The organism is Nocardioides sp. P4_G4 (assembly GCF_056401085.1).
The window spans coordinates 1-41,016 of sequence record NZ_JBFUKA010000033.1; the positions used below are offsets into that span (position 1 = coordinate 1).

The 41,016-nt window shown below is 71.7% G+C and carries 42 protein-coding genes; 37 read left to right on the forward strand and 5 right to left on the reverse strand.

The features are described from left to right. The 24 genes from AC1DQF_RS09520 to AC1DQF_RS09635 form a co-directional block, all read left to right on the forward strand. On the forward strand, positions 1 to 746 hold a 746-nt coding region (locus tag AC1DQF_RS09520; protein WP_477524984.1), incomplete at its 5' end, for a glutamate ligase domain-containing protein. Beyond that, complete coding sequence (mraY, locus tag AC1DQF_RS09525) at positions 743 to 1,855, forward strand: phospho-N-acetylmuramoyl-pentapeptide-transferase (protein WP_477524985.1); 1,113 nt, start codon at positions 743 to 745, stop codon at positions 1,853 to 1,855. The genes AC1DQF_RS09520 and mraY, both read left to right, overlap by 4 nt. Then, the gene (gene murD / locus AC1DQF_RS09530; RefSeq protein ID WP_477524986.1) at positions 1,834 to 3,327 is read left to right on the forward strand and encodes a UDP-N-acetylmuramoyl-L-alanine--D-glutamate ligase; all 1,494 of its coding nucleotides are present in this window, start codon (positions 1,834 to 1,836) and stop codon (positions 3,325 to 3,327) included. The genes mraY and murD overlap by 22 nt, the downstream gene beginning before the upstream one ends. Before the next feature lie 23 nt (positions 3,328 to 3,350). Next, entirely contained in the window at positions 3,351 to 4,625 is a 1,275-nt protein-coding gene (ftsW, locus tag AC1DQF_RS09535) for a putative lipid II flippase FtsW (RefSeq protein WP_477524987.1), read from the forward strand. 28 nt (positions 4,626 to 4,653) lie between these two features. Then, entirely contained in the window at positions 4,654 to 5,724 is a 1,071-nt protein-coding gene (gene murG / locus AC1DQF_RS09540) for an undecaprenyldiphospho-muramoylpentapeptide beta-N-acetylglucosaminyltransferase (protein ID WP_477524988.1), read from the forward strand. Next, entirely contained in the window at positions 5,721 to 7,139 is a 1,419-nt protein-coding gene (gene murC / locus AC1DQF_RS09545; protein WP_477524989.1) for a UDP-N-acetylmuramate--L-alanine ligase, read from the forward strand. The genes murG and murC overlap by 4 nt, the downstream gene beginning before the upstream one ends. Next, a complete protein-coding gene (locus AC1DQF_RS09550; RefSeq protein WP_477524990.1) occupies positions 7,132 to 7,896 on the forward strand; it encodes a cell division protein FtsQ/DivIB in 765 nt (254 codons plus the stop codon). Before murC ends, AC1DQF_RS09550 begins: the two co-directional genes overlap by 8 nt. Positions 7,897 to 8,373: 477 nt before the next feature. Beyond that, entirely contained in the window at positions 8,374 to 9,606 is a 1,233-nt protein-coding gene (gene ftsZ, locus AC1DQF_RS09555) for a cell division protein FtsZ (RefSeq protein ID WP_477524991.1), read from the forward strand. Between the two features lie 3 nt (positions 9,607 to 9,609). Next, on the forward strand, positions 9,610 to 10,299 hold the full coding sequence (locus tag AC1DQF_RS09560; RefSeq protein WP_477524992.1) for a purine nucleoside phosphorylase YfiH/LACC1 family protein: 690 nt from the start codon (positions 9,610 to 9,612) through the stop codon (positions 10,297 to 10,299). After that, entirely contained in the window at positions 10,296 to 10,988 is a 693-nt protein-coding gene (locus AC1DQF_RS09565; protein WP_477524993.1) for a YggS family pyridoxal phosphate-dependent enzyme, read from the forward strand. The genes AC1DQF_RS09560 and AC1DQF_RS09565 overlap by 4 nt, the downstream gene beginning before the upstream one ends. A 61-nt stretch (positions 10,989 to 11,049) precedes the next feature. Next, positions 11,050 to 11,535, forward strand: coding sequence for a cell division protein SepF (locus tag AC1DQF_RS09570; protein WP_477524994.1), 486 nt, complete (start codon positions 11,050 to 11,052; stop codon positions 11,533 to 11,535). A gap of 9 nt (positions 11,536 to 11,544) precedes the next feature. Continuing rightward, the gene (locus AC1DQF_RS09575; protein ID WP_477524995.1) at positions 11,545 to 11,835 is read left to right on the forward strand and encodes a YggT family protein; all 291 of its coding nucleotides are present in this window, start codon (positions 11,545 to 11,547) and stop codon (positions 11,833 to 11,835) included. A gap of 123 nt (positions 11,836 to 11,958) precedes the next feature. After that, entirely contained in the window at positions 11,959 to 12,705 is a 747-nt protein-coding gene (locus AC1DQF_RS09580; protein ID WP_477524996.1) for a DivIVA domain-containing protein, read from the forward strand. Positions 12,706 to 12,878: 173 nt separating this feature from the next. Beyond that, positions 12,879 to 13,745 (forward strand): TraR/DksA family transcriptional regulator, encoded by an 867-nt coding sequence (locus AC1DQF_RS09585; protein WP_477524997.1) that lies wholly within the window; start codon positions 12,879 to 12,881, stop codon positions 13,743 to 13,745. Next, complete coding sequence (gene lspA, locus AC1DQF_RS09590) at positions 13,718 to 14,308, forward strand: signal peptidase II (RefSeq protein ID WP_477524998.1); 591 nt, start codon at positions 13,718 to 13,720, stop codon at positions 14,306 to 14,308. The genes AC1DQF_RS09585 and lspA overlap by 28 nt, the downstream gene beginning before the upstream one ends. Further along, the gene (locus tag AC1DQF_RS09595) at positions 14,305 to 15,243 is read left to right on the forward strand and encodes an RluA family pseudouridine synthase (RefSeq protein ID WP_477524999.1); all 939 of its coding nucleotides are present in this window, start codon (positions 14,305 to 14,307) and stop codon (positions 15,241 to 15,243) included. The genes lspA and AC1DQF_RS09595 overlap by 4 nt, the downstream gene beginning before the upstream one ends. Further along, complete coding sequence (locus AC1DQF_RS09600) at positions 15,233 to 15,958, forward strand: GNAT family N-acetyltransferase (protein WP_477525000.1); 726 nt, start codon at positions 15,233 to 15,235, stop codon at positions 15,956 to 15,958. The genes AC1DQF_RS09595 and AC1DQF_RS09600 overlap by 11 nt, the downstream gene beginning before the upstream one ends. Then, positions 15,955 to 16,356 carry a hypothetical protein gene (locus tag AC1DQF_RS09605; protein WP_477525001.1) on the forward strand — a complete coding sequence of 134 codons (402 nt, stop codon included), beginning with the start codon at positions 15,955 to 15,957 and terminating at the stop codon, positions 16,354 to 16,356. The genes AC1DQF_RS09600 and AC1DQF_RS09605 overlap by 4 nt, the downstream gene beginning before the upstream one ends. 279 nt (positions 16,357 to 16,635) lie before the next feature. Next, a complete protein-coding gene (locus AC1DQF_RS09610) occupies positions 16,636 to 17,853 on the forward strand; it encodes an Ig-like domain-containing protein (protein WP_477525002.1) in 1,218 nt (405 codons plus the stop codon). Between the two features lie 79 nt (positions 17,854 to 17,932). Then, the gene (locus tag AC1DQF_RS09615) at positions 17,933 to 18,403 is read left to right on the forward strand and encodes a YpsA SLOG family protein (RefSeq protein ID WP_477525003.1); all 471 of its coding nucleotides are present in this window, start codon (positions 17,933 to 17,935) and stop codon (positions 18,401 to 18,403) included. Positions 18,404 to 18,473: 70 nt separating this feature from the next. Next, entirely contained in the window at positions 18,474 to 19,505 is a 1,032-nt protein-coding gene (locus AC1DQF_RS09620; RefSeq protein WP_477525004.1) for a DUF2332 domain-containing protein, read from the forward strand. 120 nt (positions 19,506 to 19,625) lie between these two features. Then, complete coding sequence (gene dnaE, locus AC1DQF_RS09625) at positions 19,626 to 23,183, forward strand: DNA polymerase III subunit alpha (protein WP_477525024.1); 3,558 nt, start codon at positions 19,626 to 19,628, stop codon at positions 23,181 to 23,183. After that, positions 23,180 to 23,746, forward strand: coding sequence for a hypothetical protein (locus tag AC1DQF_RS09630; RefSeq protein ID WP_477525005.1), 567 nt, complete (start codon positions 23,180 to 23,182; stop codon positions 23,744 to 23,746). The genes dnaE and AC1DQF_RS09630 overlap by 4 nt, the downstream gene beginning before the upstream one ends. A 39-nt stretch (positions 23,747 to 23,785) precedes the next feature. Beyond that, positions 23,786 to 25,441, forward strand: a complete 1,656-nt coding sequence (locus tag AC1DQF_RS09635; RefSeq protein WP_477525006.1) for a DUF3352 domain-containing protein — start codon at positions 23,786 to 23,788, stop codon at positions 25,439 to 25,441. 6 nt (positions 25,442 to 25,447) lie between these two features. On the opposite strand, the gene ybaK is transcribed toward AC1DQF_RS09635, so the two are convergent. After that, a complete protein-coding gene (ybaK, locus tag AC1DQF_RS09640; RefSeq protein WP_477525007.1) occupies positions 25,448 to 25,936 on the reverse strand; it encodes a Cys-tRNA(Pro) deacylase in 489 nt (162 codons plus the stop codon). 19 nt (positions 25,937 to 25,955) lie between these two features. Further along, positions 25,956 to 26,621 (reverse strand): LON peptidase substrate-binding domain-containing protein, encoded by a 666-nt coding sequence (locus AC1DQF_RS09645; RefSeq protein WP_477525008.1) that lies wholly within the window; start codon positions 26,619 to 26,621, stop codon positions 25,956 to 25,958. A 73-nt stretch (positions 26,622 to 26,694) separates the two neighbouring features. Here AC1DQF_RS09645 and hisD point away from each other — a divergent pair, with 73 nt between their 5' ends. Genes hisD through AC1DQF_RS09670 form a run of 5 tightly spaced genes read left to right on the forward strand, consistent with a single transcriptional unit; the run spans position 26,695 to position 31,066 of the window. Then, positions 26,695 to 27,996: a histidinol dehydrogenase gene (gene hisD, locus AC1DQF_RS09650; RefSeq protein WP_477525009.1), complete on the forward strand. Its 1,302-nt coding sequence runs from the start codon at positions 26,695 to 26,697 to the stop codon at positions 27,994 to 27,996. Further along, the gene (locus AC1DQF_RS09655) at positions 27,993 to 29,108 is read left to right on the forward strand and encodes a histidinol-phosphate transaminase (RefSeq protein ID WP_477525010.1); all 1,116 of its coding nucleotides are present in this window, start codon (positions 27,993 to 27,995) and stop codon (positions 29,106 to 29,108) included. Before hisD ends, AC1DQF_RS09655 begins: the two co-directional genes overlap by 4 nt. Then, positions 29,105 to 29,734: an imidazoleglycerol-phosphate dehydratase HisB gene (gene hisB / locus AC1DQF_RS09660; protein WP_477525011.1), complete on the forward strand. Its 630-nt coding sequence runs from the start codon at positions 29,105 to 29,107 to the stop codon at positions 29,732 to 29,734. The genes AC1DQF_RS09655 and hisB overlap by 4 nt, the downstream gene beginning before the upstream one ends. After that, complete coding sequence (hisH, locus tag AC1DQF_RS09665) at positions 29,731 to 30,372, forward strand: imidazole glycerol phosphate synthase subunit HisH (protein WP_477525012.1); 642 nt, start codon at positions 29,731 to 29,733, stop codon at positions 30,370 to 30,372. The genes hisB and hisH overlap by 4 nt, the downstream gene beginning before the upstream one ends. Before the next feature lie 55 nt (positions 30,373 to 30,427). After that, the gene (locus AC1DQF_RS09670; protein ID WP_477525013.1) at positions 30,428 to 31,066 is read left to right on the forward strand and encodes a hemerythrin domain-containing protein; all 639 of its coding nucleotides are present in this window, start codon (positions 30,428 to 30,430) and stop codon (positions 31,064 to 31,066) included. A 12-nt stretch (positions 31,067 to 31,078) separates the two neighbouring features. Here AC1DQF_RS09670 and AC1DQF_RS09675 read toward each other — a convergent pair whose 3' ends face one another. After that, positions 31,079 to 31,567 carry an FBP domain-containing protein gene (locus tag AC1DQF_RS09675; RefSeq protein ID WP_477525014.1) on the reverse strand — a complete coding sequence of 163 codons (489 nt, stop codon included), beginning with the start codon at positions 31,565 to 31,567 and terminating at the stop codon, positions 31,079 to 31,081. A 54-nt stretch (positions 31,568 to 31,621) separates the two neighbouring features. Between AC1DQF_RS09675 and AC1DQF_RS09680 the strand changes: the two genes are divergently transcribed. The 3 genes from AC1DQF_RS09680 to hisF are packed head-to-tail and all read left to right on the forward strand — an operon-like array spanning position 31,622 to position 33,697. Next, complete coding sequence (locus AC1DQF_RS09680) at positions 31,622 to 32,194, forward strand: TetR/AcrR family transcriptional regulator (RefSeq protein ID WP_477525015.1); 573 nt, start codon at positions 31,622 to 31,624, stop codon at positions 32,192 to 32,194. A 10-nt stretch (positions 32,195 to 32,204) separates the two neighbouring features. Further along, complete coding sequence (gene priA, locus AC1DQF_RS09685) at positions 32,205 to 32,939, forward strand: bifunctional 1-(5-phosphoribosyl)-5-((5-phosphoribosylamino)methylideneamino)imidazole-4-carboxamide isomerase/phosphoribosylanthranilate isomerase PriA (protein WP_477525016.1); 735 nt, start codon at positions 32,205 to 32,207, stop codon at positions 32,937 to 32,939. Beyond that, positions 32,936 to 33,697: an imidazole glycerol phosphate synthase subunit HisF gene (gene hisF, locus AC1DQF_RS09690; RefSeq protein ID WP_477525017.1), complete on the forward strand. Its 762-nt coding sequence runs from the start codon at positions 32,936 to 32,938 to the stop codon at positions 33,695 to 33,697. The genes priA and hisF overlap by 4 nt, the downstream gene beginning before the upstream one ends. Here the strand turns inward: hisF and AC1DQF_RS09695 are convergent. Beyond that, a complete protein-coding gene (locus AC1DQF_RS09695) occupies positions 33,657 to 34,739 on the reverse strand; it encodes a matrixin family metalloprotease (protein ID WP_477525018.1) in 1,083 nt (360 codons plus the stop codon). The two genes, hisF and AC1DQF_RS09695, sit on opposite strands and share 41 nt — an antisense overlap. Positions 34,740 to 34,845: 106 nt before the next feature. Between AC1DQF_RS09695 and AC1DQF_RS09700 the strand changes: the two genes are divergently transcribed. The 3 genes from AC1DQF_RS09700 to AC1DQF_RS09710 are packed head-to-tail and all read left to right on the forward strand — an operon-like array spanning position 34,846 to position 37,351. Further along, a complete protein-coding gene (locus AC1DQF_RS09700; protein ID WP_477525019.1) occupies positions 34,846 to 35,730 on the forward strand; it encodes an ABC transporter substrate-binding protein in 885 nt (294 codons plus the stop codon). Beyond that, positions 35,730 to 36,605 (forward strand): amino acid ABC transporter permease, encoded by an 876-nt coding sequence (locus tag AC1DQF_RS09705; RefSeq protein WP_477525020.1) that lies wholly within the window; start codon positions 35,730 to 35,732, stop codon positions 36,603 to 36,605. The genes AC1DQF_RS09700 and AC1DQF_RS09705 overlap by 1 nt, the downstream gene beginning before the upstream one ends. Positions 36,606 to 36,631: 26 nt before the next feature. Next, positions 36,632 to 37,351 carry an amino acid ABC transporter ATP-binding protein gene (locus AC1DQF_RS09710; RefSeq protein WP_477525025.1) on the forward strand — a complete coding sequence of 240 codons (720 nt, stop codon included), beginning with the start codon at positions 36,632 to 36,634 and terminating at the stop codon, positions 37,349 to 37,351. Between the two features lie 9 nt (positions 37,352 to 37,360). On the opposite strand, the gene AC1DQF_RS09715 is transcribed toward AC1DQF_RS09710, so the two are convergent. After that, positions 37,361 to 37,987: a TIGR03085 family metal-binding protein gene (locus tag AC1DQF_RS09715; protein WP_477525021.1), complete on the reverse strand. Its 627-nt coding sequence runs from the start codon at positions 37,985 to 37,987 to the stop codon at positions 37,361 to 37,363. A gap of 143 nt (positions 37,988 to 38,130) precedes the next feature. Here AC1DQF_RS09715 and AC1DQF_RS09720 point away from each other — a divergent pair, with 143 nt between their 5' ends. Together AC1DQF_RS09720 and AC1DQF_RS09725 are read left to right on the forward strand one after the other, a co-directional pair. Then, complete coding sequence (locus tag AC1DQF_RS09720) at positions 38,131 to 39,969, forward strand: ABC transporter ATP-binding protein (protein ID WP_477525022.1); 1,839 nt, start codon at positions 38,131 to 38,133, stop codon at positions 39,967 to 39,969. Beyond that, positions 39,966 to 41,016, forward strand: a 1,051-nt coding sequence (locus AC1DQF_RS09725) for an ABC transporter transmembrane domain-containing protein (RefSeq protein WP_477525023.1), incomplete at its 3' end; no start/stop codon positions are given. The genes AC1DQF_RS09720 and AC1DQF_RS09725, both read left to right, overlap by 4 nt.

The window sequence follows — 41,016 nt, forward strand, 5'->3', positions numbered from 1 at the left end:
CCGCCGTGCTCAACGCCGACGACCCCCTGGTCGCGGCGATGGCCGGGCGGACCGTGGCCCGGGTGTCCACCTTCGGCGCGGCGCCGGCCGACGTGGCGGTGAGYGACCTCACCAGCGACGCGTTCGGTCGCCAGTCCTTCGACCTCGCGCACCTCGGGTCCGGTGCGACCGTGCACCTCGCCCAGGTCGGCGCCTTCCAGTGGCGCAACGCCGCCGCCGCCGCGGCCATGGCCCTTGCCGCCGGGGTCGACCTCGACACGGTGGCCGACGCCCTCGGCGACGCCGAGTCCGCCAGCCGGTGGCGGATGGAGGTCCGCGAGCGGGCCGACGGCGCGGTCGTCGTCAACGACGCCTACAACGCCAACCCCGAGTCCATGGAGGCGGCGCTGGAGTCGCTGCAGGTCATCGGCGAGCAGTCGGGGCGGCGTACCGTCGCGGTCCTCGGCGAGATGCTCGAGCTCGGCGCGGACGCCGCGCAGGCGCACCGCCGGGTCGGGGCCTACGCCCGTGCGGCGGGCATCGACGTCCTCGTGACGGTCGGTCCAGCCGCCATCGGACTGGCCGAGGGATTCGGGGGTGAGGCGATCGTCACGGCGGGGCGTGACGAGGCACTGCTCTGGTTGCGCGAGAATGTCTCGGCTGGCGATGTCGTCCTGGTGAAGGCATCGCGGGGGGCGGCCCTGGAAGTCGTCGTCGAAGGACTGTTGGCCCCCGACCCGGGTGGCACCGAAGGGAGCAACGCATGAGAGCGATCCTGCTCGGTGGCGGGCTCTCGCTGCTGATCTCGCTGATCGGCACCCGCTACGCGATCAAGCTGCTCGCGCGCCGTGGATACGGCCAGGAGATCCGCGACGACGGTCCCACGACCCACCACACCAAGCGCGGGACGCCCACCATGGGCGGCATCGTCATCATCCTGGCCACGGTGGTCGGCTACTTCGCGGCCAAGCTCATCACCCTGCAGATGCCCTCGGCCTCCGCGATGTTGCTGCTCTTCCTCTTCGTCGGGCTGGGCACCGTGGGGTTCCTCGACGACTTCATCAAGATCAGCAGGCAGCGCAGCCTCGGCCTGCGCAGCCGCGCGAAGATGATCGGCCAGACCGTCATCGCCATCGCGTTCGGCATCCTCGCCCTCTCGCCGGCACTGGAGGACGAGCGTGGCCTGCGGCCGGCGTCCGACCACATCTCGTTCATCCGCGACTACCAGGCGTTCGCGCTGCCGACCGTCGTGGTGATCGTGCTCATCTGGTTCTTCGTCACCGGCTTCAGCAACGCCGTCAACCTGACCGACGGCCTCGACGGGCTGGCCACGGGTTGCAGCATCCTCGTGTTCGCCGCCTACGCGCTGGTCAACATCTGGCAGAACTCCCAGTCCTGCGCCCTCGAGGCCGGCGCCAAGTGCTACGAGGTCCGCGATCCGCTCGACCTCGCTGTGGTAGCGGCCGCCATCACCGGGGCCTGCTTCGGCTTCCTGTGGTGGAACGCGTCCCCGGCCCAGATCTTCATGGGCGACACCGGCTCCCTCGCGCTCGGTGGGGCGATGGCCGGTCTCGCGATCATGACCCGCACCGAGCTGCTGCTGCTCATCATCGGCGGACTGTTCGTGGCCGTGACCCTCTCGGTGATGATCCAGGTGTCGGTGTTCAAGGTGAGTCGCGCCAGTGGGCTGTTCCGCTCGGTCTTCCGGGTGCAGCCGGGTCACCGGGTGTTCCGGATGACGCCCCTGCACCACCACTTCGAGATGCTCGGCTGGGAGCAGGTCACCATCGTGATCCGCTTCTGGATCATCACCGGGCTCTGCGTCGCCACCGGCCTCGGGATCTTCTACGCCGAATGGGTGGCCGGCATCGGATGACCGCCTCACCGGATCCGTCCCGCCTGGGGCGCCGCGACTCGTGGGACGGCGTGCGCGCCGTCGTGGCGGGCTTCGGCGTGTCCGGGTTCGCGGCCGCCGACAACCTGCTCTTCCTCGGCGCCGGTGTCACGGCCCTCGACGAGGCCACCAGCGACGAGAAGGCCGAGAAGGCCACGCTGCTGGAGAGCCTCGGCGCGCACGTCCGCCTCGAGCCCGGGGCCACGGCCACGCTGCCCGACGACGTGGACGTGCTCGTCACCTCGCCCGGCTGGCGCCCCGACGCGCCGCTGCTCGCCCAGGCCGCCGCCCGCGGCGTACCCGTGTGGGGCGAGGTCGAGCTGGCGTGGCGCCTGCGCGACACCGACGACTCCGGGCAGGCCGCGCCCTGGCTGGCCGTGACCGGCACCAACGGCAAGACCACCACAGTGCAGATGCTCGACTCGATCCTGCGCGCCGCCGGGCTGCGCAGCGCCTGCGTGGGCAACGTCGGTCGCCCGATAGTCGAGGCGGTCATGGACCCCGAGCCGTACGACGTCTTCGCCGTCGAGCTGTCCAGCTTCCAGCTCCACTACACGCACTCGATGGCCGCGGAGTCGGCCGCCGTGCTCAACGTCGCTCCGGACCACCTCGACTGGTACCCCGGCGGCATGGGCGACTACGCCGCCGACAAGGGCCGGATCTTCGAGCGGGCCAGCCGCGCCTGCGTCTACAACGTCGCGGACCCCGAGACCGAGCGGCTGGTGGCGGCGGCCGAGGTGGTCGAGGGGGCGCGGGCCGTCGGCTTCACCCTCGGCATGCCATCGGTCGGGATGGTCGGCGTCGTCGAGGACATCCTCGCCGACCGGGCCTTCATCGAGGAGCGCGCGACCAGCGCCGCGGAGCTGTGCACCATCGCCGACCTGGCGTCCCCGGCCCCGCACTTCGTGGCCAACGCCCTTGCGGCTGCCGCCCTGGCCCGGTCGCACGGCGTCCCCCAGGAGGCCGTGCGCGACGGGCTGCGGGCCTTCCGCCCCGACGGCCACCGCATCGCCCACGTCGCCGAGCACCTGGGAGTGACCTGGGTCGACGACTCCAAGGCCACCAACCCCCACGCCGCCCAGTCGTCGCTGCAGGCCTACGACTCGGTGGTGTGGATCGCCGGTGGCCTGGCCAAGGGCGCCCACTTCGACGACCTCGTGCAGGCCGTCCGGGGCCGGCTGCGCGGCGTCGTCCTGCTCGGCGCCGACCGCCACGTGATCGCGGCCGCCCTTTCGCGACACGCCCCCGATGTGCCCGTCATCGAGATCGGCGACGGGGAGACTGGGGAACCGATGGAGCGCGTCGTCGACGCGGCTGCCCGGCTCGCCCGACAGGGCGACACCGTGCTGCTGGCGCCGGGATGTGCCTCCATGGACATGTTCGCCAACTACGGCGCCCGTGGTGACGCCTTCGCCGCCGCGGTCCACCGCCGGATCGAGGGACCCGGCAGCTGAGCCGGGGGGAGGGGACCGCCGCGATGACCACCCTGTCTCCGGACGCGGCCCCCGCGACGGGCACGACCACGGATGCGACCACGACCTCGTCCACCCGGACGCTGCCCGGCCTCCGTGGCCTGCGCAGCCTGCGGGACGCCCTCGACCGGCCGCTGTCGTCGTACTACCTGCTGCTCGGCGCCTCCACCCTCCTGCTGACCATCGGCCTGATGATGGTGCTGAGCTCCTCCAGCGTCGACGCCTACAAGACCACCGGCGACTCCTACGCCATCGTGAAGCGGCAGCTGATGTGGGTGCTGCTCGGCCTGCCGTGTGCCTTCATCGCCTCGCGGATGTCGCACACCTGGATCCGCAGGATGGCCTGGCCTGCCTACATCGCCTCGCTCTCGCTGCTGCTGCTCACCGCCTTCCTCGGGGTCGAGCGCAACGGCAACCAGAACTGGCTGGCCGTCGGTCCGCTGGCCATCCAGCCCTCCGAGGTCGCCAAGCTCGGCCTGGTCCTGTGGGCGGCCAACATCTACGCCCGCAAGGAGCGCCGGCTCGGCCGGGTGCACGAGATCATGATCCCGGTGGTGCCCGGCATGTTGATGGCCACCGGGCTGGTCATCGTCGGCCACGACCTGGGCACCGCGCTGGTGCTGTTCGCGATCCTGCTGGGCATGCTCTGGGTGGTGGGTGCCCCGCCGCGCTTCTTCGTGATGTGCATCTCGGTCATCGGCGTCGCGGTGATCTTCATGGCCGCCATGGACACCGAGCGCCTGCAGCGGATCACCAACTTCTCCGACCCGTTCAAGGACTACCTCGACACCGGGTGGCAACCCGCCCACGGCCTCTACGCGCTGTCCACGGGCGGCTGGTTCGGCCAGGGCATCGGGGCGTCCACGCAGAAGTGGGGCGGCCTGCCCGAGGCGCACAACGACTTCATCTTCGCCGTGCTCGGCGAGGAGCTGGGCCTGGTCGGCACGCTGCTGGTGATCGGCCTCTTCTTCACCATCGCCTTCGCGGCGATCCGGATCGCCTCGCGCACCGCCGAGCCGTTCGTGCGCTACATGTCCTTCGGCATCGTGGTGTGGCTGCTCGGCCAGATGATCATCAACGTCGGCATGGTGCTGGCCGTGATGCCGGTCATCGGCATCCCGCTCCCGCTGGTCTCGTACGGCGGCTCCGCGCTGCTGCCGTCGCTGGTCGCCCTGGGCCTGCTCGTGGGCTTCGCGCGACGGGAGCCGGAGGCTGCCGCGGCGCTGGCGGCGCGTCGGCGCAACCGCTCGGCGGGCCTGTCGGCTCCGGCCACGCGCTGACCCGGCACCGAGGATAGGTTTGGTCCTGATGCGCGTACTCCTCGCCGGCGGTGGCACCGCCGGCCACACCTCGCCCCTGATCGCCACCGCCGACGCCCTGCGGCGRCTCGACCCGACGGTGGAGGTGCACTGCCTGGGCACACCCCGGGGCCTGGAGAACACCGTGGTCCCGAAGGCCGGCTACCCGCTGCACCTGGTGCCGCCGGTGCCGCTGCCGCGCAAGCCGTCCGGTGAGCTGCTCCGGGTGCCGCTGCGCCTGCGCGCCGCCGTACGCCGCACGCTCGAGGTCTTCGACACGGTCCGGCCCGACGTCGTCGTGGGCTACGGCGGCTACGTCTCGGTGCCGGCCTACCTGGCGGCGCRTCGACGACACCTGCCCGTGGTCGTCCACGAGCAGAACGCGCTGCCGGGCCTGGCCAACAAGGTCGGGGCGCGGGTCGCGGAACGGGTCGCGGTCAGCTTCCACGGGACGCCGCTGCCCAAGGCCGAGTACGTCGGCCTGCCCATCCGCCGGATGATCTCCACCCTCGACCGCGCCGCGGCGCGCGACGGGGCCCGACGCTTCTTCGGTCTCGACCCCGATCGCCCCACCCTCCTGGTGACCGGCGGCTCGCAGGGGGCCCGGCAGCTCAACCAGTCCGTCTCCGCCGCCGCCGAGGCCCTCGCCGAGGCCGGGGTGCAGGTCCTGCACGTCGTCGGACCGAAGGGCGAGGCCGACCCCGTGCCGACCGGCGTGCCCTACAAGGTGCTCACCTTCGTCGACCGGATGGACCTGGCGTACGCCGCCGCCGACCTGGTGGTCTGCCGCTCCGGCGCCTCCAGCCTCACTGAGGCCGCGGCGGTCGGGCTGCCGGCCGTGTTCGTCCCGCTCCCCATCGGCAACGGCGAGCAGGCCCTCAACGCCCGCACGGTGGTCGACGCCGGGGGAGCGCTCATGGTGGGCAACGACGCGCTCACCCCCGAGTGGGTCCGCGCCACGATCCCGACGCTGCTCGGCGACGCCGACCGTCTGGCGCGCATGGGTGCCGCCGCGTCCGCACTCGTGCCGCGCGACGCCGACGAGGCCCTGGCCAGGATCATCCTCGAGGTCGCCCGGTGAGGGTGCCCGTCCCCGAGGTGCTGCTCCCCGCCGACCGGTTGGGGAGGGTGCACTTCACCGGCATCGGCGGCGCCGGCCTCTCGGCGATCGCCCGGATCATGGCCCTCCAGGGCGTGCCGGTCAGCGGCAGCGACGACCAGGACACCCCGTTCCTCCCGTCGTTGCGCGAGGTCGGCGTCACCTGCCACCTGGGCTACGCGGCCGAGCACGTCGCCGACGCCGACACCGTCGTGGTGACCACGGCCGCCCGAGAGGACAACCCGGAGGTGCTCGAGGCCCGACGTCGCGGCCTGCGCGTGCTGCCGCGCTCGGCCGGCCTCGCCGCGGTGWTGGCCGGCCACCGGGTGCTGGCCGTGGCCGGCACCCACGGCAAGACGACGACCACCGGCCTGCTCACCAGCGCCCTGGTCGCGGCAGGCGCCGATCCGACGTACGCCGTCGGCGGTGTGCTGAGCGCGACCGGCCGCAACGCCGACGCCGGCCGCGACGACCTCTTCGTGGCCGAGGCCGACGAGAGCGACGGTGCGTTCCTGGTCTACCGGCCCCACGCGGCCATCGTGACCAACGTGGAGGCGGACCACCTCGACAACTGGGGCACCGAAGAGGCCTACCACGCGGCGTTCGAGGAGTTCGCGAGCACGATCGACCGCGACGGCTTCCTCGTCGTGGTCGGCGACGACCCCGGCGCCGCCGCCCTGGCGACCCACGCGCGCGCCCAGGGGCTCGAGGTGGTCACCGTGGGCGAGGACGAGTCCAGCGACCTGCGCCTGGTCGACGTCACCTTCGAGGGCACCACGTCACGGGGCCGGGTGCTGCGCGACGGTGAGGTCGTGGGCGACCTGGTGCTCCGGATCCCCGGCCGGCACTACCTGCTCGACGCGCTGGCCGCGCTCGCCGTCGGCCTGCGCCTCGGCCACGACGTGTCGGGCCTGCTCGAGGGCCTCGCCGGCTTCACGGGTACCGGCCGTCGGATGGAGCTCAAGGGTGAGGAGGCCGGCGTGCGCGTCTACGACTCCTACGCCCACCACCACGTCGAGATCGCCGGTGATCTCCAGGCCGCCCGGGCGGTCGTGGGCGACGGCCGGCTGGTGGTGGCCTTCCAGCCGCACCTGGTCTCCCGCACCCGGATCTTCGGCGAGCAGATGGGGGTCGCCCTCGGCGCCGCCGACGAGGTCGTCGTCCTCGACGTCTACCTGGCCCGCGAGGACGCCGACCCGGCGGTCACCGGGGCGCTGGTCGCGGACGCCGTACCCCTCGATGCCCAGCACGTGCTCTTCGAGCCCGACTTCGACGCCGTCCCCGCGGCGCTGGCCGCCCGGGCTCGTCCCGGCGACCTGGTGCTCACCCTGGGCGCGGGCAGCATCACCGCGCTCGGCCCCCGGGTCCTCGAGCTGCTGCGGCGTACGCATGGCTAGCGCGACCGGGACCCGTCCCACCGACGAGGAGCGTCGCGAGCAGCGCGACCGCCAGCGCTTCGCGCGGCGGCAGCGGGCCCGCCGCTGGATGCACTGGCGGGTCCTCGCCGCGGCGTTCGTGCTCGTCGCCCTCGTCGTCACGACCATCTGGCTGGTCTTCTTCTCCGCCGTCCTGTCGGTCGACAAGGTCGAGGTCGAGGGCAACCGGCTGCTGGGGCCGGACCGGGTCCGTGCGGTGGCCGAGGTGCCGATGGGCGAGCAGCTGGCCCTCGTCGACCTCGAGGCGATCTCGCGGCGGGTCGCGGCCCTGGCCGAGGTCGCGGACGTCGACGTCACCCGGTCGTGGCCCGACGGGGTCCGCATCGACGTCACCGAGCGGACCGCGATCGCCGTGGTCGAGCTCGGCGGGCGGCTGCGGGGGCTGGACGCCGAGGGCATCGTCTTCCGCGAGTTCAAGACCGCCCCCAAGGGCCTCCCGCGGGTGCGTCCGACCACCTCCACCGGCTCGGACGCCCTGGCCGAGGCCGCCGGCGTCGTCGCGGTGCTCCCCGGTGACCTGGCGGCACGCGTCGACCACGTCGAGGTGCAGACGATCGACCAGATCACCCTGGTGCTGCGCGACGGCCGTCAGGTGCTGTGGGGGAGTGCCGAGCAGTCCGAGCTCAAGGCGCGGGTGCTGCCCGAGCTGCTCGCCGCCCAGCAGGCACAGGTCTACGACGTGAGCGTGCCGGAGAGCCCGATCACCCGACCGAGCTGACCCGGCCCGGTCTCGGCAGCGCGGCCGCTCGGTCGTCGGCTGTCGACTTTTGCCGGGCGAGCGGTGAGTGAGCCACCTGTGCGCGCCGACGACGGTGGCTGTGCAACCYCTCGCCGGCGTGTCCGTCGCGACACCCCGGCCGGCGGTGACGGGGCCACACTCCGAAGGGGGTGGAAGGTGGCTGGCTCACCGCTCCCGGGGAGCTGGCTCACCGCTCCCGGGGAGGAAAGCGCACGAAAAAAGATGCGACACGGGGCGTGTCGGCCACATCCACCGTCGTGTCGTGCCTAATGTCCTCTGCAACGCGAGGTTGACATAACTATAACCCTCAGGTTCACGGTTAGAGTTCCGGCTCCTGAGGGATGGGATGCCAGCCACGCGCCCCCCGCACGACACATCTGCACGACACATCCAACGCGACATCCCAGACCGCGATCCGGCACCCGGCCGGACCAGACCCGAGAGAGGCCTGCAGCCGTGGCAGCAGCACAGAACTACCTGGCGATCATCAAGGTCGTGGGTATCGGTGGAGGCGGCGTCAACGCCGTCAACCGCATGATCGAGGTCGGCCTCAAGGGTGTCGAGTTCATCGCGATCAACACCGACGCCCAGGCCCTCCTGATGAGTGACGCCGACGTCAAGCTCGACATCGGCCGCGAGCTCACCCGCGGCCTCGGTGCCGGCGCCAACCCCGACGTGGGTGCCAAGGCGGCCGAGGACCACGCCGACGACATCGAAGAGGTCATCAAGGGCGCCGACATGGTGTTCGTGACGGCCGGCGAGGGCGGCGGCACCGGCACCGGTGGCGCTCCCGTCGTGGCGCGCATCGCGCGCTCGCTCGGCGCGCTGACCATCGGCGTCGTCACCCGTCCCTTCGCCTTCGAGGGCCGTCGTCGCGCCAACTCCGCGGAGGAGGGCATCAGCCAGCTCCGCGAGGAGGTCGACACCCTCATCGTGATCCCCAACGACCGGTTGCTGTCGATCACCGACCGCAGCGTGTCGATCCTCGACGCCTTCAAGCAGGCCGACCAGGTGCTGCTGCAGGGTGTCTCGGGCATCACCGACCTGATCACCACCCCCGGCCTGATCAACCTCGACTTCGCCGACGTCAAGTCCGTCATGGCCAACGCCGGATCGGCCCTGATGGGCATCGGCTCGGCCCGCGGCGACGACCGTGCGGTCCAGGCCGCGGAGATGGCCGTCTCGTCGCCCCTGCTCGAGGCGAGCATCGAGGGCGCGCACGGCGTGCTGCTCTCGATCGCCGGCGGATCCGACCTGGGCCTCTTCGAGATCAACGAGGCCGCGGCGCTGGTGTCGCAGTCGGCGCACGCCGAGGCCAACATCATCTTCGGCGCGACCATCGACGACGCGCTGGGCGACGAGGTGCGGGTGACCGTGATTGCGGCCGGCTTCGACGGCGGCATGCCCAAGCGTCGCGCCGAGGGCAACGTGCTGCGCCCGCAGGCCCCGGTGCAGTCCCAGGCCGAGACCCGCGCGGCGGCCCAGCAGGTCGCCTCGCAGCGGCCCGCGGCGCCGGCCTCGACGACCTTCGAGCCCTCGCGCCCGGAGGCGCAGCCGGCCCAGCAGTCCGCCCGGCCCGCGCAGCAGTCGACCCCGCCGTCGGCTCCCGCGCGTCAGGAGCCCAGCCGCCCGAGCCGTCCCGTGCAGTTCGACGACGACGACCTCGACGTCCCGGACTTCCTGAAGTAGTACATGTTCGCTTTTCGCGACGTCCGTGAGGGCGACGTCTCCCGGCTCCGGGTGGACGTCGCCTTCACTGATTCCTCCCTCGACCTCCAGGGGCTCCGGGAGGACTTCCCCGACCTGCTGGCCCGCGTCGAGGGCACCATCGGTGTCCCCCTCGCACGCCTCTCGCAGGTGCACGGTGACGAGGTGCTGGTGGTCGACTCCCCGATGCCGCTCGGCCGGGCACCCGACGGCGACGCCCTGGTCACCACGACGCGTGGCCTCGGCCTCATGGTCCGGGTCGCCGACTGCGTCCCCCTGGTGCTCGCCGACGCGGAGGCCGGGGTCGTCGGCGCCGTCCACTCCGGCCGGCCCGGGCTCGTGCTCGACATCGCCACCCGCACCGTCGAGGTGATGCGCGCCCAGGGGGCCACCGAGATCGTCGCGTGGGTCGGCCCGCACGTGTGTGGCCGGTGCTACGAGGTGCCCGAGCAGATGCGCGCCGAGGTCAGTGCCGTCGTGCCGGACGCGTACTCCGAGACGTCGTGGGGCACGCCCGCGCTCGACATCGGTGCGGGGGTGCGGGCCCAGCTGGCCCGTGAGGGCGTCGAGGTCGTGGACGTGGCCGGGTGCACGCTCGAGGAGCGCGGGCTCCACTCCTACCGCCGGGACGGTGCGGCCGCCGGCCGCTTCGCGGGCCTGGTGTGGCTCTCGTGACCCGCGCCGACGACCTCGCGGCCAACCTCGCCGTCGTACGCCGCCGCATCGCCGACGCGTGCCGGGCGGCCGACCGGGCGCCCGACGACGTGTCGCTGGTGGTGGTGACCAAGTTCTTCCCGGCCTCCGACGTACGGGTCCTCGCCGACCTCGGGATCACCGACGTCGGGGAGAACCGCCACCAGGAGGCGTCCGACAAGGCCGCCGAGTGCGCCGACCTGGGTCTGCGCTGGCACTTCATCGGTGCCCTGCAGAGCAACAAGGCGTCCGCGGTCGCGTCCTACGCCGACGTGGTCGAGTCCGTCGACCGGCGCAAGCTGGTGGCGCCGCTCGACCGGGGAGCGGGGGAGCGCACGGTCGACGTGCTGCTCCAGGTGAGCCTGGACCCCGCGGGGTCCGACCACCGGGCCGGCGCGGACCCGGCCACCCTCGCCGAGCTGGCCGATGCGGTGACCGGTGCCGAGCACCTGCGGCTGGGCGGCCTGATGGCCGTCGCACCGCTGGGCGAGGACCCGGCGACGGCCTTCGCCCGGCTCGCCGGCATCCACCGCGACCTGCTCTCCAGCCACCCCGGGGCGACGATCCTGTCGGCCGGGATGAGCGGCGATCTCGAGCACGCGATCGCCCACGGCGCGACACACGTGCGTGTCGGGTCCGCGGTCCTCGGTCCGAGGCCCGAGGTCAAGTAATGTCCACATCAGTCACATGGCGCCCGTTCCCGGGCGCCCGGTCTACCGGAGGATCTGTCTCATGAGCGGCGCCATGCGCAAGATCGGCGAGTACCTCGGCCTGCTCGAGGACACTGGCCAGTACGACGAGTTCGACGACGAGACCACCAAGCACGACGTGGTCGCCGAGCAGCCTGCTCGAGAGCCCCGGGACCGCCGTCCCGCACCTGTGTCCGACATCGCCGAGCGCCGCCGTCCGGCCTCGGTCTCTCCTGGAGTGGTCGCCGAGTTGAGCCGCATCACCACCTTGCACCCGCGCAACTACAACGAGGCCCGCCTCGTCGGCGAGAACTACCGCGACGGCACGCCCGTGATCATGAATCTCTCCGAGATGGACGACAACGACGCCAAGCGCCTCGTCGACTTCGCGGCCGGTCTGATCTTTGCCACGCGTGGCAGCATCGAGCGCGTGACCAACAAGGTCTTCCTGCTCTCCCCGCCCAACGTCTCGGTCTCGACCGAGGACAAGGAGCGGATCGCGGAGAACGGCTTCTTCAACCAGAGCTGAGCATCAGACGTGAATATTCTCGGCGAGATCCTCTACGGACTCGTCTGGGGCTTCATCGCCCTCCTGTGGGTCCGCTTCGTCGTGGACTGGGTCCAGGTGTTCGCACGCCGCTGGTCGCCCTCGGGCGTCCTCCTGGTGCTGCTCGAGGTCGTCTACACGATCACCGATCCGCCCATCAAGGCCCTGCGGAAGGTCATTCCTCCGCTGCGCCTGGGCTCGGTCATGCTCGACCTGAGCTTCCTGCTGGTCATGCTCGGCGCCTACCTGCTCCTCGTCGTCATCGGCAAGGCCTTCTCGTAGGGATACGCTCGAGAGTGACCGGACCCAGCAGCCCCATGGGTCACTGACACTGCGCCACGCCGTGGCGCTAGTGTGTCCGGGAACAGCCCGGTTTGCCATCAACGTGAAAGTTTGGGTGACGTCATGCCGCTGACGCCTGAGGACGTGAGCAACAAGCGCTTTACGCCCGTGCGCCTCCGCGAGGGGTACGACATGGGCGAGGTCGACCAGTTCCTCGACGAGGTGGAGGCGGAGCTCGCCAGGCTCACCAAGGAGAACGACGACCTGCGGTCGAAGCTCTCCGCGGCCCAGACCGGCAGCGCGCCGGCCCCGGCCCGCACGCCCGAGCCCGAGCCGGTCAAGGCGGAGGAGAAGCCGGCCCCCGCGCCCGTGGCTGCGCCTGCCGCCACGCCGGCTCCCAGCGCGGAGACGATCCGCGTCGAGACGGTCCCGCAGGCCTCCAACGCCGCGGCTCGCCTGCTCGAGCTGGCCACGCGCAACGCCGACGAGCTCGTCGACGAGGCCAAGAACGAGGCCGACAAGATCGTCGGTGCCGCCCGCACCAAGGCCGAGCGCCTGGAGGGGGAGTCCAAGACCAAGGCCGACCGCCTCGAGGCGGACGCCCGTCAGCGCTCGCAGATGCTCGACTCCGAGACCGCCGAGCGTCGCCAGCAGATGTTCGGTGACCTCGAGAAGGAGCGCGACAAGCTCAGCAGCGAGGTGGACACCCTCCGCTCGTTCGAGCGCGAGTACCGCTCTCGCCTCAAGAGCTACTTCACCCAGCAGCTCGAGGCCCTGCAGGGCTCCGGCTCCGTGGCCGACATGCCGGCCGACGGTGCTCCCGCGCCCAAGCGCCTGCGCTCGATCCTGGGCGAGGACGAGAACAACTGACCCACCGGGCCGCACGGCCCGTCGTACGGCATCGAGAACGGCCGGTCCCCCCGGGGGCCGGCCGTTCTCCACCCCTGTGGGCGAGCCGCTTGGACGGGCCCTCGGGCAGGGGTACCCTCCCTGCCACCGTGTGGCGGAGACCACCACACCTCGGCCCCCCAGGAGATCCGCTCATGGCCAGCACTCGCAAGTCCCTCGCCGGCAGTGCTGCGGCCGCGGCCAAGAAGGTGGTCGGTCGGCGTCCCCGACGCTCGGCATCGACCGCGGACGGCTCGGCCCCCGGGACCGAGGCGCCCGCCACGAATGCGGCCGTGAAGAAGGCTCCGGCCAAGAAAACGGCTGCCACGAAGACGGCTGCCAAGAAGGCCCCGGCCAAGAAGGCCCCGGCCATCAAGACGGTTGCCAAGAAGACGGTTGCCAAGAAGACGGCTGCCAAGAAGGCCCCGGCCAGCAAGACGGCTGCCAAGAAGGCCCCGGCCAAGAAGACGGTTGCCACCAAGGTGCCCGCGAAGAAGACCCCCGCGGCCACGGCGGCTCCGGCCGCCGCGACGCCGACCAAGAAGACCTCTGCCACCAAGAAGACCGTGACGAAGAAGGCTGCCGTGAAGAAGACCGACGCCACCGTGACCACCAAGAAGGCGCCCATGTCCTCGCTCGTGGTGAAGGAGGGGGAGGGCGGCTGGACCAAGGCGGAGCTCGACGAGGTCGTCGCGGACCTGCACACCCAGCGCGACAAGCTCGTGCACGTCCTCGACGAGGCCGAGCACGACCTGGCCGGCCTGATGCGCGACGCCGGTGACGGCGCCGGCCACGACCAGGCCGACATGGGAGCGACCAGCTTCGAGCGCGACCACGAGCTGACCGTGCTCAACATCGAGCGCGACATGCTGGCCCAGATCGACCGGGCGCTCGGGCGCATCCACGACGGCAGCTACGGCATCTGCGAGTCCTGCGGGGAGCCGATCGGCAAGATGCGTCTCATGGCTTTCCCCCGTGCCACACTGTGCATGACATGCAAGCAGCGCGAGGAGCGTCGCTGAGCTCCAGCGACCCGGGTACCGACGACGCACCCACGCGACCCCGCAGGACCTGGGGGCTGTTCGCCCTCGTGGCCGCTGCGGCGTACGCCCTGGACCTGGGCACCAAGCAGTGGGCCCTGGCGCACCTCGAGGACGGCGACATCCCCGTCGTCGGTGACTGGCTGGTCCTGCACCTCACGCACAACCCGGGAGCCGCGTTCAGCACCGGCACCGAGTTCACCGTCGTGTTCAGCTGCCTGGCGCTGGTCGCCGTGCTGGTGGTCCTGTGGCTCAGCCGCCGGCTCGGAAGCCCGCTGTGGGCCATCGGCCTCGGGATGCTGCTCGGCGGTGTCGCCGGCAACCTGACCGACCGCATCGTGCGCGAGCCCGGGTTCATGCGCGGCCACGTCGTCGACTTCCTGATGCTGCCCAGCTGGCCCGTCTTCAACGTCGCCGACATGTGCATCAACATCGCGGCCGGGGTGATCATCGTCCAGTCGTTCCGGGGCGTGATGCTCTCGGGCCAGCGGGCCCAGAAGACCCAGAAGACCGAGAAGGCCGAGACGTCCGAGGACGAGTCGTGAGCGCGTACGTCGACCAGCGCACCGTCTACGTGCCCGAGGGCCTCGCCGGCGAGCGCGTCGACGCAGCCATGGCCCGGATGTTCGGCTTCTCGCGGACCCGCGCCGCCGACCTGATCGCCGAGGGCCACGTCCGTGTCGACGGTGGCGACGTGGGCAAGAGCGACCGCCTGCACGCCGGCTCGATGCTCGAGGTGTCGATCCCCGCCGAGGCGGACCCGCTCGAGGTGGTTCCCGAGCTCGTCGAGGGCATCAAGATCATCCACGACGACGAGTCCATCGTGGTGATCGACAAGCCGGTCGGCGTCGCGGTCCATCCCTCGCCGGGATGGTCGGGCCAGACCGTCGTCGGGCACCTGGCCGGAGCGGGGTTCCGCATCTCCACGAGCGGCGCCAGCGAGCGCCAAGGCATCGTCCAGCGTCTCGACGTCGGCACGTCCGGCGTCATGGTGATCACCAAGTCCGAGCACGCCTACTCGGTGCTCAAGAACGCCTTCCGCCACCGCACCGTCGACAAGACCTACCACGCACTGGTGCAGGGGCACCCCGACCCGTGGCAGGGCACCGTCGACGCGCCCATCGGCCGACACCCCAGGCACGACTACAAGTTCGCGGTGATGGCCGACGGCCGTGCCTCGGTGACGCACTACGAGACGCTGGAGGCGCACCGCTTCGCCTCGCTGCTCGAGGTGCACCTCGAGACCGGGCGCACCCACCAGATCCGCGTGCACATGTCCGCACTCAAGCACCCGTGCGTCGGCGACCTCACCTACGGTGCCGACCCCTCGCTGGCCAAGCGGGTCGGGCTGGAGCGGCAGTGGCTGCACGCGGTCAAGCTGGGTTTCGAGCACCCGGACACGGGCGCGTACGTCGAGTACGAGTCGACGTACCCCGATGACCTGGCCCACGCGCTCGAGGTCATCCGTGATGCCCACTGAGGTGAGGCTCCGCCTGGCCGGGCCGGACGACCTGCCCGCCGTCGCCGAGCTCCACCTCGTGGCCCGTCGTGCCGCCGCGCCCCACATGCCTCCGGGCGTGCACCCCGACGACGACGTACGCCGCTGGGTCGGCTCGTGGGACCTGTCCTCGCTCGAGGTGTGGCTGGCCGAGGCCGACGGTGCCCTCCTCGGGTACGCGACGCTGACGCCCACCTGGCTCGAGTCGTTGTACGTCGCTCCCGACGCCCAGCGCTCGGGCGTCGGCTCCGCGCTGCTCGACGTCGCGAAGGCGCAGCGGTCCGGCGGCTTCGGGCTGTGGGTCTTCGAGTCCAACGTCCCGGCGCGGGCCTTCTACGCCCGGCACGGGCTCGTCGAGCTGGAACGCACGGACGGCTCGGCCAACGAGGAGCACCTGCCGGACGTGCGGATGGTGTGGCCCGGATCGGACCCGCTCGGCTTCTACCGCGCGATGATCGACGAGGTCGACCTGCTCCTCGGCGACGCCCTGGCCCGTCGGGTCGCGCTCACCCGGGTGGTGCAGGAGCACAAGCGGGACATCTCGGCGGTGGCCGACCCCGCCCGCGACGATGCCCGTGAGCGCGACATCGTCGAGCGGGTCGCCGAGCTCGCCCCGGAGCTGGGTGAGGCCCGGGTCGCGCGGATCATGCACGCCGTCATCTCCGAGTCCCTCGACGCGGCCCGTCACGGGTCGTGACCGCCCGGCTGATCCACCTCAACGGTGCACCGGGGGTCGGCAAGTCCACCCTGGCGCAGGCACTGGTGGCGTCCCGTCCCGGTTGGTTGAACCTCGACATCGACGTCCTGCGGAGCCTCATCGGTGGCTGGGAGGGTGACTTCTTGGGGACCGGCAGCGTCGTGCGGCCGCTGGCCCTGGCCATGGTCTCGGTGCACCTCGACGCGCGTCGCACCGTCGTGCTCGGCTGGGCGCAGCGGTTGCGCGACGGGTACGCCACCCGGCCGGACGTCACGACGCTCGACATGGAGGGGTTGTCGGTGAACGAGGCGGCGGCAGTGCTCGCCGCGCGGATCGACGGGCGGTCGGTTCCGACACCGTGGAGGTCGTCCACCGACGGCCGGGGCACGACGGGTTGATCGGGTTGCGACGCGACGCGACGTGAGCGGGGCGGTAGCGGCGAGGACGTGCCTGTGACCCCGCCGGTGTCGCGCGTGCCGATGAGCGTGTGTGGAGCTCGTCCGATATCGGGTATCTGGTGGCTTGCGTCTTGACTTCACTCGGGCCGAGAGCGAAGTGTCAGGTGGTCCAGCCCCTGCGTCGTCCGGGAGGTCGCAATGTCCGACTCTGGTTCCGCACGTCAACGCGCTGCCGGGCGGGCACACCGACGGCGGATGCGTGGGTGGCTCCTGCTGGCAGTGGGGGCGCTCGTGCCGGCCTTGACGTACCTCCCAGCCGTTGCAGACGCAAGCGTGCAGAACTGCGGCGAATCGGCCGGCGCGACGATCTGCCTGACGGTTCCGGGAGCCAGCCTGTCGGGGACGGTCGTCGTATCGGCCACCAGGTCCGGGACAGGAAGCGGCACTCTCGAGTTCTATCTCGACGGCGCATACCTCAACTTCGAGTACCAGCGTCCGTACGAGTTCCTGTGGCCCACTGCGAAGGAGCTCGACGGCACGCACACGCTGTCCGCCCGCCTGCACCTGGGGAGCACCTTCGGCGCGTACGTCTCGATGCCGGTGACGCTGCGGAACGGCAACGCCACGTCGGTGCCGCGAAGCCCCGGCGACTGGCAGCAGCTCTACCACCCTCAGCCGGGCGGGGTCCTGGCAGCTGTCGGCAACCTCGGCGCTCAGAAGCCGGCTGAGCTGCAGCTGGAGCAGTACATCGAGTCCACCGAGCCGGCGGTGTTCGCCTCCCTGGGCGAGGTGCACGAGTTCGGTACCTGGGCGACCACGCTGGATCACTACGGGCTTGCGTCGTTCGACGACCCGCTCGGCGTCGGGGCGGAGTGGGGCCGGATGGCGTCGTACACACTCCCCACCGCCGGCAACCACCAGCGCGACTACCTCGTTGAGTTCCAGGACTACTGGCACCAGCGACCCCTGTGGTCGACGACCACGCTCGACGGCATCCGCATCTACGACCTCACCAGCGAGTGCAAGGCCAACGGAGGGTGCCTGGCCACGGGAGCGCAGGCGCGCTGGCTCCAGCAGCAGCTGGCGGTGAACACCGAGCCGTGCGTGGTCGCCCTGTGGCACCGCCCGGTGGTGAGCAAGGATCCAGACCGATCTGGGGACACCATGGCCGCTGCTTGGCAGCTGCTCGCATCCACCGGCGGCGATCTCGTTCTCAATGCCGACACGCGAGACATGGAGGAGATCAAGCCGATGAACGCAGCGCTCCAGACCGGTCGCCCCGACTCGCACATGGTCGAGCTGATCTCCGGAGCAGGCGCGGCTCGATGGGTCGAATCGACGACGAACGAGAAGCGCGTCGCATGGCGGCTGTACAAGACGCCGGGTGCGGTCTGGGTCTCCACCGCAGGTCCCACGGCCCAGCCAGGGCTGACCTGGCAGTTCCGGAGCTCGACGGGAGCTGTGCTGCGGAACGGTTCTGTCGCGTGCGGCAGGTGAGCCCACACGACGTTCGACGAGACGCACGGAGCAGCACACCCAGGATGGGTCCTGCCGAGCGTGGTTGCGGGGAGGCGATGTGGTCGGCACCCTCTCGGTCGTCTCGGGTGGCCAGTCCGGGGTGGATCGTGCCGCCCTGGACGTCGCGATCGCGGTCGGTCTGCCGTACTCGGGCTGGTGCCCGGCGGGTGGTGGGGCCGAGGACGTGGACGCCCCGCCCGGGTTGCTGACGTCGTACCCCCACCTGCGGGCGGCCTCGTCCCGTGACCCCGCCCAGCGGACGAGGCTCAACGTCCGTGACAGCACCGCGACGCTCGTCGTCTCGCCGCCCGAGCTGGTCGCCGGCGGCACCCTGCTCACGGTGGACGAGGCGGCCCGTCTCGGACGGCCCTGCCTGGTGACGACCGGTCCCGTGGGGGCCGTCGCGGCCTGGCTGGAGACCCTGGTCGAGCCGTGCGTGCTCAACGTGGCCGGACCTCGTGCCTCGGAGTGGCCCGAGGGGTACGACGTCGCGCGGCGGCTGCTCGAGGAGCTGTTGCGGGACCGGTGAGCCGGGCCGGGAGCCGGGCCGGCCGGGCCGCGATCGTCGAGGAGCCCGGCCCGGTCGCTAGCGTGGCGCCATGCTGATGAGTGGGGAGATCGCCGACCGCTACCGCGACTTCGCGACGTTCGCGCGCGGCGACAGCGCGACCTTCGAGGCCTGGGCGCTCGGCGTCGCCGAGGACGCCGAGGCCCACGCCTGGCTCGCCGACCTCCCGCGCATCAAGCAGCAGCCCAACCTGGTCTTCGCCGCCGCCCGCTGGCACGGGGCGCCGGCACCGGGGGAGTACGCCGCGTTCCGGGCCGTGCTGCTCGAGCGCGAGGAGGCGGTCAAGGCCACGATCAGGGTCCGGGCCACCCAGACCAACGAGGTGGGCCGACTGGCGACCCTCACCCCGGTCCTCGGCACCATCGACGGCCCGCTGGCGCTCGTCGAGGTGGGAGCCAGTGCCGGCCTGTGCCTCTTCCCCGACCGCTACGACTACGACTGGCTCGGCGCCGGGCGGCTCACCGGCAGCGGGGGACCGACGCTCACCGCGACGGCCACCGGCCCGGTGCCCGTGCCCGACCGGCACCCCGAGGTCGCCTGGCGCGGCGGGGTCGACCTCAACCCGCTGGACGTCACCGACGAGGACGCGATGGCGTGGCTGACCACCCTGGTCTGGCCCGAGCAGGACGAGCGTCGCGCCCGCCTGCGCCAGGCGGTGGCCGTGGCCCGCCGCGAGCCGCCGTACGTCGTCCGGGGCGACCTGCTGGACCGGCTGCCCGCGCTGCTCGACGAGGCCGCACGCCACGGGACCCCCGTGGTCCTCCACAGCGCCGTCATCGCCTACCTCGAGGAGGGTGACCGGGACCGCTTCCACGACCTCATGACCGCCCTCGTGGCCGACGGCGCCTGCCACTGGATCAGCAACGAGGCACCACACGTGCTGCCCCGGGTGACGGCGGACCTCGAGGTCGGGCCGGGCCGGTTCGTGCTGGCCCTCGACGGGGTCCCCGTGGCCGCGGCGCACGGTCACGGGCACGCCCTGGAGTGGCGTACGACTCGGTGGCCCGGGGGCGCGGACGGCACGCCGGAAGCGATGTCGGAACCCCCTGTCACACTGACGTAGGCTGACTGCTCTTCCCCTCCGCGATGATCCCGCGTCACCCCGGTGATGCTTGCCGGGCCGTCAGTCGCGACCGTTCCTGCGACCCCTCGAAGCGACCCGAAGAAGGTGTGGAAGACCCCGATGTCGGCCGGCTCCAACGACAACTTCGTGCACCTGCACGTCCACACCGAGTACTCGATGCTCGACGGCGCGGCGCGCCTCGGCGACCTGGCCAACCACACGGCCGAGCTGGGCATGCCGGCCGTCGCGATGACCGACCACGGCAACGTGTTCGGCGCCTACGAGTTCTACAAGAAGGCCACCGCCGCCGGGGTCAAGCCGATCATCGGCATGGAGGCCTACTTCACGCCCAACATCAGCCGCTTCGAGCGCAAGCGCGTCAACTTCTACAAGGGCGGGCCCGACGACGTCTCCAGTCGCGGCGCCTACACCCACATGACGCTCCTCTCGGAGTCGACCGAGGGCATGCACAACCTCTTCCGCCTCTCCACCGGGGCGTGGCGCGACGGCTTCTTCCAGCACCCGCGCGCCGATCGCGAGCTGCTGTCCCAGCACAGCGCCGGCATCATCGGCACCACCGGCTGCCCCTCGGGCGAGGTGCAGGTCCACCTGCGGCACAACAACTACGACGCGGCCCGTCAGACCGCCGCGGACTACCAGGAGATCCTGGGCCGCGACAACTACTTCCTCGAGCTGATGGACCACGGGCTCGACATCGAGCGCCGGGTCCGCGACGGCCTGCTGCGCCTCGCGAAGGACCTGCGGATCCCGCTGCTGGCGACCAACGACTCGCACTACGTCCACCAGCACGACGCCAAGAGCCAGGAGCACCTGCTCTGCATCAACTCCGGCTCGACGATGGACATCCCGGCCGGGGACGGCCCGGGCCAGCGGTTCGCCTTCAACGGCGACGGCTACTACCTCAAGTCGCCCGCCGAGATGCGCTCGCTGTGGGTCGACAAGTACGACCTCCGCGAGGCCTGCGACAACACGCTGTGGATCGCCGAGCGGTGCGACGTCACGTTCACCGAGGGCAACGGCACCTACATGCCGCGCTTCCCCTGCCCGCCCGGCGAGAACGAGGACTCCTGGCTGGTCAAGGAGGTCGAGCGCGGGCTCGCCGTGCGCTACCCGGCCGGGGTGCCCGACGACGTGCGCAAGCAGGCCGAGTTCGAGCTCGGCGTCATCACCCAGATGGGCTTCCCGGGCTACTTCCTCGTGGTGGCCGACTTCATCAACTGGGCCAAGGACAACGGCATCCGGGTCGGCCCGGGCCGCGGCTCCGGTGCCGGCTCGATGGTCGCCTACGCGATGCGGATCACCGACCTCGACCCGCTCGAGCACGGCCTGATCTTCGAGCGCTTCCTCAACCCCGACCGCGTCTCGATGCCCGACTTCGACATCGACTTCGACGAGCGCCGTCGCGGTGAGGTCATCCGCTACGTCACCGACAAGTACGGCGACGACCGGGTCTCCTACATCGTCACCTACGGCACCATCAAGGCCAAGCAGGCCGTCAAGGACTCCAGCCGCATCCTGGGCTACCCCTTCGCCATGGGCGACCGGATCACCAAGGCGATGCCGGCCGCGGTGATGGGCAAGGACGTCCCCCTCAAGGACATCTTCGACTCCAACCACAAGCGCTACGGCGAGGGCGGCGAGTTCCGCGGCCTCTACGAGAACGACAACGACGTCAAGCGCGTCGTCGACACCGCCATCGGCATCGAGGGGCTCAAGCGCCAGTGGGGCGTGCACGCGGCCGGCGTCATCATGTCCAGCGAGCCGCTCATCGACGTGATCCCGCTGCTCAAGCGGCCCGCCGACGGCGCGATGATCACCCAGCTCGACTACCCGACGTGCGAGGCCCTCGGCCTCATCAAGATGGACTTCCTGGGGCTCCGCAACCTCACCGTCCTCGACGACGCGGTCAAGAACATCAAGGTCAACCGCGACGAGACGATCGTGCTCGAGGACCTCACCCTCGACGACCCGGCGACGTACAACCTCCTCCAGCGCGGCGACACCCTCGGCGTCTTCCAGCTCGACGGCGGCCCGATGCGGGCCCTGCTGCGCTCGATGCGGCCCGACAAGTTCGAGGACATCTCGGCGGTGGGTGCGCTCTACCGCCCCGGCCCGATGGGCGCCGACTCCCACAACAAGTACGCACGACGCAAGACCGGGCGCGAGCCGGTGGAGGCGATCCACCCGGAGCTGGCCGAGGCGCTCGAGGAGATCCTGGGCGAGACCTACGGCCTGATCGTCTACCAGGAGCAGGTCATGGCGATCGCGCAGAAGCTCGCCGGCTACACGCTCGGCCAGGCCGACCTGCTCCGTCGCGCGATGGGCAAGAAGAAGAAGGAGGAGCTCGACAAGCAGTTCGAGATCTTCTCCGGAGGCATGGTCGAGCGCGGCTACTCGATGAAGGCCGTGCAGACCCTGTGGGACATCCTGCTGCCCTTCTCCGACTACGCGTTCAACAAGGCGCACTCCGCGGCGTACGGCCTGGTCTCCTACTGGACCGCCTTCCTCAAGGCCAACTACCCGGCCGAGTACATGGCGGCCCTGCTGACCAGCACCAAGGACGACAAGGACAAGTCGGCGATCTACCTCAACGAGTGCCGCCGGATGAAGATCCAGGTGCTCCCGCCGGACGTCAACGAGTCGCACGCCAACTTCACGCCGGTCGGCCATGACGTCCGCTTCGGCCTCACCGCCATCCGCAACGTCGGTGCCAACGTCGTCGACGGAATCGTCAGCGGTCGCGAGGGCAAGGGCCGGTACGCCGACTTCAACGACTTCATGGAGAAGGTCCCGGCCCACGTGTGCAACAAGCGCGTGGTCGAGTCGCTCATCAAGGCCGGTGCCTTCGACGAGATGAAGCACAAGCGCCGTGCGCTGGTGACCATCCACGAGACGGCGGTCGACCAGTACATCGACATCAAGAAGAACGAGGCCATCGGCCAGGACTCGCTCTTCGGCGGGCTCGACGAGGCCGACGGCGGCTTCGGCACCAGCATCCCGATCCCGGACATCGACGACTGGGACAAGATGACGCTGCTGGGCCACGAGCGCGAGATGCTCGGCCTCTACGTCTCCGACCACCCGCTGCTCGGCCTCGAGCACGTGCTCTCCAACGGCACGGACTGCACCATCGGTCAGCTGATGCTGGACGAGGACCGTGCCCACGGCAGCACGCTGACGATCAGCGGGCTGGTGACCAGCGTCCAGCGCAAGATCACCAAGAAGGGCGACGCCTGGGCGACGATCACCCTCGAGGACCTCGACGGGGCGATCGAGGTGCTGCTCTTCCCGAGCGCCTACCAGCTGGCCTCCAACCACCTGGTCGAGGACGCGATCCTGCGGGTCAAGGGCCAGCTCTCCCGCGACAAGGACCAGCCCGAGCTGCGCGCCCAGGAGGTGTCGGTCCCCGACATCTCCGACGGCCCGAGCGGGCCGGTGGCGGTCAACCTGCCGCACACCCGGGTCAACCCCGGCACGGTCGACAGCCTCAAGGACGTCCTGGCCACGCACCCGGGCGTCACCGAGGTGATCCTCCACGTGCGGATGCGCGACCGGACGATCGTGCTCAAGGTCGGTGACCACCACCGGGTGACGCCGAGCCCGGCGCTTTTCGCCGACCTCAAGCAGCTGCTGGGCCCCGGATGCCTGGCCGGTTGAGCGGGACGGGACGTGGCGGGCTGAGCGCTGTCGTCACCCGGGTCGCGGTCGTGCTCGCGACCTTCGCGGTGGTGGGCGCCATCGCCGGAGTCGTGTGGGAGTGGGTCTGGACCCCTCCGCTGGGGATCGTCTACCGCGGCGAGTGGCTCTTCGAGCCCGCCGGTCCCGACTACGCCTTCTCCGGCACCGGCTGGTACGTCGTGATCGCCCTGGCCGCGGGCCTGCTCACGGCCCTGGTCCTGGGCTGGGTCCTCGTCTCCGGCGAGGTGACCACCCTGGTGGCCGCCCTCGTGGGCTCGGTCCTCGCCGGCTGGCTGATGTTCACCGTCGGCCACACCCTGGGCCCGCCGGACCCGCGGCCGCTGGCCGCGGCGAAGGACGACCTGACGCGGCTGCCCAGCGACCTGCGGGTCGCCATGAGCGACCCGGACGCGGCGTCGTACTCCTTCACGTCCAGCGCGTTCACCGCATTCCCGATGGGGACCGCCGTGGGTCTCGCGCTGGTCTGGTTCACCACGCGCGGTCGCCGCGAACGTGGGAATGATCCCGCCGCTGCTGGGTAGGCTGCCGGTCGTCATCACGCCGCACCACGGGGGTTCCACATGTCCACCACACCGCAGGGCCCCTCGGGTCCCGAGTACCTCGAGTCGTCCTCGGGCAGCCCCGTCGCCGGCCGCCCGCCCGCCCAGTCCGCCGACCGGCGCAAGCGGCTGGTCGTCCTCGGGGGCATCCTCGGCGTCCTGGTGGTCGGCGGGGGCGCGGCCTGGGCCGCGTCGAGCTTCCTCAGCACCGGTGACCAGCCGGCGCAGGCGTTGCCGGCCGGGACGATCGCCTACCTCAGCGTCGACCTCGACCCCAATGGCGCACAGAAGATCGAGGCCATCCGCACGCTGCGCAAGTTCCCCGCGTTCGCGGACACCATGGACCTCGACACCGACGACGACCTGCGCGAGCGGCTCTTCACCGAGCTGACTGCCTCAGGTGAGTGCGAGGGCCTCGACTACGCCGCCGACGTCGAGCCCTGGCTCGGCAGCCGGGCCGCGGTCGCCGCCGTCGACACCGGCGCCGAGACGCCGTCGCCGGTCCTGGTCGTGCAGGTCACCGACACGGGTGCGGCCGAGGACGGCCTGGCCACCCTGCAGGAGACCTGCGGGGGCGACGAGGTCGACTCCGCCACCGCCGGCTGGACCGTCGAGGGCGACTGGGCCGTGCTCGGCGAGACGGTCGAGATCACCGACACGGTGACCGACGACGCCGCTGAGGGCAGCCTGGCCGACGACGGCGACTTCCAGCGCTGGACCGAGGAGGCCGGGGACCCCGGCATCATGAGCGCGTACGTCGCGCCGGCCGCCGGCACGTACCTCGCCGACATGATGGGCATCTACGGCGACACGCTCGGGTCGATGGGCGGGATGGAAGGCATGGAGGGGATGGACCCCGGCACCGGGGACACCCTCACGCCCGAGATGGAGCAGTCGCTCGCCGACTTCCAGGGCGCCGCGGCCACCCTGCGCTTCGACGACGGTGCCCTCGAGCTCGAGATGGCCGGGGACCCGGGTCAGTCGATGATGGCGCTGTCCGGGCTCGACCAGAGCGCCTCCGACCTGGTCGCCGGGCTGCCCGACGACACGGTCGCCGCCTTCGGGGTCGGGTTCACCGACGGCTGGTTCACCGAGATGGTCGACAACATCGCCACCCTGGGCGGCACGGACATGACGGCCGACGAGATGATGTCGGAGATGTCCCAGGCATCCGGGCTCGACCTGCCGGCGGACGCCGAGGCGCTCGTCGGTGACGGTGTCGCCGTCTCCATGGGTGCCGGCCTGGACCTCGAGTCCTTCTTCAACGGCGGCCCGGGTGAGCTGCCGGTCGGTGTCACCATCCAGGGCGACCCCGAGGCCATCCAGGGCGCGCTCGACAAGGTCAAGGCCCAGATGGGTCCGGACGGCGACCTGCTCGAGACCGAGGTCGACGGCGACCGGGTGACGATCAGCCCCAACGCCGACTACCGCTCCACCCTGGCCGAAGGCGGCTCGCTCGGGGACTCCGAGGCCTTCGACGAGGTCGTCGCGGACGCCGACGAGGCGTCGGCCCTGCTCTTCGTCGACTTCGACGCCGACGACAACTGGCTGGCGCGGCTCGCGGGCGACGAGGACCCCAGCATCGCGGAGAACATCGAGCCGCTCTCGGCCTTCGGCGTCACCGGCTGGATCGAGGACGGCGTGTCGCACTCGGTGGTCATGCTCACGACCGACTGAGCTCGTTCACCGGCCGATCGGGCCAGTGGTCGCCGAGGTGACCGCCACCAGGTCGGCCGGTGACAGCTCCACGTCGAGCCCACGCCTGCCACCCGAGACGAAGACCGTCGGCCAGGCGAGGGCCGACACGTCGAGGACGGTCGGGTGGGTCCGCTTCTGGCCGACCGGCGAGATGCCGCCGGCGACGTACCCGGTGGCGCGCTCGGCGACCGCGACGTCGGCCATGACGGCCTTGCTGCCGCCCAGGGCCCGGGCGAGCGCCTTGAGGTCCAGCTGGCCGTCGACCGGCACGATGCCGACGGTGAGGGCACCGTCGAGCGAGACCATCAGGGTCTTCAGCACCCGGCCGGGGTCGACGCCGAGGGCCTCGGCCGCCTCGAGTCCGAACGAGGCGACCCGGGGGTCGTGCTCGTAGGCGTGCAGCGTGAACTCGACGCCCGCCGCAGCCAGCGCGACGGTGGCCGGCGTCCCTCCGCCGGACCTCTTCCTGGCCATCTCGCGCCCGCCGGGACCGTCAGTTGGGGGACCAGGCGGTGCGGGCCACCTCGGTGGCCGGCAGCGAGGGGATGACGTTGATGGCCCGCAGCTCCTCGCGCAGCAGCGAGGTCACCAGCTCCAGCCGCTCGAGCGGGGAGTCGGCCTCGAGCAGGGACTGCCGCTCGGCCATCGGCAGCGGCGCCAGCGCGGCCAGCGTCCAGGACAGGTAGCCGGGGTCGCGGGGGAGCGAGCCGGAGAACGTCGTGCCCTGCAGCTCGCTGACGGCCGCGCGGTACGCCGTGAAGGTCGCTCGCGCCCGGGCCAGGACCTCGTCGGGCACCGGACCCTCGGCGTCCGGATGCTCGGCGACGTCGCCGACGGCGTACTCACCGGAGGCGTCGAGGCCCTGGAGCACGATGCGCTCGCGGGCGACGGCCTCGATCTCGTAGGTGCCGTCGTCGTTGGCCTCCACGTCGGTCAGCTGGAGCCGGACGCCGACGCGGTACAAGGACTGCGACCCGTGGTCGCCGACCTCGTAGCCCTCACGGACGGCCACGGTGCCGAAGACGCGCTCGGCGGGATCGTCGATGCTCAGCAGGTGCCGGACCAGCGCGCGGTAGCGGTCCTCGAAGACGTGGAGGGGCACCGAGACGCCCGGGAACACCACCGTGCTGAGAGGAAACATCGCCAGGGGAGTGCTCACGCGTCGACCCTAGCGCTGTCCAGCCCGGGCGCGGGTTCGGCCGCGGCGAGGCGCGGTCCCTAGACTTGGAGCCATGATTCGCCGCATCGACCTCAGGGGAGCCGACCGTGCCTCCGTCGACTACCGCGCCGCCGTGCCGCGCGCGGAGTTCGACGTGGAGGCGGCGACGCATCTGGTGGCCCCGGTGCTGCACGCGGTCAAGGCCCGCGGCGTCGAGGCGATCCTGGAGTACTCCGCGGAGTTCGACCGGATCGAGATCGAGGACATCGCGGTGCCGCGCGAGTCGATGACCCGCGCGCTCGAGGAGCTCGACCCGTCGATCCGACAGGCCCTCGAGGAGTCGATCCGTCGCCTGCGTGCCACCTGCGAGGCCGAGCTCGAGCACGACGTGGTGAGCAGCCTCGGCGACGGCGCCACCGTGACGCACCGCAAGGTGCCCATCGACCGGGTCGGCCTCTACGTGCCCGGGGGCCTCGCCCCGCTGGTGAGCAGCGTCGTCATGAACGTCGTCCCGGCCCAGGTCGCCGGTGTGCGCAGCATCGCGCTGAGCAGCCCGCCCCAGAAGAACACCGGGGGGCTGCCCGAGCCCACCATCATGGCCGCCTGCGAGCTGCTCGGCGTCCACGAGGTCTACTCCGTCGGTGGCGCCCAGGCGATCGCCATGTTCGCCTACGGCGCCGGGCCGTGCCGCCCGGTCAACCTGATCACCGGGCCGGGCTCCATCTACGTGGTGGCCGCCAAGCGCCTGGTGAGCGGCAGCGTGGCCATCGACTCCGAGGCCGGGCCCACCGAGATCGCCATCCTGGCCGACGACTCGGCCGACGCGGCGTACGTCGCCGCCGACCTCATCAGCCAGGCCGAGCACGACCCGCTCGCTGCGTCGGTGCTGGTGACCGACTCCGAGACGCTGGCCGACGACGTCGTCGCCGAACTCGAGAAGCAGGTCTTCGCGACCCGTCACACCGGGCGCATCCAGCAGGCGCTCGCCGGCCCGCAGTCCGCGATCGTCATGGTCGACGACATGGTCCAGGGCCTCGACGTGGTCAACGCGTACGCCGCGGAGCACCTCGAGATCCAGACCCGCGACGCCTCGGCGCACGCGGCCCGCATCACCAACGCCGGTGCCGTCTTCGTCGGCCCGTGGGCGCCGGTCTCGCTGGGCGACTACTGCGCCGGGTCCAACCACGTGCTGCCGACCGCCGGGTGCGCCTGCCACTCCAGCGGCCTCAGCGTCCGCGCCTTCACCAAGTCGATGCACGTCATCGACTACTCGCGCGAGGCCCTGGCCGAGGTGGCCGGTCACGTCGTCACGCTGGCCGAGGCCGAGGACCTGCCCGGTCACGGCGCCGCGGTCTCCGTGCGGTTCGAGCAGTGAGCGCGGCGTCCGCGCCGGAGTGGTCGTGGCCGCCCCTGCGTGAGGAGCTGCGCGGCATCGAGCCCTACGGCGCCCCGCAGCTCGACGTACCGGTCCAGCTCAACGTCAACGAGAACCCCTACGGCCCTTCGCCGGAGGCCGCGGCCGACATCGCGGCGTCCGTGGGACGGGCGGCGTCGACCCTCAACCGCTACCCCGACCGCGAGTTCACCGAGCTGCGCGAGGCCCTGGCGGCCTACCTGAACTCCTCCGGCGGCAGCGGCATCACCGTCGACCGGGTGTGGGCGGCCAACGGCTCCAACGAGGTCATGCTCCAGCTGCTGCAGGCCTTCGGCGGCCCGGGCCGGGTGGCACTCAGCTTCGCGCCGACGTACTCGATGTATCCCGAGTACGCCCGCGACAGCGTGACCGAGTGGGTGGCCGGGCGCCGCGAGGAGGACTTCTCGCTGGACCTCGACGCAGCCCGCGCGCTCGTCGAGGAGCGTCGTCCCAGCGTCGTGCTGCTGCCGTCGCCCAACAACCCGACCGGGACGGCGCTGCCGCCCGAGGCGGTCGCCATGCTCTGCACGGCCGCAGGTGACGGGCTGGTCGTCGTGGACGAGGCGTACGGCGAGTTCCGCCGCGCGGGCGTGCCCAGCGCCCTCGAGCTGCTGGACTCGCACCGCAACCTCGTCGTCACCCGGACCATGAGCAAGGCGTTCGCCCTCGCCGGCGCGCGGGTGGGCTACCTCGCCGCGGCCCCCGAGATCTGCGACGCGATCAGGGTGGTGCGACTGCCCTACCACCTCTCTGCCGTCACCCAGGCCACGGCGCTGGCGGCCCTGCGGCACGCGCCGGAGCTGCTCGGCAAGGTCGACGAGCTCCGCGCCGAGCGGGACACCACGGTGGACTGGCTCCGCGAGCAGGGCCTCGCGGTGGCCGACAGCGACGCCAACTTCGTGCTCTTCGGCACGTTCGACGACCGCCACGCCGTCTGGCGGGGGCTCGTCGAGCGCGGTGTGCTGATCCGGGAGACCGGGCCCGACGGCTGGCTGCGGGTCTCGATCGGGACCACCGCCGAGATGGACGCATTCAAGGACGCACTGATCCAGGTCATGGAGGACCACCGATGAACCGCACCGCCAAGATCGAGCGGACCACCTCGGAGTCGCAGGTCTTTGTCGAGGTCGACCTCGACGGCTCCGGGCGCGCCGACATCAGCACCAACGTCGGCTTCTACGACCACATGCTCACCGCCTTCGCGCGGCACTCGCTGGTCGACCTGACCGTGCACTCCAACGGCGACACCCACATCGACGCCCACCACACCGTCGAGGACACCGCGATCGTCCTCGGCCAGGCGCTGCGTGAGGCGCTGGGGGACAAGCGCGGCATCCGGCGCTTCGGGGACGCGACCGTGCCGCTCGACGAGGCGCTGGCCCACGCGGTCGTGGACGTGTCAGGGCGTCCCTACTGCGTGCACACCGGCGAGCCGGAGGGCCAGATCTACGTCGCCATCGGCGGCAACGACGTCAACGGTGCCGCCTACCAGGGCTCGCTGACCCGCCACGTGTTCGAGACGATCGCCTTCCACGCCCWCCTCGCGCTGCACGTGCGCGTGCTGTCCGGCCGGGACCCGCACCACCTCGTGGAGGCGCAGTTCAAGGCGTTCGCCCGGGCCTTCCGCGACGCGATCGCCATCGACCCGCGCGAGACGGGCGTGCCGTCGACCAAGGGCACGCTCGGAGACGCCTCTTGAGCCCCGCCCCCAGGCAGGTCGTCGTCCTCGACTACGGCTCGGGCAACCTGCGCTCGGTCGTGCGCGCCGCGGAGCGCACCGGGGCCGAGGTGACGCTGACCAGCGACTTCACCACGGCGCTCGAGGCCGACGGCCTCATCGTGCCGGGCGTCGGCGCCTACGCCGCCTGCATGGCCGGCCTGCGGGCCATCAAGGGAGACCGGATCATCGGGCGCCGCCTGGCCGGCGGACGACCGGTGCTCGGCATCTGCGTCGGCATGCAGGTCCTCTTTGCCCGCGGGGTCGAGCACGGGGTGCAGACCGAGGGCTGCGACGAGTGGCCGGGAACCGTCGAGCGGCTCCGGGCACCCGTCGTACCCCACATGGGGTGGAACACCGTCGAGGTCCCCCAGGACAGCAGGCTGTTCGCCGGGGTCGAGGGGGAGCGGTTCTACTTCGTGCACTCCTATGCCGCCCGCACCTGGGACCTCGTCACCAACGACCGCACCCGCGCGCCCCTGGTCACCTGGACCACGCACGGCGGGGACCGCTTCGTCTCGGCCGTGGAGAACGGCCCGCTGTGGGCCACCCAGTTCCACCCCGAGAAGTCCGGCGACGCCGGCGCGGCCCTGCTGCGCAACTGGGTGTCCACCCTCTGAGGGTTCACCCGAATTCGGGTCGCGGCCGTCCGTGTCGCGAAGCTAGCGTCGCGTCATGGCCACGATGAGCGTCAACCAAGTCATCCACGCCGCCGTACGACGTGACGTCACGCGCACCGAGCAGGCGCTCCGGGCGCTGCCCGGCGGGGACCGGAAACGGGCCCGCCAGATCCAGGTGGCCTGGCAGAACCTGGTCCGCGAGCTGACCCACCACCACGAGTCGGAGGACGCCCTGGTGTGGCCGTTCCTGCTCGCGCGCGGTGTCGACGCGAGCCTGATGCAGGCGATGGAGGACGAGCACGCCGCCATGAAGCAGGCGCTGAGCGAGGCCAGCCACGCGATCGACGCGGTCGTCGCGGACCCGACGGCGGAACGCGCCGGAGAGGCCGCCGACGTGGTGGCACGGTGCAGCGGCGTGGTCGACGCGCATCTCGAGCACGAGGAGCACGACGTCGAGCCCCTCCTCGACGCGCACCACGACGACGCGGAGTGGAAGGCCGTCACGCGGAAGCTGCGGCCCAAGAGGATCTCGGACGCGGGCAGCGCCCTGGCGTGGATGCAGGACGGCGCGACCGAGCGGGAGCGCACCGCGCTCCGCGCCGAGATCCCGGCCCCGGTCGTCGCCGTCATGACGACGGTGTTCGGCCGCCGCTACCGGCGTGAGGTGGCCCCGACGTGGCAGACGACGCGCTGAGCCGACGACGGCTCAGGAGCGGACCCTGCGCACGAACGTCTCGAGGTTGGCCACCAGCCGTTCGACACGCTGGTCGACGTCGAGCGTCTCGTGCATGCCCGGCGTCCCGGTCTGGAGCCGGCCGCGCACGTAGAGCGAGCAGCTGAGGTCGGAGCAGATGTAGGTCCCCACCGAGTTGCCCTGCTGGCCCGACTTCCCGGCGCGGGGCGCCACCATCAGCGACACGCCGCCCGACTGCACGGTGATGCACAGCGAGCACATGCTCTTGCGAGCGATGCCCACGCTCGCCTCGTTGATCCGGAGCACGAGTCCGTACGTCGCCCCGTCGACGTCCGCGACGAGGTAGCGCCGCGCGGGGGCACGCGGGTCCGTCCAGCCGAGGTAGTCCAGGTCCTCCCACGGTCGGGTGGCGAGGTCGTGGGGGACGTTGAGCCGCTTCGCCTCGCCCTTCGAGCAGTTGACGAAGCTGGCGCGGATCTCGGACTCGGTCAACGGCTTCACGACGTAGACGCTAAGGTACCTAAAGGTATTAGGCAAAACACTAAAGGAGTCAGGATGGCGCGCGCGGGACTCTCGCCGGACCTCGTGGTCCGGGCCGGGGCGGACCTGGCCGACGAGGTCGGCTTCGACGAGGTGACCGTCTCGGCCCTGGCCCGCCGGCTCGGGGTCCGGGTGGCCAGCCTCTACTCCCACGTCGGCGGCTCCGACGACCTGCGCACCCGCATCGCCCTGCTGGCCCTCGACGAGCTCGCCGACCGCGCGTCGGAGGCCCTGGCCGGTCGCGCCGGCAAGGAGGCGCTGGTGGCCTTCGCGGGTTCCTACCGGGACTTCGCCCGTGAGCACCCGGGCCGGTACGCCGCCATGCAGATCCGCCTCTCGCCCGAGGCCGCCGCGTCCGGTCCCGGAGGGCGTCACGCCGACCTGACCCGTGCGCTGCTGCGCGGCTACGGCCTCTCGGGAGCGGACGAGACCCACGCGGTCCGGTTGATCGGCAGCGTCGTGCACGGGTTCGCCGGCCTCGAGCTGGGTGGCAGCTTCGACCACAGCTCGCCGCCGCCCGACCGGACGTGGCCGCGGATCCTCGACGGCGTGGACACCGTGCTGAGGTCGTGGGCGGCTGCCTCCTAGGATCTGACCCATGGCCCCCCACCTCGAGCTCCTGCCCGCCGTCGACATCAAGGGCGGGCAGGCCGTCCAGCTCGTGCAGGGCGTGGACGGTTCGGAGAAGCGCTTCGGTGACCCGATCGAGGCGGCGCTGCGCTGGCAGCGGGCCGGTGCCGAGTGGATCCACCTGGTCGACCTCGACGCGGCCTTCGGCCACGGCCACAACCGTGAGCTCCAGGCCCGGATCGTCGGCGCCCTCGACATCCAGGTCGAGATGAGCGGCGGCATCCGCGACGACGAGTCGCTCGAGGCCGCCATGGCCACCGGCTGCCGCCGGGTCAACATCGGCACTGCCGCGCTGGAGCAGCCCGAGTGGTGTGCGCGGGCCATCGCCGAGCACGGCGACCGGATCGCGGTGGGCCTCGACGTCCGCGGGCGTACGCTGGCCGCCCGCGGCTGGACCCGCGAGGGCGGCGACCTCTACGAGGTGCTGGCCCGTCTCGACTCCGAGGGATGCGCGCGCTACGTCGTGACCGACGTCAACAAGGACGGCATGCTCCAAGGTCCCAACCTCGAACTGCTCCGCGACGTGTGCGCCGCCACCGACCGCCCGGTCGTGGCATCCGGCGGGGTCACCACCCTCGACGACATCGAGGCCCTGATGGGCCTGGTCCCCGACGGGGTCGAGGGCGCCATCGCCGGCACCGCGCTCTACGAGGGCCGCTTCACCCTCGAGGACGCGCTCGCGCTCACGAGGGGCGCGCGGTGACCCTCGCCGTACGCGTCATCCCGTGCCTGGACGTCGACGGCGGCCGCGTGGTCAAGGGCATCAACTTCACCGAGCTCCGCGACGCCGGCGACCCGGTCGAGCTCGCCCGCACGTACGACGCCGAGGGCGCCGACGAGCTGACCTTCCTCGACATCTCCGCCTCCCACCAGGGTCGCGCGACCACCATGGACGTGGTCTCGCGCTGCGCGGAGGAGGTCTTCATCCCGCTGACCGTCGGCGGGGGAGTGAGCAGCGTCGAGGACGTCGACCGGCTGCTGCGCGCCGGAGCCGACAAGGTCGCGATGAACACCGCCGCCATCCGTCGCCCCGAGCTCATCGCCGAGGTCGCCGACCGGTTCGGCAACCAGGTGCTCGTGCTGAGCGTCGACGCCCGCCGGGCCACCGGCACCGACTCCGGCTTCGAGGTGACCACCCACGGTGGTCGCACGAGCGCCGGGCTGGACGCCGTCGCCTGGGCCGCCCGCGCGGCCGAGCTGGGGGCGGGGGAGATCCTGCTCAACGCGATGGACGCCGACGGCACCCAGGACGGCTTCGACCTCGAGCTGATCGCCGCCGTGCGCCGGGTCGTGGGCATCCCCGTCATCGCCAGCGGCGGAGCCGGCGCGGTCGAGCACTTCCCGCCCGCCGTCGATGCGGGGGCCGACGCCGTCCTCGCGGCCACCGTCTTCCACTTCGGCACGCTGCGGATCGGTCAGGTCAAGGCTGCGCTGGCAGCATCAGGCCACCCGGTGCGCTGAAGCGTCCGCGGCGCCCCTCGGGCCGCACGCACCCCGCCAGCACCCCGACCTTCTCGAAGCCGGTGAGGTCACCGGCGCCCCACTGGTAGTCGGGGACGTCGTACGACGCCGGGTGCATGACCTGGGCCGGGTCCGCGACGTGGCCGAGACCCAGGGCGTGCCCGAGCTCGTGCATGAGCACGTGGAGGGTGCCGCTGGCGGTCATGTACTGCTCCTGCGAGTCCAGCACCGCGCCGGCGTTGCGGGCCAGCACCATCCGGCGGCCCCGGGCGTCACGACCCCACACGGCCTTGCTGGCGCCGCCCCGTCCGGCGTAGCCGGGGCCGATGTCCAACCTGGTCTGGGCGTCGGTGGCCCACGAGACGAGCACGTCGGTGTCCTTCGGGATCGACGCTCCGCCGCCCTGGAAGACGGCATCGGTCGGACCGAGGTAGCGGAACTCCATCCCGGTGGCCTGGGAGATGCGGGTGACCGCGGCGTGCGCCAGCGCCTCGGCCGTCGCGGGGTCCGGCAGCCCGGCGGCGGCGTTGACGCGATACGTCACCGTCCCGCACGGGTCGAGCCGTACCGGGTACCTGTAGATGTGCGCCCAGGACGCTGGGTCGCCGGCGGGGGCGTACGGCTCCGTGACCGTGACGCGCTGCGCCGTGCTGGCGTCGGCGCGGGCGCGCCCGGTGCGGGCGGCCAGGACGCGGAGCCTGGCCGAGCGGGTCCACCAGGTCGGGACCTCGAACGAGTACTCACCCTGACGGGTCGTGCGGGCCTTGCCCTGGGTGCGCCAGCCAGAGGCGGTCCGCAGCTGGAGGCGGACCGTGCGGCTGCCCGTGACCCGGTCCTCGACCGTGCCGGAGACCGAGACCGCGGTGTCACGGACCACCTCGGTGGCCGACCAGCTCGCCGTGGCCCTCGTCCGCCCCGGGCGTCCGGCGTCGGCGGGGACGGCGTGCATGCTCCCGACCAGTGCGGCCGCCACCAGTCCGGCGGCGGCCGTCCGGCGGTGGACGGAGTGCCGGCCGGCGGCGGGCCGTGTGATCTGCGACATGGTGCTCCCTGTCGGTGGCGTCGGGGTGGGCCTCCTACCCACCGGACACGAGTTCACACGGTGGCCCCGGCACGGATGTGGCGCCCCGCGGACTTACGATTTCGCCATGCGCCCCCTGACCCGACCCCTCGTCGCCACCTCGCTGGCCGCCGCCGTGCTCCTGACCGCCTGCGGCTCCCCCCGGGACGAGGCGGACTCCGCCTCCGACTCCTCCTCGACCGGGGAGACGGACGCGGCCGCGTCGTGCGACAAGGACTCGCTGCAGACGCGCTCCGAGGGCGTGCTGACCGTGGGCACCGACTCCCCGGCGTACGAGCCGTGGTTCGTCGACGACGACCCCACCAACGGCAAGGGCTACGAGTCGGCCATCGCCTACGCGGTCGCCGAGCAGCTCGGCTACGCCGAGGACGAGGTCGAGTGGGTGACCGTGYCGTTCAACGCGGTGGTCAGCCCCGGGGAGAAGAAGTTCGACTTCGACGTCAACCAGGTCTCGATCACCGAGGAGCGGCGCAACGCCGTCGACTTCTCCAGCGGCTACTACGACGTGCGCCAGACGGTGATCACCACCGCCGGCAGCGACATCGACGGCGTGACCTCGATCGACGACCTCGCCGACGCCAAGCTCGGGGCCCAGGTGGGCACCACCAGCTACAACGCCATCAGCGACGAGATCGGCAGCACCCAGCAGGCGGCCGCGTACGACACCAACGACCAGGCCGTCCAGGCCCTCAAGAACGGCCAGATCGACGGCATCGTGGTGGACCTCCCGACGGCCTACTACATGACGGCCGTCCAGCTCGACGACGGCGTCATCGTCGGCCAGCTGCCGCTGCCGGAGGGCGAGGTCGAGCAGTTCGGTGCGGTGCTCGACAAGGACAGCCCGCTCACCGACTGCGTCTCGCAGGCCGTGGACGCGCTGCGTGAGGACGGCACCCTGGACCAGCTCGCCGACGAGTGGCTGGCGCAGCAGGGCGCTCCCGAGCTTTCCTGATGTCGGCCCGGGAGGCCGACGCCGCGCCCACCGACTGGCAGCCGTCGGAGATCCAGCGCGAACGCGACGAGTGGCGTCGCCGGCAGACGCTGCGCAGCGCCGCGGTCGCCGCCGGCTCGACGGTCGCGGTGCTCGCGGTGGTGACCGGGCTGGTCGTCACCTCGCCCGGCTGGGAGCGCGTGCAGGAGACGTACTTCGACCCGGCGAAGGCCGTGGACTCGTTCCCCGCCGTGCTCGCGGGTCTGTGGCTCAACATCCGGGTGATGATGGTCTGCGCCGTCCTCATCGTGGTGCTCAGCCTCGCCATCGCGGTGATGCGCACCATCCGCGGGCCGGTCGCCTTCCCGCTGCGCCTGCTCGGCACGGTGTACGTCGACGTGTTCCGCGGGCTGCCGCTCCTCCTGGTGCTCTTCCTGCTGGGCTTCGGCGGGCCGGCCCTCGACCTGACCGGCCTGCCCACGTCGGCGCTCTTCTGGGGCTGCCTGGCGCTGGTGCTGTCCTACTCGGCGTACGTCGCGGAGGTCTTCCGGGCCGGCATCGAGTCCGTGCACCCCTCCCAGCGCCTGGCCGGCCGCTCGCTCGGGCTGTCCTACACGCAGACCCTGCGCCACGTGGTCCTGCCGCAGGCCTGGCGACGGGTGCTGCCACCGCTCATGAACGACCTGGTGTCGCTGCAGAAGGACTCCGGCCTCATCGCCGTGCTCGGCGTGATCGACGCCATCCGGGCCGCCCAGATCGAAACGGCCCGCGACTTCAACTACACGCCGTACGTCGTGGCGGGCGTGCTGTTCATCTGCCTCACCATCCCGATGGCGCGGCTGACGGACAGGTTCGCCCGCAAGCAGGGCTTCCACGGCGCGGGAGGAATGCTGTGAGCCACACCGGCGAGCTGGTGCTGCAGATGACCGGCGTCCGCAAGGCGTTCGGCGACCACGTCGTGCTGCGCGACGTCGACCTCTCGGTGGCGCGTGGGCAGTGCGTGGTGCTGATCGGTGCCAGCGGGTCCGGCAAGTCGACGCTGCTGCGGTGCGCCAACCTCCTCGAGACCGTGGACGACGGCGTCATCACCTTCGAGGGCGAGGACGTCACCGACCCGCGGGTAGACGCCGACGCGGTGCGGGCCCGGATGGGCCTGGTCTTCCAGTCCTACAACCTCTTCCCGCACCTGACCGTGCTCGGCAACGTGACCCTGGCGCTGCGCAAGGTCCACGGGGTCGGTGCCCCGGAGTGCGACGACCGCGGGCTGGCGATGCTGGACCGGGTGGGCCTCGCGGCCAAGGCGGGCGCCCGGCCCGACGACCTCTCCGGCGGCCAGCAGCAGCGGGTCGCGATCGCCAGGGCGCTGGTCGCCAACCCGCGGCTGATGCTCCTCGACGAGGTGACGTCCGCGCTCGACCCGGAACTGGTGGGGGAGGTCCTCGACCTGCTCACCGACCTCAAGGCCGACGGCGTGACGATGGTCCTCAACACCCACGAGATGGGGTTCGCCCGGGACGTGGCCGACACCGTCAGCTTCCTGCACGACGGAGTGATCCACGAGTCCGGCAGCCCGGCGCAGGTGATCGGGGACCCGCAGCAGGAGCGGACCCGGTCCTTCCTGTCGCGGCTGCGACTCGTCTGACGGGGTCGTTCAGATGCCGCGGTCGGCGCCGCGGAGCCGGGCGATCCGGTCCACGGGGCCGGTGAGGTCGACGCCGAAGGTCTGGTCGCGGCCGTACAGGAACAGCACCAGCTCGCTCGGCAGGCCGTGGACCGTCACGGGCTCGTCACCACGTCGCAGGGTGGCGGTCCGATGGGTGTCGGTGCGCTCCACCCGGACCGGCACGCCGGCCTTCGCGACCAGTCCGCGGCCCACGAGCCGCAGCATCCTCCACAGCACGTCCTGGTCGTGACGGGTGAGCTCGCGCGGCTCCCAGCCGGGCTGCGCGCGGCGCAGGTCCTCGTGGTGGATGAAGAACTCGACGGGGTTGACCCGGTCGTCGACCACCTTCAGGGCGACCGGAGTGAGCCGGGGGTGCCGGAATCGCTCGACGAGGACGCCGAAGTCGTCGGCCGCCGTACGCCGCATCGCCCGCTCGGTGAGCCCGGCAAGGGGAGGCAGGGCGATCCCGGCCGAGGCCAGCACGCTGTGCTCGCGCACCAGCAGGTGCGCCATCAGGTCGCGGGCGTCCCAGTCGCCGCACAGGGTGGGGACGTCGGGACCGAGGACGAGCGCGGTGTCGGCCAGGGCGTGACGTTCTGCGCGGGCGAGGCTCATGGCGCCACCCTAGGTGGAGGTGTGAGCGCGTCCGCGCGATTGGGTCGCTGTCGGTGGCGGGGAATAGCCTGAGCAGTCGAGATGGTTGCGACGAGCAACCTCCCCGGAGGACGGTTCACACGATGAGGGGGCGGGCGACACAGGTGGCAGGCGAGGACGCGGAGCTCCGGGGATCGACGACCTGGGAGGGCTTCGCCGTGCTGGGACACGCCATCCGGCGTGAGCCCGGCATCTTCATCCTGTCCACGGTGGGCTCGGTCCTCTTCGCGGTGCTGACCGTCGCCGACGCCTGGGTGCTGGGCTGGGCCACCGACCACGTGGTCATCCCCGCCTTCGAGAACGGTGAGATCAGCGCGGGCCTGCTGTGGGCCGTGCTGGCCCTCTTCCTGGGCGTCGCGATCCTGCGCGCGGTCGGCATCGTGGCCCGCCGGCTCGGGGCCGGGATCATGCAGTTCCGCATGCAGGCCCACACCCGACGGGCCGTGACCCGCCAGTACCTCACCCTGCCGATGGAGTGGCACCAGCGGCACCCGACCGGTCAGCTGCTCTCCAACGCCTACTCAGACGTCGAGGCCGCGTGGGGCCCGATCGCCCCGCTCCCGATGGCGCTCGGCACCGTTGTGATGATGGCGATCGCGGTCGTCCAGATGCTCCTCGCCGACACGGTGCTGGCCCTCGTCGGGCTGCTCGTGTTCCCGGCCGTGGTCGTGGCCAACCTGGCCTACCAGCGGCTCGCCTCCCCGCTGATGACCCACGCACAGGCCCTGCGCGCCGAGGTCAGCGAGATTGCGCACGAGTCCTTCGACGGCGCCATGGTCGTCAAGACCCTGGGTCGCGAGACCCAGGAGACCGACCGCTTCCGCGCCAAGGCCCACGAGCTGCGCGACGTCAACATCCGCGCCGGTCGCATCCGCGCCGCGTTCGACCCGACGCTGGCCTCGCTGCCCAACATCGGGGTCCTCATCGTGCTGGCCGTGGGCACCGCACGCGTCATCGGCGGCCACACCGATGCCGGCGACGTCGTCACCGTCGCCTACCTGCTGACCATCGTGGCCTTCCCGATCCGCGCCATCGGCTGGCTGCTGGGGGAGTTCCCGCGCTCGGTCGTGGGCTACCGCCGCACCGAGGCGGTCATCGCGGCGACYGGCTCGATGGAGTACGGCGCCGGCACCCTCGCGTCGGCCGGTCGGGGCGCCGTCCTCGAGGTCGAGAGCCTCCAGTACGCCTACGATCCCGACACCCGCCTCCTCGACGGTGTGACGTTCGACGTCCAGCCCGGTCGCACGGTGKCGCTGGTCGGCCAGACGGCGTCCGGCAAGAGCACCCTGACCAACCTGCTGACGCGTCTCGTCGACCCCGACGCGGGGTCGGTGCGCGTCGACGGGGTCGACCTGCGCGACCTGGCGCGGGGCGAGCTCGCCGGCGCGGTCGCCCTGGTGCCGCAGACGGCGTTCCTCTTCGACGACACCGTGCGCGGCAACATCACGCTGGGTGCCGACATCCCCGACGACGTGGTGTGGGCCGCGCTGCGTGACGCGCAGGCCGACGGCTTCGTGRCCGCCCTCGGCGCCGGCCTGGACACCCAGCTGGGGGAGCGGGGCACGTCGCTCTCCGGCGGCCAGCGCCAGCGCATCTCGCTGGCCCGCGCCCTGGTCCGTCGTCCGCGCCTGCTGATCCTCGACGACGCCACGTCCGCCGTCGACCCCGAGGTGGAGGCACGCATCCTCGCCACCCTGCGCGACGGGTCCACCGACACGACGCTGGTCGTCGTGGCCTACCGCAAGGCGACGATCGGCCTCGCCGACGAGGTGGTCCACCTCGACGAGGGCCGGGTCGCCGACCGGGGCACCCACCGCGAGCTCCTCGACCGCAGCCCCGACTACGCCCGGCTGGTCAACGCCTACGAGCAGGCCGCCCACGACGAGGCCGCCGGCACCGGCGGCTCCGCCACCGTCCCGAGTGGCGCCGGAGGTGCCCAGTGAGCTCCACGGCCTCGACCCGCAACCCGGACGCCGGGACCCGGATGGACTCCGGCGAGGACATCGGCGCCATCGAGACCATCCGTCGTGGCATGCGGATCTCGCCCGAGCTCAGCGACGGAATCCGGTTCACGCTGTTCCTCGCGATCGTGGCGGCCTGCGGCCAGGTGGTCGTGCCGATCGCCGTCCAGCAGACCCTCGACCGCGGGCTCAACGGCCCCGACGGGCCCAGGCTCGACTACGTCGTGTGGCTCGGCATCGGATGCGCGGTCGTGCTCACGATCACCAGCCTCGCGTCGTACACGATGACGAGTCGGCTCTTCACGACCTCCGAGCGCGGACTCGCGACGCTGCGGGTCAAGGCGTTCCGGCACGTCCACGACCTGCCGCTGCTCACCCAGAACACCGAGCGCCGCGGCGCCCTCGTCTCCCGCGTGACCAGCGACGTGGACCAGGTGAGCCAGTTCCTGGTGTTCGGCGGCCTGATCTTCGTGGTGAGCATCGGTCAGATGCTGGTCGCCACGGTCATCATGGTGATCTACAGCTGGCAGCTGGCCCTGGTGGTGTGGCTGTGCTTCGCGCCGCTGTTCATCTCGATCCGCTACTTCCAGCGCAAGCTCTCCGAGGCCTACAGCATCGTGCGCCACCAGGTGGGCGTGCTCCTCGGCGCGATCTCCGAGCCGGTCGTCGGCGCCGCGACGGTGCGCTCGTACGCCGTCGAGGACCGCACCCAGGGGCGCATCGACTCGGCCATCGACGACTTCAAGACCGCGAGCACCCGGGCCCAGAAGTTCACGGTCGTGTCGTTCTCGCTCGGCGGGATCTCGGCCGGACTGGCCAACGCGGGCGTGCTGATCGTGGGCGTTCTGCTGGGCTTCACGTCCGACATGACGGCCGGCAAGGTCCTGGCGTTCGCCTTCCTGGTGACGCTGTTCGTCGGTCCGGTGCAGATGGGCACCCAGATCCTCACCGACGCCCAGAACGCCATCGTGAGCTGGCGCCGCGTCATCGGCATCCTCGAGACCCCGGCCGACCTGGTCGACCCCGGTC

Excerpts from the sequence above, each read along its gene's own strand:
- AC1DQF_RS09580 (WP_477524996.1), top strand. The coding sequence starts at position 11,959 with ATGCCGCTGACGCCTGAGGACGTGAGCAACAAGCGCTTTACGCCCGTG.
- AC1DQF_RS09695 (WP_477525018.1), bottom strand. The coding sequence starts at position 34,739 with ATGTCGCAGATCACACGGCCCGCCGCCGGCCGGCACTCCGTCCACCGC.
- dnaE (WP_477525024.1), top strand. The coding sequence starts at position 19,626 with ATGTCGGCCGGCTCCAACGACAACTTCGTGCACCTGCACGTCCACACC.
- AC1DQF_RS09560 (WP_477524992.1), top strand. The coding sequence starts at position 9,610 with ATGTTCGCTTTTCGCGACGTCCGTGAGGGCGACGTCTCCCGGCTCCGG.
- AC1DQF_RS09570 (WP_477524994.1), top strand. The coding sequence starts at position 11,050 with ATGAGCGGCGCCATGCGCAAGATCGGCGAGTACCTCGGCCTGCTCGAG.
- priA (WP_477525016.1), top strand. The coding sequence starts at position 32,205 with ATGGCCCCCCACCTCGAGCTCCTGCCCGCCGTCGACATCAAGGGCGGG.
- ftsW (WP_477524987.1), top strand. The coding sequence starts at position 3,351 with ATGACCACCCTGTCTCCGGACGCGGCCCCCGCGACGGGCACGACCACG.
- AC1DQF_RS09670 (WP_477525013.1), top strand. The coding sequence starts at position 30,428 with ATGGCCACGATGAGCGTCAACCAAGTCATCCACGCCGCCGTACGACGT.
- hisD (WP_477525009.1), top strand. The coding sequence starts at position 26,695 with ATGATTCGCCGCATCGACCTCAGGGGAGCCGACCGTGCCTCCGTCGAC.
- mraY (WP_477524985.1), top strand. The coding sequence starts at position 743 with ATGAGAGCGATCCTGCTCGGTGGCGGGCTCTCGCTGCTGATCTCGCTG.
- AC1DQF_RS09550 (WP_477524990.1), top strand. The coding sequence starts at position 7,132 with ATGGCTAGCGCGACCGGGACCCGTCCCACCGACGAGGAGCGTCGCGAG.
- murD (WP_477524986.1), top strand. The coding sequence starts at position 1,834 with ATGGGTGGCCGGCATCGGATGACCGCCTCACCGGATCCGTCCCGCCTG.
- AC1DQF_RS09710 (WP_477525025.1), top strand. The coding sequence starts at position 36,632 with ATGACCGGCGTCCGCAAGGCGTTCGGCGACCACGTCGTGCTGCGCGAC.
- AC1DQF_RS09705 (WP_477525020.1), top strand. The coding sequence starts at position 35,730 with ATGTCGGCCCGGGAGGCCGACGCCGCGCCCACCGACTGGCAGCCGTCG.
- ybaK (WP_477525007.1), bottom strand. The coding sequence starts at position 25,936 with ATGGCCAGGAAGAGGTCCGGCGGAGGGACGCCGGCCACCGTCGCGCTG.
- lspA (WP_477524998.1), top strand. The coding sequence starts at position 13,718 with ATGCAAGCAGCGCGAGGAGCGTCGCTGAGCTCCAGCGACCCGGGTACC.
- AC1DQF_RS09600 (WP_477525000.1), top strand. The coding sequence starts at position 15,233 with ATGCCCACTGAGGTGAGGCTCCGCCTGGCCGGGCCGGACGACCTGCCC.
- AC1DQF_RS09585 (WP_477524997.1), top strand. The coding sequence starts at position 12,879 with ATGGCCAGCACTCGCAAGTCCCTCGCCGGCAGTGCTGCGGCCGCGGCC.
- AC1DQF_RS09620 (WP_477525004.1), top strand. The coding sequence starts at position 18,474 with ATGCTGATGAGTGGGGAGATCGCCGACCGCTACCGCGACTTCGCGACG.
- AC1DQF_RS09715 (WP_477525021.1), bottom strand. The coding sequence starts at position 37,987 with ATGAGCCTCGCCCGCGCAGAACGTCACGCCCTGGCCGACACCGCGCTC.
- AC1DQF_RS09635 (WP_477525006.1), top strand. The coding sequence starts at position 23,786 with ATGTCCACCACACCGCAGGGCCCCTCGGGTCCCGAGTACCTCGAGTCG.
- AC1DQF_RS09680 (WP_477525015.1), top strand. The coding sequence starts at position 31,622 with ATGGCGCGCGCGGGACTCTCGCCGGACCTCGTGGTCCGGGCCGGGGCG.